The organism is Desulfatiglans sp. (genome assembly GCA_012513605.1).
In the GTDB taxonomy this organism is placed as follows: Bacteria; Desulfobacterota; DSM-4660; order Desulfatiglandales; family HGW-15; genus JAAZBV01.
On the sequence record JAAZBV010000156.1, the window covers coordinates 57,672 to 115,342 of the forward strand.

Sequence of the window (57,671 nt, forward strand, 5' to 3'; positions counted from 1 at the left end):
GCAAAGAAAAATATCGGGCCCTTTCAGAAGAGTATGACCTGTTCAGAAAAAACATATCCAATTTTGTCCGGAAAAAAGATAACCCGTCAGCAGAATAGATAAGGGTTTAACTACCAGAGCCAGTCACCGTTTGAGTCCCACCTGCTGTTGACATTCACACCAACTTTGGAAAGTATGTGATGAAATAGAAAGCGCCTGTTTCCACTGAAGTAACCAAGGTCTATGTCATACTGGTGGGGCTCATATCCTTCCTGAATAGCCTCTGATAAAGAGATGGTTTTTGCTGTTTTACCCATGAGGCACTTATAGCCCCCAAATATTGAATGGTAAACTTTGTCCTCTTCGGTCACGATTACAACTGTATTATCCGGGGGGCTTTCCTCGACTGTTATAAAAATGCTCATAAAAAGCCCGATCATAACAAGACTTAAAAATATAACCACAGCTATTTTATGAATTTTTTTCATCCCCAGAGCTCCTTTACAGGGCCATTTAACCGGATACTTTACATTGTTTAAGTGTATTACTATATCCGCACCAGTAAAGTCAATCGGCCTTTAATTGAAATAACAGGAATCCGGATTAATTTTCATCGTTTTTTTTATCCGGTTCCGGGAATTTTATAAAATGAACACCCTCATCCTCTAATATCTTTTCCTCTTCCCTGGTTGCTGTACCTCTTATATTTCGTGCCTCTGTTGCTCCATAATGTATTTTTAATGCCTCTTTTGTAAATTGAGTACCAGTATCTTCAAATTCATTCTGGATATAGTTCACTATCTCCATTGCGAGTTTCTGATAATCAATGGGTAGACTCGGGTTTTTCTTATCGGATCTTGTGGAGGATTTCATGGCAACAGGCGAAAGTAACCGTTTTACCTTAGTGTTTTCACATATGGGGCAGCTAATCAGGCGCTTTGCGCCCTGCCTTTCATAGGATTCAAGATTATCAAACCACCCTTCAAAGGTATGTCCATTTGCGCACATAAGGTCAAATGCTATCATTTTTATATCCTGTTCTGTATATGCATGGATCTTTTTATATTTACAGCTTAACCTGTGTTATAAAATTATACAATTATAGAAATACACTATCAGATTAGTTCATGGTTTGTCCACAGGCTTCTGAAATTATTGAGGTAAAAAGGTGTTATGGTTAAACATGAAGATCTATTTCATGCATCACCAGATTTGTGTTATAGAGTATGTAGTGAAAAACAGGTTGCTGCCGATATCCGGTATCCAAGATTTATGAAAAGAAAAGACCCCGGTTATCTTCTTATTAATAATAGATCAGCAAAGGGGCATAAAACTGGACACCTTTTCTAAAGAAAAAGAGATAATTACAAAAAGAATAAGCGAATACGGAATAGAGCTGACCTCTCATCAGGTTGATTTGCTGGGTATATTTTTAAACACCCTTATCGAGTGGAATAACAAGATCAATCTTACAGGCATATCCGACCGCATGAGGATTATAGATGAGCTTATCATTGATTCGCTTATCCCTGTCCCGCATCTACCCAGTGAGGGTAACCTTGTAGATATTGGAAGCGGCGCAGGGTTCCCTGCCATAATAATCAAGATAGCAATGCCTGGACTTAAAATCAGGTTGATCGAGGCAAATGGTAAAAAGGTTAGTTTTTTAAGGTATGTCATACATTCTCTCAAGCTAAAGGATATAGAGCCAATTAACAAACGTATCGAAAATATTACAGATGAAATCAGGGAGTGGGGATGTGACATGGTTACATCCAGGGCTATGACAGGGCTCACTGATGTCATCAGGCTTTCAAGTCCTTTATTAAAAAATGGAGGTTTTCTTGTAGGGTTTCTTGGCAAAAACAGGGAACAAGAATTTGCTAATGCGAGAGCATTGATGGAGCATTACAATCTTCATACACATAAGACAATCAACTATACCCTGTCAGACAAGGATGCAGAGAGGGCAATTGTAGTTTTACAAAAATTGGGGTTATGATAATGATCGTTCCTCGATGAATGAATTCGATAGCTTTAAGATAACAAATTCGGACTTCAAGCTGGGGAAGTATGTTATTCAATCTAACAGGGATTTGCTAAATGTCAATGTAAGAGCCTGGAGATACAAAGGTTTTTTGCTTATTGATTTTATAACGATTTTCCAATAAGCTTAGTGGCATTTTAAGAGAGGTATAATATGAATATTATGAAAAAATATATCGTAGATGAACATCGCACACCTAAAGAGGTAATCATACCTGTGGATGACTTTAGAAAAATTGAAGAATTGCTGGGCTGGGATCTTGATGATGAATCCATTCGAGAATTACGTGAGGCACGAAAGGACAGAGAAAGCGGAAATAAAGACGCATACGTTGATCTGGAATCATTATAATGGCTAAAGTAATAGTCCACCACAATGCAGTAAAATACCTAAAACATCTCCCCAAAGAAATAAAAGATAAAATCAAAGAAATACTCAAGCAAATAGAAAGTGACCCCCTGAATTACCCAGATATAAAGCAGATTGACCTCGCAGGTCGTTTACCTGATGAATGGCGGGAATATAATAAGGAGCTTATACCTGTTTACAATAATTAAAAATACAAATTAAACTATGCTGAACAGCATATCAGGAGCATTTAAATTTGAATAGATATATAAAAATCATAATCTGGGTCGTAGCTATCGGAGCGGTATTCGCATCAATAATCGGAGGATCGTTATGGTATTTCTGGTCAAGTAACCTTCCCTATAGTGGAACCCTTGATGAATATAATCCTCCTGTTATCACCGAGGTATACAGCGCTGAAGGGGAGGTGATCGGCAGGTTCTGGAAAGAAAAAAGGATAGTTCTCCCCCTTGAAGAGATGCCAAAAAACCTGATCAACGCCTTTTTGGCTGCCGAGGATGGCCAGTTTTATAAACATAAGGGTATAAGTATTACTGGCATTATAAGGTCAGTTATAAAAAACCAGCTAGCAGGGAGAAAAAAGCAGGGAGCAAGCACCATCACACAGCAGGTGGCCAGATTACTCCTGTTAAAGAGCCAGGAAAAGCAATACAAGAGAAAGGTAAGGGAGATAATCCTCTCATTTCAGATAGAAAAGAAATATTCAAAGGAAAAGATACTTTTTCTGTACCTGAACGAGATATACCTTGGAAGCGGTGCGTATGGTGTTGAATCTGCTGCAAGAACATACTTTAATAAAGGTGTTGCTGAACTGAACCTTGCTGAATGCGCCATGCTTGGAGGGCTCTATCAGGCGCCAACAAATTATTCTCCTATAAACAACTTTGAAAAGGCCAAAATCAGACAGAAATATACACTTAACAGGATGGTTCATGATGGCTTCATAACAGAGGCTGAGAGAAAGGAGGCCCTTGAGACACCCATTATCATAAGTAAAGAACAGGAGAACACCTTTGATCGAAGCCCCCATTTTACAGAGCATGTACGAAGATATCTTGAGAACAGGTATGGAAGAGATCTTCTTTACAGCGGCGGACTTAAGGTTTACACAACAGCAAGTCTTGATCTTCAGCAGAAGGCTGTAAAGGCCCTTGAAAAGGGTCTCAGGGAGCTGGATAAAAGAGAAGGTTACAGGGGGCCAATGGCGACCGCCACACCTGATGAATATGACCGTGTAAGAAAAGAGGCAGATGATATCTTCAGGAAGAGCCCGCCTGTAGAAGGTATGACAGTAAAAGGGATTGTTTCAGAGATAAATGATGATACAGGAGAGGCTACTGTGTTAACAGGCAACCTCAAGTGTCTCCTTGCCTTTGAAGGAATGAAATGGGCAAAGGCCTATAAACCGGGTGGAGCATATTCACCCCTGCCTAAAAGGATCAGTGATTCAATCAGTCAGGGCGATGTCATCCTGTGCCGGCTTGAAAAACCTGCACAGGAGCCATTTGACTGGACGATCCTTCTTGATCAGGAGCCTGTGGTTCAGGGTGCGATTTATACCCTGGAAAATCAGACGGGCAGAGTGAGGGCAATGGTAGGGGGGTACAGTTTCAGTGCGAGCCAGTTTGACAGGGCAAATCAGGCCAGACGTCAGCCAGGGTCAGTGTTCAAATCCTTTATATACGCGGCAGCGCTTGATAATGGCATGACCCCTGCGACTGTTATTCTTGATACAGCATACTTATCCAGTCTTAATCCGGATGATGATATATGGCGCCCTAAAAACTACAAAGAGGAATTCCTCGGCCCCACCCTGTTCAGAAAGGGGCTTATACTCTCAAAGAATGTAATAACAGTAAAGATATTGAGGCAGATCGGGATACAGACAACCATTGATTATGCCCGCAGGATGGGTATTGAATCTGAACTGGGGCATGATCTTTCGCTTGCGCTCGGGACCTCAGGTGTTACCCTTAATGAGATAACCCGAGCCTATTCAGTGTTTGCCAATAATGGCATGCTTGTTGACCCCTACTACATTGAAAAGATAGAGAACAGGGAAGGGATTATTTTAGAAGAAAACAACCCGAGTATGAGTCAGGCAATACCGGATGACATAGCTTATATGATGACAGATATCTTAAAGGGTGTTGTCATGGAAGGGACAGGCAGGAGGGTAAGGGAGCTATCGAGGCCTGCAGCAGGAAAGACAGGCACCACCAATGACCTGAAAGACGCATGGTTTGTTGGTTATACACCTGAACTGATAACAGGTGTATGGGTGGGTTATGACTCAAATGTCTCTATGGGAAAAGAAGAGACAGGCTCAAGGGCTGCAAGCCCGATCTGGCTTTATTTTATGTCAGATGCCTTAAAAGACAGGCCTGTTCAGGATTTTGTAGCGCCAAAAAGTGTTGTATTTGCCAGGATAGACAAGGATACAGGGCTTCTCGCAAGCCCATACTCAAAGGAGACTGTGTTTCAGAGTTTTAGAAAAGGGACAGAGCCTACAGAGTATGCAACAAAACCTGAAGCGCCAAGGTCAGGGAACTTCTCAGAGTTTGATATTGATTTTTCCGATTAATAAGATTTGGGTACAGGTTTAATCATATTTTCAGTGGCTTACATGAGGCATTTAACACGGGATGTAAAAGATTCTCTGTCTGCATTGGTACTTATTCGAAAGGTGCAGATAATCGCATGCCTATAATGAATCATTAAGGAGATAAAATTGAGCAGGGCAAAGGGATATGAAGATTTTGGTAAATCGGTTTTTGTTGAGGAGATGCTGGATGCTGCAAGGCTCATGTCTGAAAGAGGGTGGGCTGAAAGAAACGCCGGTAATATGAGCTGCATCATACCTGGCTCTGATGTTGTGAGATATTTTGACCCGGATCACGTAAAAAGGGTATTCCCTCTGGGTCTCAATATGAAAGAGCTTTCAGGCATGGTGATTCTTATTACGGCTGCAGGGTCATACTTCCGAAAGCTTAAAATTGACCCGGCTAAAGGCATGGGCGCTGTGAGGGTGTCACTGGATGGTAACAGGCTTGAGCTTTTATGGGGTTTTGAAAGTGGTGCATCTCCTACAAGCGAGATGCACATGCATTTTATGGGGCATATAAAACGTCTTAAAAAAGAGCTAAACCACAGGGTGATACTTCATACCCATGCAACCAATACTATAATAATGTCTGCAAATGGCGCGCTTGATGAAAAGGCATTTACACGTGCCCTGTGGAACATGCATTCTGAGTGTGTTGTTGTATTCCCTGAAGGAGTTGGCCTTGTGCCCTGGATGGTCCCCGGTACACAGGAGATAAGCTCTGCAACCGCTGAAAAACTTGAAGATTTCAGGCTTATCATATGGCCTCTGCATGGCATTATAGCTACAGGCAACTCAATTGATGAGGCAATGGGGCTTATAGAGACGGTTGAAAAGACAGCTGAGATCTACATAAAAAGCATGGGGTTTGCTGACTCACTTAAACTTTTAACCGATAAGCAGGTGCTTGATACAGCTGCCCGTTTCAATCTAAAGCCAAGGCAAGGAATACTGGAATTATAGTGTAAAGCTTATTTGGGCGGGGAGTATAGAGGTAACTTGAGGGTGATCACTGTAATATTTTCTTTGTCTGCCCTGATATCTATAAAGCCCTTTAAGACGCTGATGATCCTGTGAGTGATATAAAAGCCCCTCCCCTTTGCCTCTCCTTCCAGTAACTGCATGCGTATATCCTCAGGTATGGAGCCTGTGTTTTTGACCTCAATGCAGGCATAGCCATTTTCTTCATATGTCTTTATGCCGAGCCTTCCGCCCTTGATTGGTATTGCCTTTGTTGCATTGTTTAAAAGATTGTCAAGCACCCTTTCAAGAAACAGGGGATAGCAGTAGATTACAAGGTTGTCATTAAAAGGCCCCTGTTCAAGGGTTATATTCTGCCTGAACTTTTCTCTGATAACTTCCTCATTTATTTCGAATCTGCGTTTCAGCACCTGTGTCACATCCACAGGTTGTTCTTTGCCTACATGTGAGAGACTCATTGCCATTTCCTGCATGCGGCTTGTCTCTTCCATCAGTATCTGGACATATTTTGTTATCCTGCTTTCGTCTTCAGGGGCGCACTCTTTTTCAAGCAGGCTGTGGAGCCTTCTTGCAAAACCGGCAGTGGCAATGGCAGGGTTTTTAAAATCATGGAGTATATCGTCGAGGCGCTCCATTCTCTGTGCCTTCATCAGCTCTCTACCAAGGAAGAGGAATATCTCTATCTCCTCCGGGCTGTACCCCTTTCTCTGGTCAACCGCATCCACTGTGATAAAATGCGTTACAAATTCGCCTGACCTCATAGGTATATAGAGGATAGAGTTGATGTTTCTGATTAATGAAAGGCTCTTTGTATTTAGAGATACCAGGCTGCTCTTCTGTGGGTCTGTAACAAGCACATAGGATGATGTAATTATTTCATACGGGGTATCCTTTTCAGGATATTTGAGACCTAAGATCACCTCAAAGGAGGGCTCGCTAGTTACCGGGAAGCTCTTGCCTATGCCGTGTAATGATAGTGAATCAGGATACCCTGCCTCAAGGACTACATTCTGCATGTCATCTGTTACTGAAAAGAGGGCGCAGCTCTGAAGGTTGATGATATCAGCCAGCTCAGGGATCAGCCGGTTAAAGATATCCTTCATCTTGACCCCTTCCAGTTTTCCCATCCTTGAAAATATCTGCTTAAGGATGGTCTCTTTTTTTTCATTCATCCTCTGCATGGTAAGGATTTTTTTTCTTGCAATGACAAACCCCAGCCTCTGGGACATGAGTGTTGCCACCTGAGCCTCAAGTGGTGCAAAGATGCGCTCTTTCTGAGCATAGTATATCTGGATCACCCCTGTGGTATTTCTTTCGTGCGGAAAGAACCTTGGTATCTCAAAGGGGATTGCCATTAGCGAATTTACCCCTTTTCTATCAACAATGGTCTTATCTGTGTAAAGTTTTTCTCTGAGTATATCAGGTACAATAACAGGCTTTCTGGTGGTAATTGCAATGCCGGCCACGCTGCCTTCTATCGCTATCTGGCTGGGCCTTGTCTCTTCTTCAGAGGGGTATGAGCCGTATGAAAGCATCTGGGAAGTGAATGGGTCATATATCCTCACAGATGCCATGACTGCATTTAAAGATTCCACCAGCCTTTTTGCAATAAGTTCGAGTATCTCCCTTTCTGACTGACCCGGATCAATCATGATAATAGAGTCTACAAGATGGGTGATTTTTGTAATGAAATCGGGAAGGAGGTTTTTAGCGATCCATTCGGTCAGGTTGCTCCAGAAAAGATCACCCTCCGGGACAGCCTTTGCCCAGGTCTGTTTTTTAATCAGCTCTATGTGGCTTTCTGAGATGCCAAACATATTATGCGCCCCGGTGAGTGCTTTATAATAAAGGCATTTTATTTTTCCAGGTCAATAATGCCTTTATAGATAATATCAAAAAGCTCTTTGATATCTTCCTTTTCCAAACATGAAAATGCTATGCGTAGATCGGTCTTTCCAATGGATATTGTGCCAACACCGTATTTATCCAGTATATGAACCCTGAGCGCCTCAGCATCAACCGTCTTGAGTTTCAGACACATGAAATACCCGGAGTTAAATGGATAAACCGCCCAGACTTTATCATATTTTTTATCAGAAAGCACTTTTTTAACTTCATTTGCCCTTTCTTTCATGATCCCGAATTTTACTTCGCTTTCTTTGCCAAAGGTTTCCGAGGCAAGGGATTTTGCAACTATTGTCTGACTCAGGTGCGAGACATTTGATATATTACCCCTCACATCCCCTGCGGTCTTTCTTTCAAGGGCGTCATAAAAGAGGGCAGTATCTCCATCTATGGCAGCACCATAAGTAATAAAACCCACCCTCAGGCCCCATACAAATATCTCCTTTGTTGCCCCGTCAAGCTTGATGGTGAAAAGCCTCGGGTGTCTTCCGATCAGGTGGCTGAAGATCGATTCCTTCATGACATTCTCTTCGAAAAAGAGCCCGAAATAGGCATCATCAGTAACAGCAACTACATTTGTGCCCTTTTCTGCTGCTTCAGTCAGTATGTTCGCTATCTTTTCCCCCTCTTCGTTTGTGATGCTGTAGCCGGTCGGATTATTGGGGAAGTTAAGCAGTACCATGAGCTTTTTTGCTGTTTTTGCCTGCTCCTCAATGCATTGTTTAAGCCCCTCAGTATTAAACCCGCCCTCTTTGCTAAAGAGGGGGTATTTTACTATTTTTCCGCCGCTTCTTGTCTCAAAGATCATGCTGTAATTGCCCCAGTTTTTATCAGGGATGATAATTATATCATCCTTATCAACCCACATGTCTGCCACTACAGAAAGACCATGGGTGATTGCATTTGTGACAACAGGAAGGCTGATCTTTTTATCCTTTAGAGGCGGGTTTTTATCAAGTATATAATCCTTCCATGCTTTTCTTAAGCCTGCTGTCCCGTAAGAGGGGGCATAGGTGAGGGATTCTTCCGGGCTGATGTTGCCCATAAAAGACATTACTGAAGATAGGTACATGGTTTTACCCTTTTCAGTTGCCATGCCAATAGTTGCATTAAATTTATGTGCCTTTGCCTTTGCCTCAGCACTTTGTGTGAGTATCCCTTTCGGGAAATAGAGAGATTTACCAACATCAGAAAGCATATCAAATATATGCGGATTAGCTTTTTGAATAATTACATTCAGTTCAATCGCAAGCGGATTCATATTTAACTCCAAAAAATTAGTATAACCACAGGTGCTGTAAGAAGACCTTTAACGCCTAACTAGCCGGTGTATCATAAAAATGTCAAGAAAATTCATTTGGTTATTGGGGTTAAAATAACTTGACTTGGAAATGTACATCTTTATATATTCACCCGTAACCTTAACCCTGCTTGTGCAGGTTGAATCAGGGGCATATTTTATATTGTAAACACAGAAGGTTCAAGAATAGATTTGGTAAAATTTCATACCATTCTTTTTTTTTACACTAACCACACAAGGAGCTAAAAATGAACTACAACAATATCCTTTTCAGCGTTGAAGGCAGTATCGCAATAATCAAGTTTAACAGGCCCCAGGCCCTTAATGCCATTAATCCTGATGTGTTAAAAGATGTAAACGCTGCGCTGGATGAAATAATTGAAAATCCCGAGGTCAAGGTGCTTGTATTTACCGGAGAGGGAGACAAGGCATTTGTGGCAGGTGCAGATATTAAGCATATGGTAAACCTGACCCCTCTTCAGGCAAGGGAGTTTGGCAGGGTAGGGCAGGAGCTGCTTTTTCGCATAGAGCAGTTTCCCATGCCTGTAATCGCCTGTGTAAACGGCTTTGCCCTTGGCGGAGGCTGTGAGATAGCAATGTCATGTGACTTTATATACGCCTCTGAAAAGGCAAAGTTCGGCCAGCCTGAGATAAATCTTGGTGTAATACCCGGTTTTGGCGGCACACAGAGGCTTGCGAGGCGTGTGGGTAACAGCATGGCAAAGGAGCTCTGCATGACAGGCGCGATAATCAAAGCGGATGAGGCAAAAAGTATCGGTCTTGTGAACAGGGTCTTCCCTGCTGAAACCCTGTGGGCGGAGACCATGAAGACTGCAAACCTTATTGCATCAAAGGGAAGGACAGCGCTTAAGGGTATCAAAGACTGCATTGACAGGGGCGCTGACATGGATCTGATCAATGGTTGCAGGATGGAATCAGATGCATTTGGTCTTATATTCACAAGCCCTGACCAGAAAGAGGGTATGTCTGCTTTTCTTGAAAAGAGGACACCGGAATTCAAGGGCAGTCTGTTTTAATATTCTTTATGTCTGAAACTGCACAGAAGGTTATCTCAGGCGATATCAGGGCCGCAGCCAGGCTTATCAGCAATATTGATAATGGGCTTACCGGGGTCAGGGATATCCTCAGGGAGCTTTATCCACATACCGGGAATGCCTATGTTATTGGTATTACAGGTGCCCCGGGCGTCGGGAAAAGCACCCTTGTTGACAGACTGATAGAAAATCTAAGGAAAAGAAAAAAAACGGTAGGAGTTATAGCAATCGATCCCACAAGCCCATTCAGCGGTGGGGCAATCCTGGGCGACAGGATCAGGATGCAGCGACACAGCAATGACAAAGAGGTCTTTATCAGGTCGCTGGCCACAAGGGGACATTTCGGGGGGCTCACATTATCCACTCGCGGTGCGATCGATGTTATGGATGCCATGGGCAAGGACTATATCATTGTCGAGACCGTTGGGGTTGGCCAGGATGAGGTGGATATAGTTAAAAAGGCCCATACCACTGTGATCGTGCTTACACCAGGCATGGGCGATGATATCCAGGCCATCAAGGCCGGTATACTTGAGGCAGGTGATATCTTTGTGATCAATAAGGCTGATAGAGCTGGTGTTGAAAAGGCAATGACAGACCTTATGGTCATGCTGGACATGGGTATGAATAATGGCGATGATATGAAGTGGCATCCGCCAGTAATTAAAACAGTTGCACCCGAAGGAAAAGGCATAGAAGAGGTTATCACAGAGATAGAAAGACACAGGAGTTTTATCATTCAAAAGAGGGGAAATATTAACCCCAGGAGGACAGAATCAGGTGCAAGGGAAGAGCTCCTTGAAATGATAAAGGGCAGGATCATGGAAGAGGTGATAGGCAGGCTTGAAAAGGATGATGCCTTTAACGTGGCTGTTGAATCCATAAGGAGCGGTGAAAAAGACCCATATACCGCATCAGATGAAATTTTAAGCAGCCATTTTTTATGACCTGTTTACAGGGTGGTCAGGATAGTCAAAAATAAAAAGAGAAAACAGGGATATCAAAAAATTAGATGTATGATTTTTTCAACCCATACAGGGAGATTATCCCTGATTTTGATAATTTTATCGATAGTCTTAACAGACCAGCACCGGTTCATTTAAGGGTAAACCGCATAAAGGCAGAACCGGAAAGGGTTGTTAATATCCTTGCCGAACGCGGTGTATTACTTAAACCCATGGGCGATGAGGGGAACAGGTTCTTTGAGGCATCTAACCTTGAATCATCGGGTAACCTGCCGGAATATTTTTCTGGTTATATACATCCCCAGGCGCTTACCTCCTGCCTTGCCGCAATGGTGCTTGCACCGGTAAAGGATAGCCTTGTGCTTGACATGTGTTCGGCGCCTGGCGGTAAAACCGCCCATATGGCTGATATCATGGAAAACAGCGGTCTGATAATAGCAAATGAGCTTTACCCCACAAGGCATATCCCATTAGGCCATACCCTTACAAGGCTGGGGGTACTTAATGTTATTTACACAGAGTATCAGGCACAGGAGTTTCCTCTTAAGCAGCGGTTTGACTTTATTATGGCTGATGTGCCCTGTTCGGGCGAGGGGAGGATCAGAAAGCGGGAGGATTCATCAAACAGCTATCCATCAAAACCACACCCTGGAAATAAGCTTTTGGATCTACAGAAAAAGATGATCTTAAGGGGGTTTGATCTCCTGAAAGATGGCGGGACAATGCTTTATTCTACATGCACATATAACCCGCTTGAGAATGAAGGGGCGGTCCAGTTTCTTCTTGATAACAGGGATGCGGAATTACTTCCAATAGATATCTCATTTCCCCATATGAATGGGCTCACAGAATTTAATGGTGTTTCCTATGACAGACAACTATACCGCGCAGCAAGGTTCTACCCCCACTATCTCAACTCGGTGGGATTCTTCATGGCCAGGATTGGCAAAAGAAGATGAGAGGGTAACACTGCTTTCATATCTCTATAACAGGTTTGGCATCAATAAAGAGCTCTTTGATGATTATCTCATCTTCAGCAAGAAACGGACATTCTGGTTTTTAAGAAAAAGCCCTTATATATCAGAGGTCTCCCAGCTGAAGATTAAAAGACTTGGTATCAAGGCCTTTCAGGAGGTGGGGAGCTTTATGAAACCCACGACCAGATTTATACAATATTTCGGGGTACATGCCACAAAGGCACTGTTCGAAATAGACGAAAAACAGCTCAGGCAGCTTCTGGATGGCGAATATCTCCTTTTTAATCAGGAACTTGAAAATGGTTATGTGATTCTATGCTTTAAAGGAGAGGTGCTTGGCCTTGGACTACTTATAAAGGGGATGGTGAGGTCACAGCTTGCATTAGAAGATGTAAGATATCTGTCGATACCAGATGCAAATTAATTTGAGCTGAAAAATTATATCCAATTAAAAACCTATTTCCTTGACCTTTTTAAGTAAAATAATGCAATATCACTCACTGTAACTTTGCTGAATTATATTATGATTTTTACAATATTGACCGATTGGTCTGGTGATAACAATAATTAACTCGTTACAGGGAATAATATTATGAATAATGCTTTTCTTCTGAAAAGGACCCCGGTTCCATCCGGGAATTTTTTAATAAGCAATAAAAAGAAAGAGGTGCTGGATGCATACCTCGGCACATGCGTAGGCGTCACTCTGGTTGATGAGAAGAGGGATATAGGCGGCCTTATGCACATTTTATTGCCTGAACCGAGCGGAATGAGTGGTATAGGCAGGGTTGAGAACTACGCCAGGACCGGGTTGCCTGTTTTTATAAGTGCCCTTCGTGACAAAATCGGCGAAAGGGGCAGTTTCAAGGCAACAATCGCTGGTGGAGCATTGGTAGGCCCTGTTTCCGAACTAGACCTGAGCCTTGATATAGGCGGAAGGACAGCCGAGATAGTTGAAAGAATATTGAAGTCAGAGAGGATACCTGTTGTTAAGAGTGAAACAGGCGGCCATTTCTGTTGCTGCCTTAGCCTCAATCTTTCAAACTGGGAGAGTACCATTAAACCCATCAGTGTACCCGAAGATGAAAAGAGAGAGTCAATAGATTTCCCGACCATGGCCCAGCTGGAATCGGCAATAGCAAAGATAAAACCCATACCCCAGATTGCCCTTAAATTAATGAGGATGGTTCAGGATGACAGCTACAGCATGGGTGATATGGGCACGGAGATCAGAAAAGATCAGGTGATAAGCGCCAAAATAATCAGGCTCTGCAATTCTGCATACTTCCGGCAGAACACCAATGTGGACAGCATAGAGCGGGCACTTGTTGTGCTGGGTGAAAAACGTCTTTTACAGCTTATTATCTCTGCATCAATGGAGGGTTTTTTCAGCAGCAGTACCGGGGGGTATTCACTGTGCAAGGGCGGTCTTTTCAAACATGCGGTGGGTACTGCCCTTATCAGTGAAAAGCTCGCCTCTCTTAACAGGAAGATATCCACTGATATCGCCTATACCGCAGCGCTCCTCCATGATATAGGCAAGATAGCCCTTGATCAATTTATGGACAGGGCCTATCCTCTGTTTTACCGGAGGACCCAGGAAAGGGATGAGGCACTTGTGAGTGTTGAAAATGAGCTTTTCGGTATGGATCATACAACTGCTGGCGGTAAACTTGCAGAGCTATGGGGTCTGCCTGAACGCCTTGTCGATGTGATAAAATACCACCACCACCCTGAAAAATCAGAGCATGACCCTGATCTCAGTTATCTGGTTTATCTTGCAGACCTTCTGATGTCCCGCTTTATTGTGGGCCAGGAGCTGGAAAGAATCAGCACAGATTCATTTCACAACTGCCTTGAAAGGGTAGGTATCGAGCCGGATCAGCTTTCAAAGACCATTGAGGATCTTTCTGAGATAATTACCAATCTTTCAGTGTAAAATATTAGAACCTGTACATTCTAAGAAGGTTAAAAAATTTTGGCCCGGCAAAAAGCTCAGCAGTGACTATTATCGGGTAGTAAAGTATTCTTCCGAATATATTAAATTTCAGAAAATGATCAGCTATAAGTATACCCAGAAAAACCATCGGCGCATAACGCCTTATCTTTTGATACCCTGATGCTACCCTGTCTGGAAGGATATTTTCAAGGACATGTGAACCTCCAAGTGGTGGTATAGGGATTAGATTAAAAAGGCCCAGGCCTATATTCAGAAGCACCATGTTCACAAGTATAAGGCGATAAATATCTATAGGTATGTCGTAAACCCTTATTAAGAGACCTGAAACAAAGGCAGCGGCCAGGTTGGATACTGGGCCGCTAATGGCCATAAGGATCGTATCTTTACGCCTGTTGGTAAAGTAGGAAATGTTTACGGGAACCGGTTTTGCCCAGCCCACACCGAAGAGGTACATACATACAGCGCCAACAGGGTCTATGTGTCGTATCGGGTTGAGTGTAAGTCTTCCTGCATTTTTTGCAGTCGGATCACCAAGTGAAAGTGAGGCCTTTCCATGTGAATATCCATGTATGGTCACGGCAAAAAGCAGTACAGCTATTCTTATTATTGCATCTATCATATGCAGCTTATACCATTTGTTTTCATTAATCTCTTCAAACTTGAGGTAACTTTATATAATAAAAAGATTGTTTGCCGCAAGTGACAAAAAAATATAAAATAACAACTCTGTTATAACAACAAGGAGTTTAAAAATGGGTGTAAGAGCTGCTGATCTTGCAGGTAGCTGGTATCCTGCAACAGAGTCCGAATGCCTGAAGGTATTTGAAAAATTTGAAAAGGCATCTATATCATCCCGCGGTATTGAATGGACCGGGGGTATTGTGCCTCATGCAGGCTGGGTATTTTCCGGGCAGGTCGCCTATGATGTTATAAAGCATCTGAAAGGTACTACTGATTCTCCTGATACCATTATCATATTCGGGAGACATCTTCATCCGGGGAGCGGTAACTATATTATGAATGAGGGTTCATGGGATACACCTCTGGGCGAACTTGATATAGCCTCTGATATTGCAGATAAAATAATTACCGAGTTCAGATTCAGTGTGGAGACATGGTCCATATATGCCACTGACAACACTGTTGAGGTACAGTTACCTTTCATCAGGTATCTTTTCCCGGGTGCAAGAATACTCCCGGTAGGCGTGCCCCCTGCACCGCAGTCAATAAGGATAGGAGAGCGGATAGCCGAAATAGCTCTTGAACTGGGCCACAAGATAAAGGTGCTGGGCTCCACAGACCTTACCCATTATGGTCCGAATTACGATAACACGGCTATGGGCACAGGCCAGAGGGCCCTTGACTGGGTGAAAAACCATAATGACAGGAAGATGGTGGATCTTATGCTTAAGATGGAACCTCAGGCTGTGATAGAGGAATCGCTCAGGGATATGAATGCCTGCTGCGGAGGGGCTGTTTCAGCGGCAATTGCCTCGGTTAAAAAACTCGGTGCAGTTGAGAGCAGAGAGGTCATCTATACAACAAGCTATGATGTTATGCCCGGCAGCAGTTTTGTAGGTTATGCCGGGGTTGTCTTCAGGTAACATATGTAAAATATAATAAATAGACATCAGCATCTATTTTTATTATGTTTCAGCATTAGTAGAATCATTAATAAAAAAATTGAGGCATGTTTATGCCTGTAATATTAGACGGATTAAAGAGGTTATGAATAAAAATAGAATAAAGACAGAGCTTTTGGTCCATGACCTGAAAAACCCTATTGCGGTTATTGAGGCCAGTGCAGACATGCTTATCCGTAATGCGGAGAGGGAAAACCCACTTACGGAAAGGCAGATAAAGGCGCTGACCAGGGTAATAAGAAATTCAAGGATAGCCATGTCCCTTGTAAATGATATCCTTGAGGTCGGGAGATCAAATGAAGGCATTTTAAATAAAGGCACATACCGGTGTTTTGAATACATTGTATTTCCATTTGTCGAGATATTTGATCTGATTGACCCTGAGATTGCTGAAAGGATAAGCAGGGCAGGGGGTTATAAGGCTTTTATAGAGATACTTGCCTCACAGGGTGTCAGGCTTGAGATGGATGCATCCCTGTGGGAAAAAGAGATATTTTTAGATGTAAGAAAGGTAAGACAGATCATAAGAAACCTGCTGAGCAATGCATTCAAATACAGAAAAAAAGAGGTTGTTGTTGAAATATCCCTTGATGATAATAACCTTTTTATCTCTATCGCTGATGATGGCAAAGGGATAGAAAAAGAATTCCACAAAAAGGTATTTGAGAGATATTTTCAATTGGGCGATGAAAGGGAACACTGCGTAAGGGGGCATGGCCTGGGGCTTGCCGGTGCGCTTGTCCTTGTTGAGGATATGGGCGGAAGAATGACCCTTGAAAGTGAAATGAACAGGGGCGCTAAATTTTCTGTCAGCCTGCCATTAGGGAGATAATACTGGCCTGATAAGGGGCGATGATTTGTTTAGTCTCATTTATTTTTTTCAGGCAGAAAAGGATTAGAACATGGATACAGGATGCTTAACAAAGGGATTAAATAATGACAGCTGAGATGTCTGAAATACTCACTCAAAATATCAAAAAGGCGGCAGAAGTTATAGCTGTCTCTTCACCTGTTATTGCCCTTACCGGGGCAGGCATATCTGTTGAGTCCGGGATACCTGATTTCAGGGGTAAAAACGGGCTCTGGTCAAAATATGACCCTGCTAGGTACGCAACCATAGAAGCATTTTTATCTGACCCTGCCGAGGTCTGGAACATGCTCAGGGAGATGGATGCCCTGGTGTTAAAGGCAAGGCCCAACCCTGCCCACACAGCTCTTGGCATCCTTGAGGACAAGGGTTATCTTCAGCATATAATCACCCAGAATATCGATAACCTGCATCAGGCTGGCGGCGCATCAAATGTGATTGAATACCACGGTAACTGCAGCACCCTCTCATGCCTTTCCTGTAACAGGAGGTATAGCATGGAGGAAAAGAGGCATGAATATCTGCCGGCATGTGAGTGCGGCAAAATCCTGAAGCCCGATATCGTATTCTTTGGCGAAGGCATACCTGAAGAGGTGCTCGATCTCTCGTTTGATATTGCCAGAAAGGCGCGGGTGCTCTTGATCATAGGCACCTCGGCACAGGTCTCCCCTGCCAATACCATCCCTGTAGTTGCATCAAAAAACAATGCTACGATTATCGAGATCAATAAAGAAAATACATGGCTGACAGAACAGTTGACAGACATCTTCCTCATGGGTAGCGCTTGTGATATTGTATCAGGGCTTGTTGATGAAATTGTCAAAGCAGGTGGATAATTTTGTCTATTGAGATAGAAGAAGCTGTCCTTAAAAAGGCATGCAAGGAGATGATAGAGACCATATTCCTCTGTCTCCCAAACGCCTGCAAAGGCACCATATACCGGGTAGGAGATCTGCCTGAATTAAGGGTGGAAGGGATTACCTCAGGCATTATTGATGACTACCGTGAAAGGATCGAGTGGGGGCTTGTTGGGGCATCAGATTATGACCCGCCCGGAAAACCCTGGTCTTTATACCGTGATGAACCTGATAGACCCCTTGAGGCAATGGGCTGGTGCGTGGAGCGCCAGAAGAGCTGGACATCGGAAGACCCTGAAAATGACTCAAGGAGTGTAAGGCTTCAGCTCGCGCCAGGGTCTGAAGGGTTTCAGCATATGGAGCCTGTGCTCGTAAGAAAGGCAGATCTCAATCTTGACATGTATTCCTCTGTTATCTATCCGAAAAATTATTCAGGGCATGTGATCTGGTCTGACTCGGATTATGTTGTGGTTGCTGTTGTAAAGATATATTTCAGGCCATACACCATCAGGATGAACAGTCATGAAACAAGGGTTATAAAAAGGCTTTCGCGGTCACTTGGCACAGAGCTTTTAAGTTATCAGCTCAGGCAGGACTCCATGAAGGCGATGCAGGATATTTCAAGGGACAGGCTGAATGCGTGCAATATTATTGCCGACTCCCTGAGAAATGCAATAACTAAGTCGGGTATGATCTTCACCCTTGCAAAGAAGGAGATTGCATATTTAAGGGAACAGTGGGAGCTTTTGATCCTTGAGGCCAGTGGCATGGAGAATCCCAGGGAAAAGGCCATTGTAAAGCTCGACAGGCTCCTTTCAGAATTTTCCATAAAAAATAAGGATGCAGCAAGAGAGCTTCATCTCGCACATGGCAGGCTTATGGAACTCTCACTCCCCCCTTTGCAGGGTGAAAAATGGCTCAGGATGCAGGTGGAAGAAAAGTGGGATGAACTGCTTGATCTGGCAGGGGCTGATTATGAGATAAGGGGCAGGGTAAAGGAGATGATAGATGAGATAAGAAATGCCCTTGGATTCGGATGCTGCCCTGAGTTTACAAATTCCTTAAGGAATATGCCTGAAGTGCTTAAAGAAAGATGGGTGAGCCTCATTTATAAAGAGATAGAGGGCATGAAAGACCCTGCCATTGATCAGCTTGTATCAATCCTGGAAAACCCTGAGATCAATATCCCGGGCCAGGAAAAATCAAGAAAGGCACTGTTGCAGCTTAAGGCCCTTGCAGAAACAATGGGGCAGCTTGAAAGGAATACAAATTTCCTGATTAACCAGGTTCTCATGGTAAATTCTGGAAAAGAATCCAGGGAAAAGCAATACATCAACAGGGGTGAAAATGGCCACAAGGCCATGTCTGTTACTGAGAGTTTTATTCCTGTATAAGTTTAACATGCTGATTTAAAAGCCTTTCCGGTCAGGTAAAAAAAGTATTGTAAAATCTGAAAATTATATGTTATGAAGAGCCCGTTTTTAATGCGCCCGTAGCTCAGCTGGATAGAGCAATGGACTTCTAATCCATAGGTCGGGGGTTCGAATCTTCCCGGGCGCGCCACTTCATTTTATTTCAACTCCTCATATGATTACTAATAAGAAGAAATAGCACCTATTTTAGGATTAACTCTTATCTCAGTATAATGAGAAATTATTATTTTATGCAGTTTTTACACAAAGAAAACAAGACAATATACGTATACCCCTTTATGTTATATTTAAAATAATTTATATATAGTATTTCTAAAATAGCTGTACACCAAAAATTTTATCATTTATTAACTAAAGGCGGTATCTAAATGGCAAACTTGGCCCATTCCTGTAAGTCTAGTGTTTTCAGCTCCAAATAAAAAGGGATTGCATAAAAGAAATAAGTTTTAAAGTATTATCGGGCTAAAACCGATATTTATTTCCATTATACAGGGAAAACCATGTTAAGGGATAACGAGGGAATAAATATAGAAAAAAAATAATTAGACTTAGTTTATATATAATTTGGCATCTAAGTAATATATTATCTTGACTTTTAAATATTATTCTATTATATTACCTAATACATAAACATTAACAATTATGTCAAATGAAAGGAGACAGTATGGCAACAACTAATCAAATTAGCTACAGGTTAGGTCAGGCAAAGAAAAAGTTAGCAAAGCTTAGCAAAGACATCGTAGCCACAAAAGCCAACATTAAAAAGTTTGAAGCGGCACTAAAAAAGGCTAAGGCAGAAGAAAAAACCAAAGCTAAAACTAAAAAGAAAGCAACTAAAGCAACTGGCAAGAAAAAAGCCCCGGCCAAAAGGAAAAAAGCTGCCGCTAAAAAGAAAGACTAGTATTCTTTCTATTTGAATAAAGATAAAGGCGGGTCAGTCACGTTGTAATCAGGTATACTTTGCTGGATTTTGATATACCTGTGAGGGTAGAAGCAGGGCTTTGGGTATTTTTCTATAGTCCCCATATCTCCAGTTGTTTTATCATTCTGACCCTGTGACTGCCAGCCCAGAAATATCTTTTGCATTTAGGGCAGAATTTAATTTCCCCGGTATTCTGGTGTATTACAAAATCTGGTATTCTCCCCCGGGCATTCTGAGTCTGCACGCTGTGAAGGAGGACATTGCATAGTATGCATCTCCTGAACCAGTATTTCCTGTCCATGGGGAGAAACCCGGGGTCTTTTAACTCCAAAAGTTGATCCTTTATTTTATTATGGGTTATCAGGAGCAAAGGCTCAAGTTTATCTTGCAGGTGACGGTTTTTAGTGAGCAGGGTCCTTCCCTCTTTTAGCAGTTTTTCTATTTCATTCCCCTGGTAAAGTGATTTATAATGGGTATCAAACCCCATTATCTTCAACCATTTTGCAAGAGTACCAAGTGAAGAGTCTATTACAAATCTGGTTTGTTCATTGCTCATTATTTTTCCCTGTTAACAGCATATCTGAATCGCTGTTATTATATTTGACGATCAGGCTTGTGTAAATAATTTGACTGGGTGTCATGGTTATTATAGATTCCAAAGACTCAAATATAATACAAAAATACAGGATATTTTAAATGCAGAAGATAATGATAGAGGGGGGCCACCCCTTAAAGGGTAAGGTTAAGATAAGCGGGGCCAAAAACGCGGCATTACCTGTTATATCCTCATGCCTGCTAACTGGAGGGTGGCATAAAATACATAATGTCCCGGATTTAAGGGATATCCAGACAATAAAAAAAATAATGGAGGGGATGGGGGTAACATTCCGGGAAGAGGGGGATGCCTTACTTATCAACAGTGAAAATTTAGACAAATATGAGGCTCCATATGATCTGGTCAGGACAATGAGGGCCTCTATTCTGCTGCTTGGACCACTGGTTGCAAGGTTCGGAAGGGCAAGGATTTCCCTCCCAGGCGGGTGTGCAATTGGTGCAAGACCCGTTAACCTGCATCTTAAGGCCCTTTCATCTATGGGTGTGGATATGTTTCTTGAAAACGGGTATATCAACGCCAGAACAGATGCCATAAAAGGTGCCGAGATATTTTTTGATATACCTACTGTAACCGGAACCGAAAACATTATGATGGCTGCGGTAAAGGCCAAGGGAGAAACCATCATCAATAATGCCGCAAAGGAGCCTGAGATATCAGACCTTGCTAATATTTTAAGAAAAATGGGGGCAGACATAGAGGGGGAAGGGACAGATACTATCATTATAAGAGGGAAAGATGAATTGTCTCCTGCTGAACATGAAGTAATCCCTGACCGTATTGAGGCTGGCACCTTTATGATCGCCGCTACAATGGCGAAGGGAGACATAGAGATTACTAATTACAGACGTGAAGACCTTTATTCGGTAATAGAGAAGGTACGCGCTGTTGGGGCTATTGTTGATATGAATGAAAATGGACTATCGGTAAAAGGCCCGGATATATTAGAGAGTGTTGATATCAAGACAATGCCTTTTCCGGGTTTTCCAACAGATCTCCAGGCCCAGTTTATGTCCATGATGTCTATTGCAAAGGGATCAAGTGTTATAACTGAGGCTATATTTGAAAACAGGTTTATCCATGTAAGTGAATTAAAGCGAATGGGGGCTGATATTACCATAAATGGAAATCAGGCACTGGTGAGGGGCAGGAAACGGTTGCTTTCTGCTCCGGTTATGGCAACAGACCTCCGGGCAAGCGCCTCCCTTGTACTTGCAGGACTTGTGGCTGAAGATGGTCTAACAGAGATAAGCAGGATATACCATCTTGACAGGGGTTATGAAAAAATGGAGGAAAAGTTCAGGCTGCTCGGCGCAAATATATGGAGAGAAGTAAACTGAGATGCTTGATCGACCTCTTGTACCAACATTTATATGTTTTACAGGGGGGATCCTGACGGGTTGCTATATTCCATTTATCAATGATCTTCTGTTAATTATTTTTTTATTGATTATACTTTCTCTTTTTCTGCTTTTCATAAGCCCCTGGAAACTTAAGCCCTCTATAATTCCAATATGTTTCCTTCTTGCAGGCCTGTTTCTCATATCATACAGGGATACCAGTTCAGAACTTGTCAGGCTGGCTGCAGGTAAAAAAATAATACTTGAAGGGACAGTCATCAGCCCTGTAAAAAAGAATGGCCAGTCAGAACGCTTTGAGCTTATAGTAGAAAGACTTTTTCTTGATGAAAATATAATCTCTGTCAATGAAAAAGTTCAGATTTCTGTTTATAATAACCCTGTGGCCTATACTATAGGTACTCGGATTCGATTCCCGTCACAAATCAAACCATTCATGAATTTCAAAAATCCCGGGGCATATGATTACGAGTTATCCATGCAGATCAAGGGGATTTCATGTAATGCATCTATATCTGACGGGAGATATATTGTCCCAATGGGAAGAGGTGATCCCGGTTTTTTAATGGGAATACTGGAGAGAATAAGGCAACCATTTCGAGACGTCCTGAACAGCACATTATCTGAAAAAAATAATGCATTATACCGCGCCCTTCTCCTCGGTGAAACAGAGGGTATAGGTGATGATTTAAGGGAATATTTTAACCTGACAGGACTTGGTCATGTGCTTGCTGTATCCGGATTACATGTCGGCATGATAGCATGGATATCCTTTTTTATCTGCAGGCAGATTCTCTCACTGTCATATAGACTTACCATAACGCATAACATTAAAAAGATCACTGCCTTTGCCACCTGCTTTCCGGTAATTGCCTACACAGCCCTGAGTGGTTTTCAGGTATCCGGGCAGAGGGCAATGATAATGGCCCTGACCTATCTGTTTTCCATTATTATCGAAAGGGAGAGTGATATCTGGTCAACCCTTCTTTTTGCAGCCTTTATTATACTTGCTATTGATCCTCTTGCAATAAATAGCATATCCTTTCAACTGACCTTTCTTGCAGTTGTGGGGATAGTATGGCTGACACCCTTGATTCAAAAAGTATTTCCGGATATTTCAGGAAAATTCATAAACTATCCACGCCTGAAGAGCTCCTATTTTTACCTTACAGGCATTATCTCTGTGAGTATTGCTGCCAATATTTTCCTGCTGCCGGTTACGGTTTATTATTTTAACAGGATATCCTTTGTATCGATTTTCGCAAACCTTCTTATTATACCTCTTATGGGGTTCGTCATTTTACCATTAGGCATGTTTTCCCTTATTATACTCTTTGTATCAGCAGATGCTTCTCGCTCAATCCTTTTTATAGGCGCATATGGTCTTGATATAATGATGTGCATAATAGAGTATCTTGCCCATCTCCCATGGGCCTGTTTTCGGATGTTTATCCCCAGTATGTTTGAGATTCTGCTCTTCTATTGCCTGCTGTTTTGTATTGTCTATTTCAGAAAAGGTAAGATGATAAAATTCAGTATGACTGCTGTCCTTCTGCTCTTTCTGATGGATTTTTCATACTGGATTTATGAAACAGGATTGAACAAAAATTTGAGAGTGTTTTTCCTGGATGTGGGCCAGGGGAATTCGGCTCTTATACAGTTTCCCGGTAAAAAAAGGATGCTTATTGATGGCGGTGGTTTTCAGGGAGATACCTTTGATACAGGCAGGAGTATTATAGCCCCATTTCTTTTAAGGAAAAAATTACTCCATATTGATTATATTGTGCTTTCTCATCCTCATCCTGACCATATGAAAGGGCTTAAATTTATAGCCTCTGTGTTTGATCCTGCTGAATTCTGGCATAACGGTAAGGATTCTGAGGATCATGATTATCAAGACCTGATTGATATAATAAAAACCAAAAATATCAAGGTGCTTACGCCCGATGACCTAGCTAAGACCAGGCATGTATCAGGGGTAAAGATAGAGGTGTTTTATCCTTTTTCAGGAGAAAAAAGGTCTCAAAATCTCCATGTCAGCAGTCACACCATAAATGACCAGTCCATTGTGGTAAGGATAAGTTATGCGGGTAGATCTGTTATGTTTCCAGGCGATATCGAAATGAAGTCTGAGGCTATTCTTGTAAATAAATATGGGAATAAGCTGAAAAGCGACGCCCTGCTGGTCCCGCACCATGGCAGTAGATCTTCCAGTTCAAAACCATTTCTTGAAACAGTAAGTCCGAAGGTGTGCATCATATCTTCAAGGCAGGGAAACAGGTTTGGTTTCCCCCATGCTGAAGTCCTGGAGAGATTTAGACGCGCAGGAGTCAGGATACTAAGGATAGATCAGGGTGGTGCTGTTGAGGTTAAAATCGGTGAAGGTATTTTTAATTCAGGATATAGTCTTGATTGACTTTTAATAATTCACGGATTTCTTTTTTGACTCCGGGTAATATCTGAAATATAATCATATCCTAAACAGGGGAAAGATATGGAAGAAGAAGAATACCTGAAAAAACATATTAATCTGATGATACTCAAAAGTGTCCAGGATTACCTGAAAACCGATACCACATCATCAGGGTCTGTTTTCCCTGTGAAGATACCTGATGAGCTTTTTTTACAGGTACTCAGGCTTGATGGACCAGAAGGTCTGGATCATATTGTGCATTATATCTTTAAACTTGGGCTTGCCCTCTGGAACGAAAGATTATTTGACAAGGAATTTGGTTCCCCTGCTGCTCTGAACGAATTTATTGACATTATGAAAAGCCGTACAAAACAGGAAAAATAATCTGTTTCACTCAATACAATATGAAGGCTCCTGGATATGGGTACTTCTGCATCGGGGACACTTGCCCGGTGAATGGATTTTTGACCTTTCCCTGAAGATAAAACCACAGCCAAGACATTCTGCAGGTATGATTATAAATCGCTGCTGGGGAGCTCTAACACTTTTCCTTGCATGTTCCATGTGATCCAGTGCCTCCCGCATGGATAGATGCAGCTTTGAGGAGATTTCCTGAATTGTGCATGTCCTGACTGACAGGAGCTCAATTATTTCTTGTCTTTTTGTCGGCATTAGCAGATATTTTTTTATTAAAGATAATATACCGCTATTATTGGTGTTATGCTAACTTTTTTGGTGCATCAATTCAAGTTAATGTATATTATTTTCGTTTTGAAAAATAAATTTTAAAAGAGGTGATATCGATGGCCGGCAGGGTATTGATTATCGAAGATGATGCAAAGATAAGGATGCTCTTAAAGGAATATCTTGAAGGAAATGGTTTTGAGGTTATTACACTCTCTGATGGCAATAATGCATTGGACTCTATTAATTCCGAATCGCCTGACATCGTGATCCTTGATATAATGTTGCCAGGGAAAAACGGTCTCGAAGTACTCAAGGAGATACGTCAGAAGAACAGCATCCCGATTATTATGCTTACAGCAAAGGGTGAAGACGCAGACCGAATAGTAGGTCTTGAGCTGGGGGCAGATGATTATCTGCCAAAACCTTTTAATCCCAGAGAACTGCTTGCACGCATGAGGGCAGTCATGCGGCGGATTTTTCAGGAGAAGGAGGCGGATACTGACCCTGAAAATCTGGTTATGGCAGGGGGCATTGTCTTGAACAGGGCCAAGCAGACCGCTAAGCTTGAGGGAGAAGAGATTGAACTATCTTCAACTGAATACAAGATTCTTGAGGTTTTGATGACCAACCCCAACGTGATATTGAACAGGGATCAGATTATGAATTATGCGAGGGGAAGAGATTTTATGGCCTTTGACAGGAGTATTGATGTCCATATCAGTAAGCTCAGGTCAAAACTTGATAAAAGCCCCCGGTCTCCCAGAAGAATAAAAACTATCTGGGGATCGGGATATATGTTTGTGGATCAAAAATGAAACCTCCAAAATTATATATCAAATTCTTTCTTTCCTTTACCTTTATGCTGATAATTACCCTGCTTATGATCTACGGGCTGCACATGAAAACAGAGGTAAGGGCAAGGAATCGTTATATCAGGGAGCAGGTCAGGCTCTATAACATTGAAAGGGTAATCCTTTTAACTGAATTGATTGGTGAAAAAATAAGGTCTGAATCATATGATATCCCGAATAAGATTATAAATGATGATATGCAGGCATTTCTGAATAATCTTTCAAAGTTAAATACAGCAAAAATATGGATAACTAATAATGATAAGCTTTTATTAAAATCCTTTGAGGGTGAAATTCCAGTTGACCTGTCATGCATTCCTGATGAGAACAGGTTTATAAGCGATGATATAAGCCTTTATCAGGGGTTTAATTCGACCCGTGATATTTATGTGGTATCTCCTGTAAAGAACCCTGCCAGTGAAGATATGTTTTTCCATATAATATTCGGTGAAAGGAGGGGTGGGGAAAGAGAGGGAACAGGTTTTTTGTTTGGTCTGGCAGGGATAGGGATTATTATACCGATTCTTGTAATCCCCATTTCAAGGTTTATTACGGAAAGGGTAAAAGAACTCAAACAGTCAGCCCTCCGCATTGCTTCGGGTGACCTGGCTCACAGAATCGATATCAAGGGCCGTGATGAGATAGGGGAGCTCGGTACCGCATTCAATCAGATGGCAGATAAGGTCGAAAGGATGATTGTCGGAAGGAAGGCCTTAACTGCCCTCATCTCCCATGAACTCCGTACACCACTTACCAGGGTAAGAATAGCAGAGGAAATACTGAGGGAAAAGCTGGAAAATGAGAAACAGGATACATATTTAAGGCATTTAAATGATATCAGGGAAGATGTCGAATTCCTTAATCAGCTGATCGGCAGGATACTTGAACTGTCAAAAATAGATATGCTTGAGGCGAGTTTTGAGATGCAACCCTTTGATATCAGACAATTAATTCTAGATCTGATAGGGCAGCTTAAGCCCATTATTGACCGAAAGCACCTCTATGTGTATACTGAGTTGTCATTTATCACAGGATTTATTGGAAACAGAAGCACATTAAGCACTGCCTTCCTAAATATACTTGATAATGCAGTCAAATTTACGGCTCAGGATGGCCGGATTTATGCGTCGCTTTTCCAGGAAGAAAAAAAAGTGGTGCTGAGTGTAGTGAACAACTTCCAAAAACTTGATGAAGAGGATCTATCAAGGATTTTTGAACCATTTCAGAGGGCCGGGGATTCTGATACATCTGGTTCTGGACTGGGCCTTGCCATCACGCAAAAGATTATAGAAAGGCATGGTGGTATTGCGAGGGCATATAATTCAGATGGTGGTTTTGAAATCAGGATAACACTGCCTGTACATTGTCATCAGTAAAAAATGTCCGGTGCGCTTGATAACCCGATTGGCAAATGATTAAATATTTTGAATAAAAAACTTGACATATTATGGTTGTTGATTTAATAAATTCGTTTTTTGAATTTACATTCAGGATAGATAAAAAATGAAGACATATGTTGCCAAAGAACAGGAAATAGAAAAGAAATGGTACCTTGTAGATGCACAGGACATGATACTTGGCCGTCTGGCCAGTCAGATTGCCTCGCATCTTCGGGGAAAACACAAGCCAATTTTTACTCCCCATGCTGATACCGGTGATTTTGTGGTTGTTATTAATGCCGAAAAGGTCTCTCTTACAGGCAATAAATGGGATAATAAAATATATTACCATCACTCCGGGTACATGGGAGGTCTCAAGCAGATCTCTGCCAAAAAATTAATTGAAAAGAAACCTGATCAGGTTCTCTATATGGCTGTAAAAAGGATGCTCCCCAAGAACAGCCTTGGAAGGCGACAGTTAAAAAAGCTTAAAATATATGCAGGTTCTGAACACCCACATGTTGCCCAGAATCCTCAATTGTTAAAGATGTAGGAGGTCTTAATGGCTCAAGACTTATGGCATGCCGTTGGCAAAAGAAAGACTTCGATCGCCCGTGTATGGATAAGGCCGGGTACCGGAGTTATTACAGTAAATGATATGGCTCTTGATAAATATATCACGAGAGAGTCAGGCGTTGAGATAATAAAACAGCCCCTTGAAATTACCGAGACGATCAATAAATATGACATAAATGTGAATGTAAAAGGTGGCGGAGTCATTGGACAGGCAGGGGCTATCAGGCATGGTATCAGCAGAGTGCTGGTAAGCATCAATCCTGAGTTTCGCCCGACCTTGAAAAAGGCCGAACTGCTTACAAGAGACCCGAGAATGAAGGAAAGGAAAAAATACGGTCAGCGCGGAGCAAGAGCCCGTTACCAGTATTCAAAACGCTAACCCGTTTCCCTTTCTATTTATTTAATATTCTTCTGATTGGTAACCTTAAAAAGGAAGCTGGTATGGCTTCCTTTTTTTATTTACTGTTACTGGAAATCAGCGTGGACGAAGAGAAAAATATAAAACTTATCCTTCAGTATGAGGGGAGCAATTACCATGGCTGGCAGCGTCAGAAGAATGGTGTCTCAATCCAGGAGGTCATAGAGGAAAAGCTTACTCTGATATTCAGAAGACATGTAACTATTTACGGGTCTGGCAGAACCGATTCAGGTGTGCATGCTTTATATCAGGTTGCAAACTTTTTTGCTGAGACATCTATTCCGCCAGAGTCAATAAAAAATGCCCTTAATTCACTTCTTCCTGATGATATTTATATAAAAAAGGCGGAATATACAGTGCCTGATTTCCACTCAAGGTACAGCGCAAAAAAGAAGAGCTATGAGTACAGGATATTAAACACAGGGGATGCAGACCTATTTTTAAGAAGGTATACATGGCATATAAAAGAGCATCTTAATTATATTGAGATGAAGAAATGTCTTGCCATGATAATCGGGGTTCATGATTTTTCATCCTTCAGGGCATCGGGTAGCTCCAATATCAACCCTGTAAGGGAGATGTTCAGGGCAGAGCTTTCTGAAAAAGATCTAGATGGAACTTTCAGGTTAACTTTCGAGGCGAGTGGGTTTTTAAGACATATGGTAAGAAACCTTGTGGGCACAATTATTGATGCAGGGAAGGGAAAAATTTCAGAAATCGGATTTAAAGAGATCCTGGATGCGCATGACAGGAAAAGGGCAGGGGCAATGGCCCCGGCCCAGGGGTTGTTTTTAAAGATGGTTGAGTATTAGACTATTTATTTTTAACTCCATACACCCGGGATATATACCTTGCACCTCGGGCAATGGCCATTTTTCATATTATTGAAGTTTACTGTGAACCCGTACCGGTCTATCAAAAGATTCCCGCAATTATGACAGCATGTCTTTTCACCATCATCCCCCGGCATATTACCTGTATAGACATATCTTAGCCCGGCGCTGTAACCTATCTGTTTTGCTCTTACAAGGGTGTCATAGGGTGTAGGTGGTAGGTTGTTCATCCTGTAAGAGGGATGAAATCTGCTTATATGCCATGGTATATCTGCATTTTGTGCCTTGATAAACTCTGCAAGTTTTGTAAGCTCTTCCTCTGAATCATTTAACCCGGGTATCAGGAGAGTTGTTATCTCTATCCATATCCCCATTTTTGCCAGTATTTTTATGGTGTTAAGTACGGGTTCAAGCTTTGCGCCGCACTGTTTCCTGTAGAAATCATTACTGAAGGCCTTGAGGTCGATGTTCGCCCCGTGGAGGTAGCCGGATAATTCTTCAAGGCATTTTTCAGACATATATCCATTGGAAATGAACACATTTCTCAGACCCTTTGAAGCGGCGATAACAGCGGTTTCTTTTGCAAGTTCAAAGAAAATTGTGGGTTCCGTATATGTATATGCAATGGTCTCTGCATTTAAATTCATAGCCTCATTGACTATATCTTTAGGTGAGATCCTTTCACCGGTTAATACCTTGCTGTTAATCGGCATCTGGGAGATGTCGCTGTTCTGGCAGAAGCTGCATCTCAGGTTGCATCCGGGGGTTGCTATGGAGTAGGAACCACTCCCGGGCAGAAAATGGAATAAAGGCTTTTTTTCAATAGGATCAATATGCCTTGTAATAACCCTGTCATAAACCAGTGTATAGAGAACCCCATCTTTATTTTCCCTTACCCCGCATATGCCTCTCGAGTTTTCCGAGATGTGGCAATGGTGATTACATAATTTACATATTACTTTTTTATCTGAAAGCTTTTCATAAAGCAGTGCCTCTTTCATTATTTTAGTACCTCCATTTTTCATTTACTGTGACTGATATGCACACCTTCTATTACAGGCCTTTTTGCCCTGTTGATCTTTTCTTTTAAAAAAAGGTTATCGGTTTTATATCGATAATTTAATATTACATATATACCGATCAGATAACCAAACGGCAGATAGCTTATACCTGGTATCATGGTTTTACCGGCCTTCCTGAAAGAACCCGCAAACAGAGGCAGGCTTTCCCATTTTATCTGAACCGGGCCATAAGCCCTGTTCAGCGCTCTTTTTATCTCCCATAAACTGTAAGTTTTTATCCCTGAAAACATGCCTTTTCTGAAGATACCTCTTATCTTCTGCCAGCGGATATAGCAGGAGATGCTGTTGAAAAAGACAATAAATATACCCCTTTTGGCAACTCTTCCCGCCTCTTCCAGTGCCGGAAGCGGGTCATCCAGAAACTCAAGGGTGTTTATAAGAAAGGCAAGATCAAATTGATTATCTTCATATGGCAGATCCTCGGCATATGCCTTTTTCAGTTCGCACCGGTCACCAAGCCGGTTTTTGGCAAGGGTAAGCATATAGGGCGATGCATCTATCCCTGTGAGGTTCATGCCATACCTGCCTGCGGCAAGAAGATGGCTGCCTGATCCACAGCCAATATCAATAACCCTTTCATGCTTAAAGGGCCTCAGGGTTTCGGATATCATATGGTTAAGGAAAAAATCCAAGTGAAGGCCTTTGCGTGAGCTGCACCATTCTTCGTATGCCTTTGCGAGTTGGATGTCAAAAATAATTCCCATATGTGAAACCTGAAATTGTCAAGCTATGTTTATCTGTTTACCGGTTGGGTAAATATTTAATCCAATTAAACAGTTGAAGATTAACTAAAATATGCAGGCAAGTCAAACATTGATATTCAGATGACTCTAATCATCAATCACCTTTATCCGTTCAAAGGCAGGCTTAAACTCTTTCCACATTTCAAGGCCGATCCTGTTCTGGGTATCTTTAATCTCATCAAGGGTCTCTTTTTCAGTGAGGGGGTTAATAAGAACTGCACGCAGGACCACTATATTCTGGGGTCGATAAACTGTAGACTCCAAGGTTGTCCTTGAAACAAATGTAGTATCATCTTTTCTTAGTGCTCTGTGAAGCTTTATATTCAGGCTGTTAATCAGACGGTTGGTTTTTTGTATCCTGGTTTCTGTCTTTTTTTCTTTTTTCCCGCTTTGGGTCCTGCTTTTTTTCCAGATGATTATCTGGTTTAGGACCTGCTCAGGTATAAAACGGTAATTCAGAATAAAAAGTTCGGGGTTGTTAAGGGTTTCAAAATTACCGCATGAGTCAAGTATCTCTTTAAAATAATCTGTTGAATTCCTCGCATGCCTGAAAAGCAGGCCGTATCCCTTGCTGCCTATAATCTTGAGCGAGGCCCAGGGTTTCAGGCATGCAAAAGGCCTCGATCCTTCGAGTGTAAACCTGCCTGTATCAACAGAGTTTTTTCTTATTATATATCTTGAAGAATGTTTGATATAACCAAGGTCCTTTTCGCTTTTAAAAAGGGCAAGCCCCATACTTGCAGGACAATAGAGAAGTTTATGTGAGTCAAAGGCCACGGAGTCTGCCCTTTCTATACCTTTAAAAAGCGGCCTGTATTCATCTGCCAGTAAAGCAGGTCCGCCCCAGCTTGCATCCACATGAAAATGGGTACCTGCTTTATGTGCAATCTCACCAAGAGCTTCCAGATCATCGATGTTCCCTGTTTCAGTTGTGCCTGCAATGCCAATTATAGATATGATTTTTGTACGGTCTTTACCTTTGCTTTTATTGAATTTTTTTACCCTCAGCAGCAGCTTTTTAATGTCTATGCGGTTATTCATATCAACAGGGATATTAATTACATTAGATTCACCTATTCCAAGTATATTGGCTGCCTTTGTTATAGAATAATGTCCCCTTGTTGACACGAGAATTATCCCCCTGGAATAACCGTAATGTCTTAGCGCACTCATTGCTCCCGCTACTCTGAAACCGGGGAAATCACCACATGGAGGAAATGCCTTTTCCCTTGCAACCATAAGGGCGGTTACATTTGAAAGGGTGCCATCAGATGTTACATTACCAAGGGAAACCTTGGGATTATGTATGTTTTTTTCATAAAAAATTGGTTTCTTATTATAGATCAGATTATGCACCCACGCCACAAGCTCTCTTTCAACAAAGCTTGACGCCCTTGCCGTTTCAATCTTTACCTGGTTCTGGTTTAGTGCTGCAATGATCATCTCAAGCAGTATCATAAAATATGGGACGGCGCTTGTCATATGTCCGATATAGTATGGATTGCCCACCTTTACAGAGTGGTCTATGACCTTTAATTTTATCTCGGAGAGTACATCTTTTATCAGCAGGGGGCTGTCAGGGATAGAGGTCTCACTAAAGATATTGCTGAGGTCAGGTAGCGTTGCGCTGCTGTGTATGCCCCCTTTTTCCTGGAAAAAATCATGTATGAGTTCGAGCAGTTCATTGCCGAATTCAACAAATTTGTCAGGGGATTCCGGCATGATGAAAAGCTTTTTAAGATAGTCGATGTTTGTTTTTATTTTTCTAACCTGATCCATCTCTTTTAATACCCGTTATACTGCACTTGCCTTATTGGAAAAATAGCATCTTTCATGACTGAAAGATGCTATTTCTGAAGTTCTTTTATATCCTCAAGAAGATAGGCCAGACGGTCAATGGTCTCTTCACTCAGGTTATCCTCATTTTTCTTGATGTACTTTTTAAGCCTGTTCAATTCATTTTCAATATCAATAATACTGTTATACATTGGTTTATAATAATCCTTACGCTCCTCAGGGACAGTGATCTTTTCACTTATCACTTCCCTTGGCTTGAGGATAAGTCTTTCCCTGTATGAGGGAATGTGAACCTCAAAGCCAAAACTGCTTTTTATTTTTTCTGCGAATATCTTACTTGAGCTTTGTTCTCCATGTATAACAAAAACCCTGGGTTTTGATTCCCTGAAATTACCTACCCAGTCAAGCAGATCATTCTGATCTGCATGGGCGGAAAAACCGCCTATGGTAAATGCCTTTGCATTGACATCGACACTCTCCCCGAATATCTTGACTGATCTGGCCCCGTCGACAATTTTTCTACCTGTTGTTCCATCAGCCTGGTAGCCTACTATGACTATGCTTGCACCCTTCCTCCATAGGTTATGCTTGAGGTGGTGTTTGATCCTTCCTGCTGTACACATCCCGTTTCCGGCAATCACAATTGCTGAGCCATGAGAATCATTAATGGCTATTGATTCTTTTGTTGCGGAGGTAAAACGCAGATTATGCATGTCAAATGGATCAAACCCCTCCTTTACTATAGCCATTGCCTCATCGTCATAGTATTTCCTGTTTTTGCGGAAAATCTGGGTTGCCTTTATGGCAAGGGGGCTGTCAATATATATGGGGATATCCGGAAGTTTGCCATTACGCTGGAACTCGCCAAGTATATAGATCAGTTCCTGTGTTCTTTCTACCGCAAAGGCGGGTATTATTACCTTTTCATTATTGGAAACCGCATGATTAATGGCTTCCATAAGCTCTGCCTTACTATCGTCAAAAGAGCGGTGAAGCCTGTTTCCATAGGTGGACTCTATAAATAGATAATCGGCAGCAAAGATTTCAAACGGGTCTTTTACTATCAACTGGTTCTGTTTACCAATATCCCCTGAGAAAACTATCTTTATCTCCCCACCATTTGTTTCCAGCCATAATTCAAGTATGGAAGAGCCTAAAATATGTCCGGCATTTCTCAGCCTGGCCTTGATCCCCGGTTCTACCTGGATTATGTTATCCCGTTCAACAGAAGAAAAAAGACGAATAGCATCTTCTGCATCTTTTGTTATATACAGAGGCTCGACTCCTGACCTTGATTGTCTTTTGTTCTTTTTGGTCTGCCACTCTGCATCCATTTCCTGGATATGGGCTGAATCCAGGAGCATTATTTCACATAATTCGGCTGTGGGTGGAGATGTAATTATCCTTCCCGAAAAACCATCTTTTACAAGTTTGGGTATCCTGCCACTGTGATCTATATGCGCATGTGTCAGAAAGAGGGTGCTGATATCTTTCGGGTTAAAACCCCAGTCAGCCCAGTTACGAAGCTCCATCTGTTTATTGCCCTGAAATAGACCGCAGTCGACAAGTATCTTTTTACCCTGTGCGCTTTCCACCAGAAAACTGGAACCTGTTACGCCTCCTGCACCACCCATACACGAAATTCTAATCATTTTTCTTTCCTTTCTTTGCGGTATTAATTTGATTCTATATAAAAATTGAGCCCCGATTTTTTAACCCGGTTCATGAGATGACCGGGTAGCTGAATTCAATACCCTGGTAATTTTTCACAATTATCTGATCTCCCTTTATTGCGTTTATATATTCAGGCAATAAAGGTATTTTTCCGCCACCATGTGGGAGGTCAATCACAAACCTGGGCACCCCTATGCCTGAAATATTTCCCTGAAGCCCGGCCATTATCTCTATACCTTTAGAAAGAGGTGTCCAGAAATGGGATGTCCCCTTAACCAAGTCTGCCTGAAACAGATAATACGGCTTTACGCGAATTGCAAGAAGTCTTCTCATCAGCTCTGAAATAGTTTCAATATCATCATTTACCCCTTTGAGAAGCACAGTCTGACAACCAAGGGGAATGCCGGCATCTGCAATCATATTGCAGGCAATGGATGATTCAGGTGTAATCTCCGCAGGGTGATTGAAATGGGTATTAATATAAAGGGGGTGATATTTTTTTAAAATATTGAGCAGGTCCGGGGTTACCCTCTGCGGAAGGGTACATGGCGCCCTTGAACCGATCCTGATGATCTCCACATGGCCAATGGCCTTTACCTTTGACAGGATACTGTCAAGTCTTTCATCTGAAAGCAGCAGAGGGTCACCCCCTGATAAAAGCACATCCCTTATTGTTTTTGTTTTTGCTATGTAACTTAATCCTTCCTTTATTGATTCTTCTGTTACCATAGAAGAATGGCCAACCTTTCTTTTTCTATTGCAGAATCTGCAATACATTGCACATCTCCCGGATATCAGAAAAAGCACCCTGTCAGGATATTTGTGCGTCAGACCCGGTACAGGGGAGAGATTTTCCTCATCAAGGGGGTCAATATAGCCTTTATTGGATTTGATCTCTCTGATATCCGGTATGGCCTGTTTCATTAAGCGGCTATCTGATCTGATCAGATTAAAATAGTAAGGGTTGATAAGCATCGGGTATGTTTTTGTTACCTGATCAATATCAGAGAGGTTGAACCCTTCCATATTCGGCAATTCATCAGATCTTTGTATGCTTTTAGCGAGTAAATCTTCCCACAACACTGCTGGATCTTTTCTTTTAAAAATAATCTCCAATCTTTTACCTAAAATGCCTCTTGTTAAAACAGTATATCCATTAAATCCAGTACAGAATTTATGCTGTATATCTTAATGTTATGGGGGGCTCTGCAACCCTCGTAATTACTCTTAGAAAGTATACATTTTTTGAATCCCATTTTTTCAGCCTCCTTTATCCTGGTTTCCGGCTGGATAACCCCTCTTACCTCACCGGCAAGACCTACTTCGCCGAATACAACCATCTCCGGGTCAACGGGCCTGTTAAGAAAACTGGAGATCATGGCCGCTACAATGCTCAGGTCAGCGGCCGGTTCATCTACCTTAAGCCCGCCAGCCACATTTACAAATATATCCTGATCTCCCATTTCAATACCCATTCTTTTTGCAATAACAGCAACCAAGAGTGAGATACGGTTGTGATCTACACCGATTGCTGTTCTCCTTGGCATGCCGAACGGGCTTGGACAAACCAGTGCCTGTATCTCCAGAAGCAGAGGTCGAGTGCCTTCGAGGCACGGGATTACAATTGATCCGGATGCGTTTTCAGGTCGCTCTTCAAGGAATATCCTTGACGGGTTGCCAACCTGGGAAAGACCGGCCTCCTTCATCTCAAACACACCTATTTCATTGGTTGACCCGTAACGGTTTTTTATAGCCCTGATTATTCTGAAGGTATGACTCGCATCTCCTTCAAAATAGAGTACTGTGTCTACAAGATGTTCCAGTATTTTGGGGCCTGCTATTGAACCCTCTTTTGTTATATGCCCGATCAGTATAGTCGGGATACTCTTTTCTTTTGCCCATCTGAGGATCTTACCAGATACTTCTCGGATCTGCCCCACACTCCCCGGTGCAGAAGGCAGCGTTTCTGTATATGTAGTCTGTATTGAGTCCACAACAAGCAGATCTGTCTTTATCTCTCTGATCTTTTCAAAAAGGTCATCTATTCGTGTGCCTGTAACAATAAAAATATTTTCTGAATTTATTGACAGTCTCTGTGCACGGAGTTTGATTTGCTGAGCAGATTCCTCCCCTGATAAATATATAGTATTCAGGTTTTTAAGGGAGAGTTTCCCCGCTACCTGCAGAATCAGTGTTGATTTTCCTATGCCCGGTTCTCCTCCTAAAAGTAAAAGGGATCCGGGGACAATACCGCCTCCTATTGCCCTGTCAAATTCATCCAAACCGGTTTTGATCTTGCTGTCAGGGTTAAACTCAATACTGCTTATCTCCTGAGGTGCACTCATGGTAAGTTGTGAGATCCCGGTTTTTCCTGGATCATGAAAGAGCTCCTCAACTATGCTATCCCACTGGTTACAGTCAGGGCATTTTCCAAGCCATTTTGGTGTCTGGTACCCGCAGTTCTGGCAGGTAAAGATAATTTTAGGGTTTTTTGCCATGAGTATATCTGGAATATCCTGCTATTTAAATCTTATTTCTGCTCCCTGGGTTTTTGATAGTTCTATCAATTCTGTTCGCCATTTTTCTATTCCGTTGCGCCCCTCTTCAAATTTTTTATTTCCCTGCTCTATAATTTTATAATCCTTATTTTCAAGCCCTATCATAATCATCTGAAATCCTTCCATGGTAGAATCCGCAGCTTTAAGATAAAAGGAGTGTACCTGTCTCACCTCAAGTGTTTCGGGCCTTATTTCTCTGAGACCGGTTAAAAATCGTTTATAGGTCGGAATTATGAATTCCTTCAGAGTATCAAGAAGCTTTTGGTCAGTTGTTGCATTTTCACCTGTAACTGATGCGTAAGCCTCAAGTGATTTTTGTTCAAGCTCAGAAATAGCAATCAACCCCTGATTTACATAATTCACAATATCACTGGCAGCTGGTCCTGATAAAAGTTTCCCACCGCTGTTTTTTTCGCCTGAAGCGCAGCTAAAGAATATGATGAAAAAAATAACAAAGGTGAGATAAAGAAATTTCAAGTGTTTCATTTTTTACCCTCATTTCAATTGAATTAATATAATTATAGTCGCTGTAAAGGTAATATTAATATTGAGGAAATATCAAGTTAAATATCAGAGCATTGGTCTAACTTTTTTTATTGATTTTGTCTGCATTCTGCATTATAAATATAAAAATCTTCTTATTAGTGATTTCATTTACAATAAATAGAGGAAAAAAAGACAGTTTTAAAAAAAAGCTTGACTATGTTTTATTATTGTTATTTAATCCTGTCTTCATGAATGGGAGGGGCTAAACATTAACCTAGGAGGGTTTAAGATGAAAAGAAGTTTTTCATGGAAAATTGTTGTTAGTATTTTGTCATTGGCGTTGATTCTGGTACCTGTAACTTCATCTGTTTCATTTGCCCAGGCTGAATCAGGAGCAGCATCAGCAGGCGCAGCAGGCGCAGGCGGGGCAGCTGGACTCAGTACAGCCGCTATTGTTGGTATTTCCGCAGCAGTTGTTGCAGTTGGTGTTGCAGTAGCAGCAGCTATAGATGATGATGACAACGCTGCGGCTCACCACCACTAATAATTATTTACAACAAATGTTTTTAAGGGGACCTGTATTTCAGGCCCCCTAATTTGTTTTATCCTTTCCTGTAAAAAATATATCTCTATTTTTTATTAGGCCTGCCTTCAAATTTTTTGAATCCTTTATTCCTCTTTATTTATCAATATTTATTTATGCCTTGATGTTTAATTCTTGATAAAAGGGTGGTTGTAATATATATATCCGATGATGTTTGGAAAATTACATCTGACCGGTTTTTAATTAATTGATATTACTTTGAAATGTATGAAAGGTGTCTTAACGATGATCTCTTTTTCATGCCGCAAATTTTTTAAGCTTTTTTCACTTTTTATTTTGTTATTTATTATGCCTTTTCCCCAATACTCTCTTGCTCAGACCTCAAGGTCTCCCTTAGGACAGAGCTCAAAAGTAAAAACAGGGGTTTCCTCAATAGCCACACTAGGCACAGGCATTAAAGACTATGGATATAAAAGGTCATTAAACGAATCGGTTAAAGAAGAGATAATCAGTCTTCTTACTGCAGAAGAGCTACCCCTGCTATTTGAAAAGCTTGATGATGCAGACAGGCAGGATCTATTTAGTCATCTTTCCCCCTCACAGAAAAGAGTTGTTTTTGTTACAATTGCTGATAGTGAAAAACAAAAGATATTTCAGACTCTTGGCGATAAAGACAAAATTGATCTTTTTGCTTTAATTGATGATAAGGAGAGGATGATTCTACTGAGCAACCTTGGGTACATGGAAAAATCCAGGCTTATAAACAGCCTTTCTATCTCTGAAAAAAAGATATGGCTGGAAAAGTATCCTGAATTAGCCTCTTCAATTGAATTAAAAGGGGAGGAGTTTGTACCGGAAGGGGCTGAAAAAAAGAATTCAAGGCTTGAAGAGCTTTTTTCAGGCCAGTTTCCTTCAAGTATTGATAAGGATATTCGACAGTTCGGATATGATTTTTTTATACAGAAATCAACATTTACACCAGAAAAAAACGTGCCCGTGGGCAGTGATTATTATATAGGTCCAGGTGACTCTTTTACCATTAACCTCTGGGGAAATGTTGAAGAGGCTCATTATGCAACAGTATCAAGGGATGGCACTATTACCCTTTCCAGGCTTGGAACCCTTTCAGTCAGCGGGTTGACATTTTCTGAACTGAAAATTTTTTTATACAACCGATTCAAGGAGTATTATCCAGATTTTAAAATGAACATTGCAATGGATGCCCTCAAATCCATTGATATATTCATGGTCGGTGAGTTGAATAACCCTGGCACTTACAGCCTGAGTTCTCTTTCCACTGTTGTGTCAGCCCTGTATGCATCAGGCGGCCCCAATAAGAACGGCACACTGAGAAATATTAGCATTCTGAATAATGATGAACTGGTAAAAACAATCGATCTGTATGATTTTTTCATCCGTGGCGCAAAAGGTGATGATATTACCATTAAACAGGGTTATACGGTATTTGTCCCTGTTATCGGCCCGACAGTTGCGGTTGCTGGTCATGTCAAGAGACCTGCCATTTATGAGATAAAAGAGGGGCAGACACTTGAACAGGTAATAGATTATGCAGGGGGGCTACTCCCCACAAGTCATCTCCAGAATATAATAGTCGAGAGAATTGTGGGGCAAAAAGGGAGGGTAATAGTCAGCTTTGATATTGACTCTTCAAATGAAAAAAACACCCAGAATCTGAAAACAGTTTTGAAAGATGGTGACCTGGTCAAGATATACCCTGTACATAAAAATATTGAAAAGGTGGTATACCTTGAGGGTAATGTTAAATACCCCAATGAATATGAATTAAAGAACGGGATGAAATTGAAGGATATTATTCCTTCATACGATTACCTGTTACCTGAGTCTTACCTTCCTCAGGCTGAGATTCTGAGGCTGGTGCCACCGAATCTCCACCCTGAAATAAAGACATTTGATCTTGGAAAGATGCTAGACGGAGACGAGGGTCAGAATCTCGCCCTTCATGACAGAGACAGGATTACAATCTACAATGCATGGGAAAAGCAGAATATTCCGGAGGTAACTATAAGTGGCGCAGTGAGAAATCCCGGTATATTCCGGCTCTATAAAGATATGACAGTAAAAGACCTGATATTCGCAGCAGGTAATTCAACTAAAGATGCATATCTTGAAAAGGGCGAGCTTACACGGGTGCTTTCAGGTGATTCAGGCGCAGATATTGTCAAGCTAGAATTTTCACCAAAAAGGGCAACTGAGGGCTCTCCTCAAGATAACATTATCCTTAAGGAAGATGACAAGGTTTTCATTAGAGAGATCCCCAAATATAAAACTTCGCTTGAAAAAAAGGTATATCTCGAAGGAGAGTTCAGGTTTCCCGGCGAATATAGCTTTAAGGAGGGTGAAACTATCTCATCTGTAATAGAAAGGGCAGGCGGTCTGACAGAAGAGGCATATCCTTATGGCGCTGTTTTTACCCGTGAATCAGTAAAAGATATACAATCGGAGAGAAAAAGAGAATACATAGAAAAGCTTGAGCAGGATATCTTTACTATCAGTGCATATTCTGCTGAAACATCGCTTGATGCCTCACAGGCCAGTGTTGCCCTGCAGACACTTAATGCAAAAAGAGAGATGCTGGAAAAACTGAAACAGGCTGAGCCGACGGGGCGTATGATAATCAATATCCTTGACGCAGTGCTTATACCATCAGGTGATAATGATTTAGCGCTTAGGGCTGGTGACAGGCTTATTGTAGGAAAAAGACCTGATTCTGTCTTTGTCATAGGAGAGGTATATAATCCGAATGCAATTATCCACAGGTCAGGCAGTGATGTGGGTGATTATCTGAATCTTGTAGGTGGCATTACAGGAAATGCAGATAAGAAACAGCTTTATATTGTACGGGCAGATGGCACTGTAATGAGTAAAAAACAGGAGAAATTCGGATTGTTTAACTGGGACAGTTCATCACACAGGTGGGGATTTGGTTCCTTTAAGAGTGTTAAAATGGAACCGGGAGATACTATAATTGTACCTAAAAAGGTTCTTCAATTCAGTTGGCTTAAATGGTTTAAAGACACAACAAGTGTTTTATATCAACTAGCAGTCTCAGCCGGGGTATTGAATGATATATTAAAAGATTAATGGAATCCACTGATTGATTGTTTTTCTGACAGGCATCACTGAAAAGTGATGCCTGTTTTTTGCCTCTGTCAAGCTACCCGCATTTTGAATAACCGCATGAATGGCATATCATACAACCCTCTTCAAAACTTATTGTTTGTCCGCATTCAGGACATTTTTCACCCATAAAGGTATTTGAAGAGTTAGATGGTGTACTTTTATTTACTTTACCATTCATGTACCTGTTTTTCAGTACCCGTCCTATGGCATCAGGAATAGAAAGCACAAGCCCATCCTTCTGGAAGATCGGATATTCGCCTCCTATACCCTCAATCTGTTTTACGATTTTTTCTACCTCAACCCCGGATCTGAGGGCAAGCGAAACTAGACGGCCTATAGCCTCTGTCTTGGCCGTTGTTGATCTGCCGGATTTACCAATGGTTGCAAAAACTTCAAACGGTTTCCCATCCATCTCTGTAACCGTTACATACAGATTCCCCATGCCTGTCATCATCTTTGATGTAAAACCTTCGAGTGTCTCAGGCCGTTCCTTGATATCAGCTAGATTTGTTACAGTCTTTCCCTTTTCTTTTTCACTGAAACTCAAGACCTGATTTTCTTTGCTCCCGTCTCTGTAAATGGTAACCCCCTTGCACCCCAGTTCGTAGGCTGTGTTATATACCTTTCTTACATCCTCAACCGTGGCATCCATAGGCAGGTTAACAGTTTTAGAGACAGCATTGTCTGTATGTTTCTGGAATGCAGCCTGCATTAGGATGTGCCATTCAGGTGTAACATCATGGGCTGTAACAAATATCTCCCTTACATCAGTAGGGATCTGCTTTAGTTCATGAATAGAACCTCTTTTTGCGATAATATCCATCAGCTCAGCGCTGTAAAAACCCCTTTCTCTGGCGATTGTCTCAAAATAGGGGTTAACCTCTGTCAGGATACTATTATCCATTACTCTTCTAACAAAGCTTAATGCAAAGAGGGGTTCGATGCCACTGGAACATCCTGCGAGTATGCTCAGTGTACCTGTTGGGGCGATTGTGGTAGTTGTTGCATTCCGGTATCTTTTATTTTCCTGATCCTTGAATATACTGTAGTTGAAATTTTCAAATACCCCACGCTCCTCAGCAAGGAATTTGGATGCCTCATGGGATTCCTTCTGTATGAAACTCATAACCTCTTCAGCTGTTTCAAGTGCCTTCTCTGAATTGTATGGTATCTTAAGCTGGTAAAGCATATCTGCAAAACCCATAATGCCCAGCCCTATCTTTCTGTTTCCTTTTACCATTGCATCTATTTCAGGCAGGGGATATTTTGACATATCAATGGTGTTATCCAGGAACCTGACGCTCCACCATACTAATTCCTTTAACCCTTCATAGTCTATTTTAGGTTCTACCTGATTCTCGATCACATATTTGGCGAGATTGATAGAACCTAGGTTACATGCCTCCATTGGTAGAAGAGGTTGTTCTCCGCACGGGTTGGTGCTCTCAATTTGACCAAGTTCAGGTGTAGGGTTATCCCGGTTAATCCTGTCAAGAAAGACAATCCCCGGGTCCCCGTTCTGCCATGCCTGTGTTAAGAGCGCATTATAGACATCTGTGCTGCTCATCTCGCCTGCCTTACGTCCGTCCCTCGGGTCTATAAGATCATATTTTTCACCTTTTTTCAGTGCCTGCATGAATTTATCAGTAACACCTACTGAGATGTTGAAGTTGTTTAATTCCCTGTTATCACGTTTACAGTATATGAATTCCATAATATCAGGATGATCAATCCTCAGTATCCCCATATTGGCGCCCCTTCGGGTCCCGCCCTGTTTGACCTGTTCTGTTGCCGTATTGAATATCTTCATAAAGGATATTGGGCCGGAGGCTACACCGCCAGTTGTTCCAACCCTGCTGCTTGTGGGCCTGAGCCTGGAAAAGGAAAATCCTGTGCCGCCACCTGATTTATGAATCAGTGCGGCATTTTTCAGGGAATCAAATATGGCATCCATGCTGTCTTCTACAGGAAGCACAAAGCATGCGGCAAGCTGACCCAGGTGCCTGCCGGCATTCATGAGTGTGGGTGAATTGGGCAGAAACCTGAATTCAGTCATCATGCGGTAAAAATTTTCCTCAACCTTTTCAATAGAGGATTCGTTGCCATATTTTTTTTCAGCGAGGGCGATATGGTGCGCTACCCTTTTAAATAATTGTTCGGGTGTTTCAACCACATTTCCATTACTGTCCTTTTTCAGGTATCTGGTTTTTAAAACAGTATAGGCATTTTCAGATAAATTTATCTTCTCTTTAAGAAAAAATGAGCCCTCAAGTTTTATGGGTGTATTTTTTTTAAGGCCATATTCAAGCAGTTTAGCTTCCACAATTTCTTCCAGCAGTGGGATGGTTATGGTCTTCAGGTCCATCTGGTGTATTTCTTCCCTGAGCGCCCTGCTTATATCCATTGCACACGAGCTGTCTATTGAACTCTCCCTTATCAGCATATCTGAAAAGAGGTTATCATCCCACCTGTAAGCTGCAAGATCAAAAGTACCATCTTTTGTCACAAGGAATTTACTCTGCTGACCCATTTACCACCCTCCATAAAATTAATTGACCGCCTATATTTTATATTAATTATAATAATATATCATTTTCCCCGTGATGAAAAAGGAATGAAAAATCATTCGCTAAAACAATAGTAAAGAGCCAGATTATCACCTCTTCTATCATGTTTTATGCTGATGATTTAAATTGTTTATATACCCTTATATTGAATGAAGCGCATTCTAGGGCACAATATATGGTATGTCAATAAATTCTTCCAGTTTTTGTTAAATTGGAAATATTTTATAAACAAGCATTGTCGATTACTTCCTATTATTCTTTTTTTCGGCTCATAGGATGGAAATGCGTAGTAGCATCTCCTCGTGGGTAGTATAAATAATGTGAAGTCAGAGAATAACTGAAAAAACACTACTGTTATGAATTATTTTTAGATTTATTGCAGTGATTATAGCGTCTTGCAGGTAGAAAATCGTCTGAAACGGCAGGCGTTACAGATTAAGATGCTGGTTAAACTTGTTCCCAGGCAACTATAGGTTTTTTCAAGGTATCATTTGAGGGAGATATTCCTGATGAAAAAAGGCTGTAAAAATGATCAGGGAGGAAATGAAACCGGAAAAGTCCCGATATAAAAGGATCATTAAAAACCTGGTGCATAATGCTGATTCGGAAAGTGATCTGACAAAAGATACCGGCAAAAAAAATCGGTGATATTAGATATGGGTAGTGATGAAAAGGCTTACGATGAATATGATAATGAATTCGGTAAATACTAGATGATTAGGATATCAGACACTCAAGGATTTAATCATATAGCGGATAAAAGAATATGGATCATAAAAATATGGAAGCAAGCACAGAGTTACTCTCTTTTTAACTCGCTAATGAACTGTTCGCTATTGAGGTTAGCAAGGTAAGAGAGGTTCTCGAATATACGACTATTACCAGGGTGCCGGGATCACCGGATTATATGGAGGGAGTGATCAATGTCAGGGGGAGCGTTGTCCCTGTAATGGATCTGAAAAAGAAGTTAAACATCCCCGCTTCAGATACAGACATCAATACGCGTATCGTAATAATGGAGTTGATCCTGAATGATGAAAAGGTGGTCGTAGGTTATATCGCAGATAAGGTCAGGGAGGTAATGTCTCTCTCTCCAGGTCAGATTCAGGCCCCCATGCAGGCTTGACTCAAATTTTTTGATGATTATTTTATTGCCGCATGAGTCAAAAAAACAAATTTAAGGGGGTGATCTTATGAACAGCTTGTTAAGTATAATTCCAGGAACAGGTCTTGCGCCCAGCAGGAAACTGTTTGATCGCTTCTTTGATGACTGGGGTCTGGAAACGGTTTTTAGTGATGATAATGAGTGGGTACCGGCCTTTGATATTGCTGAGAATGAAAAGGATTATGCAGTTACAGCGGAGCTCCCCGGTATAGATATAAAAGATGTTGATATTACACTTTCTGAAGGTATCCTGACTGTTAAAGGAGAAAAGAAACAGGAAAAGGAGGAGACCGTTGAAGGTTTCCACAGGATTGAAAGATGTTATGGATCATTCAACAGGAGCTTCAGGATCCCTGGTAAGGTAGAGGCTGATAAAATTGATGCAAGCTATAAGGATGGTGTGTTAAAGGTTGTGCTTCCAAAGGCAGAAGGAACAGAGACAAAAAAGATTGAGATTAGATAACACACTGACTGTGTAAAAAAAAGAGGGTATCATCTGATGGTGATACCCTCTTTTTCCCTCTCCGAAACCCCGTCTAAACAATAACATCTATGGGCTTTGGTTTTGTACCGATATTTTCATCGCGGTCCGGTTCACCGTATTTATTGTATAAAGTCCCTGTATCAAAGCGTCGTGTGTCAGGTTTTTTTTCAGTGATCTTATCCCTGTTTTTATTAAGCTTGGCCTCTTCGCTGTTTCCTGATTTTTCAACAGGTTTTATCTTGTCAGGCCCTTCCTTTTTCCGGATCTTAAACTCCCCTTCACCGGGATTATTTATTACTACAGAGGAATCTATAATCATATGCCACCTCCTTACATAAGAAACCTTTCTTTGAGGGAGCGCTGCTGTATATCAAATCCTCACATTAAAACCTGTCTTGTGAAAAAAGCCCGTTCCATTTTTAATGAACAGGTACATACAACTCTTTAATAACTTTGCAACCCCGCTGTCATATCCCTTTACATCATGGGACTTAGACCGGAAGTTTTGCGCCCTCTCCTTTCAGAGAGTTTGCCCTCAAGTCTTATCCAATCTTCAAATCGGCATCATGATCCTGAAACTTTAAAAAAATTTTTATTTTATTAAAAACAACTATATCAAGATGTTATCTATATGAAATACCAGACCTTTCCTGTTGACTAGCATATAATAAAAAGGCAGAATCAATGCGACTTAAAAAATAATTACACTGGAGCGGAAGATGAAAATACTGGTAACAGGCGGTGCAGGGTATATAGGCAGCCATACAATGGTGGAGCTCTTGAGTGCGGGCCACGATGTTGTTGTGGTGGATAATCTTTCCAACAGCAAAGAGGAGTCAATACGAAGGGTTAAGGAAATAACAGGTAAGGATTGTATTTTTTACAGGGCAGACCTGAGGGACAGGGATGCCCTTTCTAAAATTTTCAGTAAAAATTCCATAGATGCAGTAATACATTTTGCAGGGCTCAAGGCCGTAGGCGAATCGACCCAGAAGCCCATTGAGTATTACAGCAACAACATAACAGGTACACTATGTCTGTGTGATGCAATGAGAGAGCATAATGTTAAAAAGATAGTATTCAGCTCATCCGCAACAGTCTATGGAGACCCGCACATGGTGCCCATAACAGAAGAGTTCCCTCTTTCAGCAACCAACCCCTATGGCAGGTCAAAACTCTTTATTGAAGAGATACTGAGAGACCTTTACACCTCAGAAAAGACATGGGATGTTATCCTTTTAAGGTATTTCAACCCTGTGGGTGCTCATACAAGCGGCAAAATAGGTGAGGACCCGAATGGAATACCGAATAACCTGGTGCCTTATATCTCACAGGTTGCTATCGGTAAATTAAAGGTGCTTTCGGTGTTTGGTAATGATTACCCTACACCTGATGGCACAGGGGTAAGGGATTATATCCATGTTGTGGATCTTGCCTTGGGACATGTAAGGGCAATTGACAGGATCAAATCAGAAACAGGCGTCAGGGTTTATAACCTGGGCACAGGCAAGGGTTACAGTGTACTTAAAATGATAGATGCTTTCAGGAAGGCTTCGGGAAGAGATATACCATATCAGATAACAGCGCGCAGAAAAGGTGATATTGCCGAATGTTATGCTGACCCATCACTGGCTAAAAAGGAACTTGGTTGGGAAGCCCTCAAGGGTATAGATGAGATGTGCAGTGACACATGGAAGTGGCAGTCCCTTAATCCAAACGGCTATGAATAGAAAAAGGAGTTACGGTTGCCACTTAAGGTTAATGAGATATTTTTAAGCGTACAGGGCGAATCCACAAGGTCAGGTTTTCCATGTGTGTTTATACGCCTTACAGGATGCAACCTTAGATGCTCATACTGTGATACCACCTATGCATATGAAGAGGGTGCCCTTATGGAGATCAGTGATATCATTGAAATGGTAAAGGGCTTTAACTGCCCGCTTGTTGAGGTAACCGGCGGAGAGCCACTGATACAGGATGAAACACCTGAACTCATAACAAAGCTTATTGATGACGGGTACACGGTGCTGCTTGAGACAAACGGAAGTCAGGATATAAGCATGGTTGACAGGCGCTCTATAAAGATCATGGACATTAAATGCCCATCAAGTGGTGAAGAGAGTCATAATGATTTAAAGAACCTTAACGGGCTCAATGAGGGGGATGAACTCAAGTTTGTGATTGCTGACAAAAGAGACTATGATTTTGCAGTTGAGACCCTTGCCCTGATACCTTCTGATAAAAGGGACGATATATATGTGAATTTTTCTCCATGCTTTAGCAGGATTGAACCGAAGGAACTCTCTGAATGGATACTGAGGGATAAACTTAATGTAAGATTAAACATGCAGCTCCATAAGTATATATGGCCCCCAGATAAAAGGGGGGTGTGATAAAAAATAGGCCCAAGGTGCAAGGCGCAGGGCTCAAGGTATAAGATTTATGATGCAAACCCCATAATAACTCATTGAATATGCAGGTGTATCAACTGTATTGATAAAAAGGTTTTAAAAAATGAATTTTATTTCTGATTTTAGGTGTCCACAGGAAATTAATCCTGATTCATACTGGTTTTTGATAAATGAGCAGAAGATTATTGTACTGTCAGAAAACGGTGCTATGTCTATCCCTCGTTACAATACTCTTAAAGAATATGAGATAAGAAGTGACCATATCCAGTATATGGGCACCTATAACAACATTTCATGTTATGCTGCAGAGATTGAGTCCACGGAAGCTCTCCCCGGATGTCTCGTCGTACACCCGCCTCTTACCCTTCTGGACAGACTTGACTCAGACCTTGTAAGGCTTTCAGGGCTTGCAGGTCAGTTTATTACCTGGAGCAGGAATCACAGGTTTTGCGGAAAATGCGGAGGCTCAACAAAAGATAAAAATGATGAGCGTGCAAAGATATGTACCCCATGCGGTCAGGTATATTATCCGCGCCTTTCGCCTGCAATAATAGTGGCAGTTACAAAGGATGATAAACTTTTACTTGCGAGTTCTCCCAGATTCCGGTCAAAGTTCTACAGTGTGCTTGCAGGTTTTGTTGAACCCGGTGAAACCCTTGAGGGGTGTGTAAAAAGGGAGATCAAGGAAGAGGTGGGTATTGAGGTTAAAAATATTAAATATTTCGATAGCCAGCCCTGGCCCTTCCCTGATTCCCTCATGATAGGGTTTACAGCAGAGTATGATAGTGGCGAAATCAAGCCTGATAAAAAAGAGATTGTTGATGTTGGCTGGTTTAAAAGGGATGAAATCCCCGGAATCCCATCCAGTATAAGCATTGCCCGGAGGCTTATAGACTGGTTTATTGAAGGTGGAAACCATTAGCAAAAATGGGAAAAATAATATTTTTACCACGGAGAGCATGGAGAACACGGAGTAAAAATTGAAAGAACTCTATGTCTCCTCTGTGGTCAGCGCTAACGATCTATTTTATACGTTATCGGATTTTTAGTCCAAAGTGCTAAGCATTTCATTATAATCACCTGAAAAACACAGATGTATTCTTTTTATAATATTTTTTATCTTTATCTGGATTTGCCTGAAACCATCCTTATATTGGTGTAACAAAGGCGTTAAAGCGCCTGCAAATTCAAACCATATTTTCATCTGGAGGTTTGGGTATGAAAATATCAATATTGATAATACTGGCAGCTATTATAGTATCAGGCTCAGTTAAAATTTACTCCATTGCAGAGGAGGATGGTATGGGAAACATGAATGTAAAAACTGAGACCGCAACAGTGGCTGGAGGGTGCTTCTGGTGTGTGGAATCAGACTTTAAAAATGTTGATGGGGTAATAGATGTTATCTCAGGGTATACCGGAGGTAAAAAGGAGAATCCTACCTATGAAGAGGTTTCGAGTGGTAAAACAGGGCATGTTGAGGCAGTTCAGGTGATATTTGATCCACAGAAGATAACATATGGTGAAATCCTCGATGTGTTCTGGAGACATATAGATCCAACCGATGCAGGAGGTCAGTTTGCAGACAGGGGGAGCCAGTACAAAAGCGCTATTTTTTATCACAATGATGAACAGAAAAGGATTGCCCTTCAATCCAGGGAGAGACTTAATGGATCAGCCATCTTTGACAGGCCTATCGTAACTGAGATAATCAGGTTTGAAAAATTCTATCCTGCTGAAGATTATCATCAGGATTATTCAGATAAGAACCCTGTAAGATATAAAAATTACAGGTATCATTCAGGAAGGGAGAGGTTTATTGAAGAGACATGGAAAAATGATAAAGTTGAAAACACTACCTCTCAGTGTGATATCCCCGATGATGAGACTTTAAAAAAAAGGCTTACTGAACTCCAGTATGATGTAACCCGAAAGGGTGCTACAGAAAGACCTTTCCAAAATGAGTACTGGGATAATAAACGTGAGGGCATTTACGTAGATGTGGTTTCAGGGGAGCCCCTTTTCAGTTCAAAGGATAAGTATGATTCCGGTTCCGGCTGGCCCAGTTTCACAAGGCCCCTTGTAAAAGAGAATATCATAGAAAAGATCGATAAAGGTTTTTTCATGACAAGGACAGAGGTGAAGAGCAAAAAGGGTGATTCTCACCTGGGGCACCTGTTTGATGACGGGCCAAAACCCACTGGCCAAAGGTATTGTATAAACTCTGCTGCGCTCAGGTTTATACCGAAAGAGGAACTTGAAAAGGAGGGGTATGGGGAATATAAAAAACTTTTCCAGGAGAAATGATCAGTGATCATTGTAACGCTGGAATCCCCGGCCTCACCTTTATAACCATCTCCTTTTTGATGGTAACAGTACCCGGCTTTGCACCCTTTGGCTTTGAGACATATTTTGCCATTGTGCAGGAGACAGGAGTGATTCCGCCATTTTTTGCCTTGCTGTGCCAGGCGGCAATGGCGGCTGCCTCCTTCAGTATGTCCTTTCCCGGTTCTTCATTCTCTTTTGCCCTTAAAATTACATGGCTCCCCGGCATGCCTTTTACATGAAACCAGTAGTCATTGGGGTGAGTAAGCCTCAGGCTCAGGTAATCATTATCATCATCCGTTTTACCTGCCAGGACTTCCCAGTCACCGGCAATTTTGTATTCAATAATATTGTGTTTTTCTTTATCAATCATATTGGTATTTACCAGGGTCTTTATGGGTAACAATAACAGAGCTGCTTTTACTCTACAATGGGAATCTATAAAAAAAGATTGAACCGCTGTATTAAAAAAATCTGCTCTGATTTGAAATTTGTTTTATGTGATATATATTCCTGATATATATTGGGATATATTTGAGGAACAATATCGTTAACAGATGGTAAATGTTTTAAGGAGATTAAACAATGAAGATTAAGATAGCTCTGGTATCAATTGTTTTTGTCATGATTTTGAGCATGCCTTATGGTCAGGTAGGCGCCTCGGATTACAACAGCAACTGGCCCACATGGAGGGGCCCCCTGTTTACCGGCGAGGTGGTAAAAGGTAACCCTCCTACAATCTGGAGCGAGACAAAGAATATCAAATGGAAAATACCCTTACCAGGAAAGGGCCTATCCACTCCGATAGTATGGGGAGATCAGATATTCCTGACCTCTGCCATACCTCTTGATAAAAAGGCGTCTGAAGAAACCCTTGCAAAACTTAAGGAGGGGCAGGCATCTTGGATGCAGCCCAAACTGCCCGAATATCTCCAGCAGTTTGTGGTCTATTCCATTGATAAAAACACCGGGAAAACTCTCTGGCAAAAGGTTGTACGCGAGCAGTTTCCCCATGAAGGCACCCATAATGATGGTAGCTGGGCCTCACAATCATGTGTGACTGATGGGGAATATCTTGTTGCATCATTTGGTTCTTTTGGAATTTACTGTTTTGATCTCAAAGGTAATCTGAAATGGGAGAAGGACATTGGAGATCTGAATATCCGGGCCTCTTTCGGGGAAGGTAGTTCTCCTGCCCTGTATAATGATTATCTGATCGTAAACTGGGATCATGAAAAGGATTCCTATATATATGTCCTTAATAAGAAAGATGGCGAGGTTATATGGAAAAAGAAGAGGGATGAGAAGACCTCATGGTCTACACCCATCGTTGTCCCGGTAAAGGGAAAGCTTCAGCTGATTGTAAGCGCCACTGGAAAATCAACCGCCTATGACCTGCAAAATGGAGATATCATTTGGGTAATATCAGGTATGACCGAAAATGTGATCCCATCACCTGTTACTGACGGTGAACTTGTTCACCTGATTAGCGGTTTCAGGGGCGCTGCAATGCAGACAATCAGGCTGGATGAGGCAAGCGGGGATCTGAAAGAGTCATCCGCATTAGTCTGGACATATAACAAAAATACCCCGTATGTCCCTTCAGCGCTTCTCTACAATGGCAGGCTCTATTATCTGCGCGGAAATGATGAAAGGCTGAGCTGTGTAGATGCTAAAACCGGAAAGATATTTTATGAGGCTGTTAAGCTTGATGGAATGAAAGGTGTGTATGCTTCACCCATTGGTGTTAACGGCCTTGTTTATGTGCTGGGCAGGAATGGAATGTGTTATGTTATAAAGGATGGAGAAGAGTTGAATGTTGTTTCCAGAAACCAGCTTGATGACAATTTTGATGCCAGCCCTGTTGTTGTTGGGAATCAATTGTTTTTGAGGGGTTTGAAGGCTCTTTACTGTATTTCGGAGTGATTTTTAAATTGGCATGGCGCATAGAGCATAGCGCATGGAGTAAGTATAAAAAATTGGTTTTGATATTGCCCTATGCTCTTTGCCCCCTATGCGCTATGTTTTCCTGTATGTTGTAGGGGTAACCCCCTGCCTGCCCCTACACTTATTTCCAGAATCATTCAATTCGCCCTGCGCCTTGAGCCATTCCTCTCTTTCTAACCCTCGAACCCTGGAATCCTTGACCCCTTGAACCCTTACTTTAAAACCACACACTTCATCTGCTTCTGATCCCTGATCAAAAGCTTCCCGTCACTTAATGCCAAAGGCGCCCATGCCTGTTTTGTGTCAAGCAGTTCTGCCTTTGCCTGCACCCTGAATTCATCAGGAGTTGGCTCAATAAGATAGAGCATCTTTTCACCATCACTGCTTAAAATAATGTCATCAGCTAGAATGAATCCGCCCTTGTCAAAATTAGGGTCTTTCCCTGTCTTCCATTTGATGTTGCCCTTAAGGTCCATACACATGAAGCCATTTCTCACCTGATTATTTGTGCCTTGGCTATAAAGATGCCCTTTGTAAAATATAGCGGGGTGCACATGGGAAGCGAACTCCTTTGAAAACATCACCTCATTTACTTCCCATGAATTCTCCTTCTTATTTAACTGTATAAGCGCCCCTCCAGATAGATACCCTCCTGTGATAAACAGGCTGTTATCGCCCGTCTCTGTTACATTAGGCACAGGGGTCTTGCATTTCCAGCCATCATAAGACCATAAAAGCTTGCCTGTATCAGGGTTAAACCCCATGACAGCCCCGGTGCCCCCACCTTCAGGCCTGGTGGCTGATATCATCACCAGATGATCTTCATTATCCATTTTGACCACCTTTGGTGAGACATATCCGGGGCTCCCTGGAAGGACCGGTGTCTTCCAGATAATCTCTCCATTTATCTTGTCATATGCCACAATGCCGACCACCTCTGTCTGAGGGGCAATAATCACCATGTTTTTATAAACAAGGGGGTTCTGGGCAATCGCCCACATGGGGATGTCTGTTTTACTGAAATCTGTCCAGAAGTTCTTTTTCCATAAAGGTTTACGGGTGTCTTTATCAACACAGAGGAAATTGCCGAATGCATCACTTACATAAATTCTGCTACCATCTATTGTTGGTACTGTCCTTGAACCGTCATAGCTGACTGACCATTTTGCCTCACTGCTGAATTGCCATTCTTCTTTTCCGGTAATAAGGTCAAAACAGCGTAAAACATTCTCTCTGTCATCAACCCTGTCATATATGTAGACCTTACCTTTACTAACAGCAGGCCCTCCGAAACCCTCACCGAGTGGAACTGTCCATAAAATCTTTGCCCCCCCTGCGGGCCATTGCCTTAAAAGCCCCTTTTCATCAGATACTGCATCCCGGTCAGGTCCAAGGTACTGTGGCCAGTCAGATGCCTGGGTTTTGCAGATATTAAAAAGGAAAAGAATAATAAGAATCATTTCTGTAATCTTCATATCAATACCTTCCTGAATATAGAGATTGTACATAGTCTGATCTGATATAAATTTTTTAAAAAGTCAATAGTTCTTAAATGTAATAAAAAGTGCAATTATAAGGTGTATTTTTATAGACAAATTAACTGGAAAATATGAAAAAGAATACGATAAAAGAAGTAGTTAGAGAGTGTCAAGAATTTATTTTTTACAAAAAACAAGTGGTGTCTGTTGTCAGGTTTATTAAGTAAATATTAAATAAAATTAATATAATCAGTATATTGAAGAGTATTTGCATTTTAATTGTAATAACCTTTAACTAGAATAGCCCTTTAAAAATCCATGTGCATTATTTTCTAAAAAAAATTATTGTAAGACTGGTATAAGAAATGCAAATGGTCAGGTTCAGCAGGAAAATACTAAAATAACAGGAGCGAAGAATATGTTTTTTCTATTTCAGTACAGTAAAGCGGGTCTTCCAGGTGGTTTAATCAACCTTCATCAGTCACTTCTTGAAAGTATAACCTCATATTTTGAAAAAGGTGAATCAGTTAAAACAAGGGTAAGGGAGATTAGAAAGTCACTCAGAGATGCAATAACTTTTGCAAAGAAAAAGAGAATATATCCCAGCAGCAAGACAAACCGGGCAGCTGAACTTATGGAAGAGATGTATGAAGAGCTTGAACTGACCCATAAGATACTTAAAGAGGCAGCCATTGAAATGGAAAACATGATTAACAAGATAAAGGAAGAAAGGGTTATTAATGTCCACTCGATTATTACCGAGGCCCAGGAATATTTTAAGATAAAAGAGGTTGATGCCGGGATACAGCTCCTTGAAAAGGCACAGAAGGAACTAAAAGAAAAACTGCTTGTGAAAACAAGAAAGAAGGTTTTCGCAGGTTATAACAGTGAGCTAAAAAAATTAAAACATGAATTTGCTCAAAGGGAATGGACAGAAAGAAAGAATAAGAGCTCTAAATTTTTCAGCTTGTGCATACCCTATGAAAATTACTCTACCTATAAACTTATCAGGAATATAATCGACGGCTTTACACGTTTAAAGAGCTCATTTGCATTTGACAGGGCAGAATAGTCAATCCTCCAAAAGAGTGCAGAGACAAGGCATGTTTACCCGCCGTTATTCAGGCGGGCCTTGTCTCTACATATTATTCTGTTGACACATAATATTATCCCCCATATCCAGGCATCTTCGCGAGTAATCAGAGATGAATGGTAATGCCGGGGTTGAATCCAAAAACTCATCCACAAAAGCAGCCACGCTAAGGTTTTCTGCGTGCGTTTGTGTCCTATTCGGCATGTCTCTGTTTTTATGCATCTTTATTCAATAATACCGCTCTTATTTTTTGTAATGCAGACAAGGAAAAGATAAGGGGATAAAGTTTTTCATGATACCATAGCCTTGCAAAATAAAGGCCTATAGGGCTTGAAGGCAGTTTGTCATGGTTATTAATCATTTCAAGCAATGCTTCTGATCCTTTTAAAAGTGCCTTTTGAACTGGCGCGGCTAAATTATCAAAGAAACCATGAAGAGCCGCACAGCCTGCAATGGCATCAAGGGCAAGGGAGGTCTCCTCAATTGTGGCAGGCGCATTCTTATCTCCTCCCCATGTGCCATTTTCTTTTTGTGCCTCAATCAGCCATTTAAGTCCGCTCTTAAGCGATTCTTTCATGGTTGAAAGTTCAGTGGATTTCATACGGGTTAAATGAGAAATTACCTTTGCTGTCCCATAAACAGGGTTCTTCATATCGTGAACATCTTCGTTACCAAACCACAAAGGTACCCATGAACCATCAGGCCGCTGAGCATTTCGTAAAAACAGGAAACCCTTTTCCATGGCAGAGTTAATACTATTTTGCAGTTCAGGCCTCATATCAGGCATCCATGCGGAACATGCTGCAAGTGCATGGGCGGTAAGGTCTGTAGCGCTTTTATCAAAGGGTAATTTACCCCAGCCTTTGCAGAATGTGGGTATGCCTCCATCACGGTTCTGCAGATTAATAAGCCAGAGGATGGCCGCCTCAACCGCATCAAGGGGCTTTTCGCCATCCGGGTCAAGATTCTTTATGGCCATAAGGGCTCCTGAAGTATCATCCGCATCAGGCACGCCCCCTGGGAGATCAGTCCATGCCCAGCCTCCGGGGTCTGCCCCGGTATACGGGTGAATCTCCCTGTGCTGCTGGCCTATAAGCCATGTAAAAATGAGGTTTTGCTGAGTTTTACTTATATTATCATTCTTTAACGCCTGTACAGCCATTGTGGAAACCCAGGTTGATAGATTTGTATCTATCGGCCAGCTTCCGTCTGTTCGCTGGCTGTGAAGCAAAAAATTAACCCCTTTTTTTGTAACAATGTGTTCCCTGTGTCCGCAGTTTGCAAGGCTCATCAGAACAAAGCTTGTCAAAGGAGTGGCCTCCAGAAAACCTCCATTTTCAGGCTGGATTTTTGTCAGGACTTTAAGGGATTTTGTACGTGCCAGTTTACGGGCTATCTTTTGAACCGGGTTAACAGGGGGATGATGATGAAATACGACCTGCCCGATTGCGATAAGGGCGGGAAGGGCGTAGCTTACAACCGGCAGCTTAAGCCATTTGAACCACTGCTGGGGCAGGACAGCCAGTTCAAATGGGAGACCCTTAACATGTTTCCAGCCCTCCTTACCCAGTCTGCCCGCAAGGGCACACATGGTGAGAATAGGGCATGAAAATGTCCTGTCAGCTCCATAGGCCGTTAAGATTGATCCGGCAATCTTTTCCGGATCAATAGAACCTGCGATACCTTTTATATATTTTTCACAGGCATCAAGGGCCTCCTGATCCGGTGAGGTAACTGTCATGGCGCAGTAAACAAGAAGGGTAGTGCTGAGGTTGCTCTTGCTTATTGCTGTATCGCCCCATCCACCATCAGGACTCTGATTTTTTATGAGCCAGTTTATGCCGGAGTTAATAGATGAAGCATGTTGATTTTCATCCACAGAAGCCAGCGCAAAAACAGCAGTTGCAGTGGAAAGGGCACTGCTGCTTAACTCACCGGTCCAGTAACCTTTGTCATTAGTTTCCGTGTGTAGCATCTGCTGCAATCTGTTAATAGTAGATTCAATCTCTTTCATGGAATCTCCGCAAGATAGCCAAGGGCGAGGAGCCCGTAATAGGTGTACTCACAGTCAATAACAGGGTCTGCCCATGTCCCGCTGAAGCCGCCCTCTGGGTTCCAGAGCGTGTCAAGAAACTCAAGGTGGCCCTCCCTAATGATCTTATTTTCAGGGAAGTAGGAAATGGCCTGAAGGGCAGTGGCAGTGCTTAAGAGATCAGGCAGATTCATTGGGCTGTCACTCTTAAAGGCGCAGAAGCCCCCCCTCTCACTTGCCCTGCCCATAAGCCATTCAGCCCCCCTTTCAGGTAAAGGCCTCCCAAGCATATGATATGAGCATATGGCCGCGGCTGTTGAGGGGGTGGTTGATATGCCCCCTGCCTGTTCATTGGCAAAGCCGCCGTCATCCATTTCAAGTTTATCAAGGCAGTTTAAAATTGCATCAGGGTCAGGAGGCGCAACACCCATATCCTCGCACATGGTAAGGGCCATAAAACAGCCATAGGCATTACCATGCGCATCTGACTGATTAGCGCTGAAACTGCCATCCGCACATCTGAGTTCTACAAGCCTTTGGGTAAGCCCCTCCTTTAGACCGGAATCAATAGTAAAGGATGATATGTCAGCCAGATTTGTATATGAGCGGGCAAGGCATGAAAGATGAACCAGGTCAAGCCCATGCCCGCTCTCAAAGCCAGCCAGATATCTTTTTATAAGATCAACAGGGAGGGAGAGCTCAAGGCTGATGGCCAGTTCAATGCCAAATACGGTATAGTAAAGGTCGCTCTTATTATCGCGGCCCATGAATCCGCCATCGTGGTCCAGATGCCTCAATACAAAACCGCTGACAAGCCCTGTGGATTTATCCAGCAGCAGAGGCGCCCTGCCCAGGGCCTGTATCATCTCCTGTCTGAGTGTCATTGCAGCATCCCATTAAATCAAAGTCGCCAAATATCTTGCTGATCACGCGGCGCAAAAGCCCCTTAAGTGCAGGGTTATTAAGCTGCGCCAGGCTCTCAATTGCCCTTGCCTTTGTGCTATCCATCAATGCCCGCGCACATTGATCAATATTAAGATCGCTGAAGATCTCCATGATATGATCAAACTCTCTCTCCCTTACGCCTGGCTCCTGCCATGCCCTTAAGAGCAGTTGACGCGCCTCCTCT

Annotated in this window: 54 protein-coding genes, 1 tRNA gene and 1 riboswitch (2 of these 56 cut by a window edge); of the genes, 35 read left to right on the forward strand and 20 right to left on the reverse strand. The window is 41.9% G+C overall.

Annotation, left to right across the window (positions count from 1 at the left end; all coding sequences use genetic code 11):
- Positions 1 to 98 carry the 3' portion of a PAS domain S-box protein gene (locus GX654_21970; protein NLD39529.1) on the forward strand. The gene continues 1,414 nt to the left of window position 1, outside the view, so the window shows 98 of its 1,512 coding nt (coding positions 1,415-1,512); its start codon lies beyond the left edge, outside the window; its stop codon occupies positions 96 to 98.
- A 12-nt stretch (positions 99 to 110) separates the two neighbouring features.
- Here the strand turns inward: GX654_21970 and GX654_21975 are convergent, their stop codons facing one another.
- The gene (locus tag GX654_21975) at positions 111 to 467 is read right to left on the reverse strand and encodes a hypothetical protein (GenBank protein NLD39530.1); all 357 of its coding nucleotides are present in this window, start codon (positions 465 to 467) and stop codon (positions 111 to 113) included.
- A gap of 115 nt (positions 468 to 582) precedes the next feature.
- Positions 583 to 1,005 carry a DUF1178 family protein gene (locus tag GX654_21980; GenBank protein NLD39531.1) on the reverse strand — a complete coding sequence of 141 codons (423 nt, stop codon included), beginning with the start codon at positions 1,003 to 1,005 and terminating at the stop codon, positions 583 to 585.
- Positions 1,006 to 1,396: 391 nt separating this feature from the next.
- Between GX654_21980 and rsmG the strand changes: the two genes are divergently transcribed.
- The 5 genes from rsmG to rhaD all read left to right on the forward strand — a co-directional run bounded on the left by rsmG (position 1,397) and on the right by rhaD (position 5,963).
- On the forward strand, positions 1,397 to 1,981 hold the full coding sequence (gene rsmG / locus GX654_21985; protein ID NLD39532.1) for a 16S rRNA (guanine(527)-N(7))-methyltransferase RsmG: 585 nt from the start codon (positions 1,397 to 1,399) through the stop codon (positions 1,979 to 1,981).
- Positions 1,982 to 2,179: 198 nt separating this feature from the next.
- Positions 2,180 to 2,377 (forward strand): hypothetical protein, encoded by a 198-nt coding sequence (locus GX654_21990; protein ID NLD39533.1) that lies wholly within the window; start codon positions 2,180 to 2,182, stop codon positions 2,375 to 2,377.
- A complete protein-coding gene (locus tag GX654_21995) occupies positions 2,377 to 2,583 on the forward strand; it encodes a hypothetical protein (GenBank protein NLD39534.1) in 207 nt (68 codons plus the stop codon). The genes GX654_21990 and GX654_21995 overlap by 1 nt, the downstream gene beginning before the upstream one ends.
- 47 nt (positions 2,584 to 2,630) lie before the next feature.
- Positions 2,631 to 4,979, forward strand: coding sequence for a PBP1A family penicillin-binding protein (locus tag GX654_22000; GenBank protein NLD39535.1), 2,349 nt, complete (start codon positions 2,631 to 2,633; stop codon positions 4,977 to 4,979).
- Positions 4,980 to 5,126: 147 nt separating this feature from the next.
- The gene (rhaD, locus tag GX654_22005) at positions 5,127 to 5,963 is read left to right on the forward strand and encodes a rhamnulose-1-phosphate aldolase (GenBank protein NLD39536.1); all 837 of its coding nucleotides are present in this window, start codon (positions 5,127 to 5,129) and stop codon (positions 5,961 to 5,963) included.
- 8 nt (positions 5,964 to 5,971) lie between these two features.
- Here the strand turns inward: rhaD and GX654_22010 are convergent, their stop codons facing one another.
- Together GX654_22010 and GX654_22015 are read right to left on the reverse strand one after the other, a co-directional pair.
- The gene (locus GX654_22010; protein NLD39537.1) at positions 5,972 to 7,798 is read right to left on the reverse strand and encodes a GAF domain-containing protein; all 1,827 of its coding nucleotides are present in this window, start codon (positions 7,796 to 7,798) and stop codon (positions 5,972 to 5,974) included.
- Positions 7,799 to 7,836: 38 nt separating this feature from the next.
- Entirely contained in the window at positions 7,837 to 9,147 is a 1,311-nt protein-coding gene (locus tag GX654_22015; GenBank protein ID NLD39538.1) for an aminotransferase class I/II-fold pyridoxal phosphate-dependent enzyme, read from the reverse strand.
- Positions 9,148 to 9,434: 287 nt separating this feature from the next.
- On the opposite strand from GX654_22015, the gene GX654_22020 reads away from it, so the two are divergent.
- The 5 genes from GX654_22020 (at position 9,435) to GX654_22040 (ending at position 14,122) form a co-directional block, all read left to right on the forward strand.
- Entirely contained in the window at positions 9,435 to 10,223 is a 789-nt protein-coding gene (locus GX654_22020) for an enoyl-CoA hydratase/isomerase family protein (GenBank protein ID NLD39539.1), read from the forward strand.
- Between the two features lie 8 nt (positions 10,224 to 10,231).
- A complete protein-coding gene (gene meaB / locus GX654_22025) occupies positions 10,232 to 11,188 on the forward strand; it encodes a methylmalonyl Co-A mutase-associated GTPase MeaB (GenBank protein ID NLD39540.1) in 957 nt (318 codons plus the stop codon).
- A 65-nt stretch (positions 11,189 to 11,253) separates the two neighbouring features.
- On the forward strand, positions 11,254 to 12,165 hold the full coding sequence (locus tag GX654_22030; GenBank protein ID NLD39541.1) for an RsmB/NOP family class I SAM-dependent RNA methyltransferase: 912 nt from the start codon (positions 11,254 to 11,256) through the stop codon (positions 12,163 to 12,165).
- Positions 12,149 to 12,607 carry a hypothetical protein gene (locus GX654_22035; protein ID NLD39542.1) on the forward strand — a complete coding sequence of 153 codons (459 nt, stop codon included), beginning with the start codon at positions 12,149 to 12,151 and terminating at the stop codon, positions 12,605 to 12,607. The genes GX654_22030 and GX654_22035 overlap by 17 nt, the downstream gene beginning before the upstream one ends.
- A 168-nt stretch (positions 12,608 to 12,775) precedes the next feature.
- The gene (locus tag GX654_22040; protein NLD39543.1) at positions 12,776 to 14,122 is read left to right on the forward strand and encodes an HDOD domain-containing protein; all 1,347 of its coding nucleotides are present in this window, start codon (positions 12,776 to 12,778) and stop codon (positions 14,120 to 14,122) included.
- A gap of 4 nt (positions 14,123 to 14,126) precedes the next feature.
- Here GX654_22040 and GX654_22045 read toward each other — a convergent pair whose 3' ends face one another.
- Entirely contained in the window at positions 14,127 to 14,762 is a 636-nt protein-coding gene (locus tag GX654_22045) for a site-2 protease family protein (protein ID NLD39544.1), read from the reverse strand.
- Between the two features lie 133 nt (positions 14,763 to 14,895).
- Between GX654_22045 and amrB the strand changes: the two genes are divergently transcribed.
- The 6 genes from amrB (at position 14,896) to GX654_22075 (ending at position 19,845) form a co-directional block, all read left to right on the forward strand.
- Complete coding sequence (gene amrB, locus GX654_22050) at positions 14,896 to 15,747, forward strand: AmmeMemoRadiSam system protein B (protein ID NLD39545.1); 852 nt, start codon at positions 14,896 to 14,898, stop codon at positions 15,745 to 15,747.
- A 124-nt stretch (positions 15,748 to 15,871) separates the two neighbouring features.
- Positions 15,872 to 16,618 carry a sensor histidine kinase gene (locus GX654_22055; GenBank protein NLD39546.1) on the forward strand — a complete coding sequence of 249 codons (747 nt, stop codon included), beginning with the start codon at positions 15,872 to 15,874 and terminating at the stop codon, positions 16,616 to 16,618.
- 116 nt (positions 16,619 to 16,734) lie between these two features.
- On the forward strand, positions 16,735 to 17,490 hold the full coding sequence (locus tag GX654_22060; GenBank protein ID NLD39547.1) for an NAD-dependent deacylase: 756 nt from the start codon (positions 16,735 to 16,737) through the stop codon (positions 17,488 to 17,490).
- Between the two features lie 2 nt (positions 17,491 to 17,492).
- Entirely contained in the window at positions 17,493 to 18,905 is a 1,413-nt protein-coding gene (locus tag GX654_22065) for a hypothetical protein (protein NLD39548.1), read from the forward strand.
- A gap of 92 nt (positions 18,906 to 18,997) precedes the next feature.
- Positions 18,998 to 19,074 (forward strand) — tRNA-Arg (locus GX654_22070).
- A 534-nt stretch (positions 19,075 to 19,608) separates the two neighbouring features.
- Positions 19,609 to 19,845, forward strand: coding sequence for a hypothetical protein (locus GX654_22075; protein NLD39549.1), 237 nt, complete (start codon positions 19,609 to 19,611; stop codon positions 19,843 to 19,845).
- A 112-nt stretch (positions 19,846 to 19,957) separates the two neighbouring features.
- On the opposite strand, the gene GX654_22080 is transcribed toward GX654_22075, so the two are convergent.
- A complete protein-coding gene (locus GX654_22080; protein NLD39550.1) occupies positions 19,958 to 20,422 on the reverse strand; it encodes a hypothetical protein in 465 nt (154 codons plus the stop codon).
- A 140-nt stretch (positions 20,423 to 20,562) separates the two neighbouring features.
- Here GX654_22080 and murA point away from each other — a divergent pair, with 140 nt between their 5' ends.
- The 8 genes from murA to truA all read left to right on the forward strand — a co-directional run bounded on the left by murA (position 20,563) and on the right by truA (position 28,973).
- Positions 20,563 to 21,819 (forward strand): UDP-N-acetylglucosamine 1-carboxyvinyltransferase, encoded by a 1,257-nt coding sequence (murA, locus tag GX654_22085; GenBank protein NLD39551.1) that lies wholly within the window; start codon positions 20,563 to 20,565, stop codon positions 21,817 to 21,819.
- Between the two features lies 1 nt (position 21,820).
- Complete coding sequence (locus GX654_22090) at positions 21,821 to 24,253, forward strand: DNA internalization-related competence protein ComEC/Rec2 (GenBank protein NLD39552.1); 2,433 nt, start codon at positions 21,821 to 21,823, stop codon at positions 24,251 to 24,253.
- Positions 24,254 to 24,331: 78 nt separating this feature from the next.
- On the forward strand, positions 24,332 to 24,634 hold the full coding sequence (locus GX654_22095) for a hypothetical protein (protein NLD39553.1): 303 nt from the start codon (positions 24,332 to 24,334) through the stop codon (positions 24,632 to 24,634).
- 419 nt (positions 24,635 to 25,053) lie between these two features.
- Positions 25,054 to 25,752, forward strand: coding sequence for a response regulator (locus GX654_22100; protein NLD39554.1), 699 nt, complete (start codon positions 25,054 to 25,056; stop codon positions 25,750 to 25,752).
- Complete coding sequence (locus GX654_22105) at positions 25,749 to 27,164, forward strand: HAMP domain-containing histidine kinase (protein NLD39555.1); 1,416 nt, start codon at positions 25,749 to 25,751, stop codon at positions 27,162 to 27,164. Before GX654_22100 ends, GX654_22105 begins: the two co-directional genes overlap by 4 nt.
- A 127-nt stretch (positions 27,165 to 27,291) precedes the next feature.
- Positions 27,292 to 27,720, forward strand: coding sequence for a 50S ribosomal protein L13 (rplM, locus tag GX654_22110; protein NLD39556.1), 429 nt, complete (start codon positions 27,292 to 27,294; stop codon positions 27,718 to 27,720).
- A 9-nt stretch (positions 27,721 to 27,729) separates the two neighbouring features.
- Positions 27,730 to 28,122, forward strand: coding sequence for a 30S ribosomal protein S9 (gene rpsI, locus GX654_22115; GenBank protein ID NLD39557.1), 393 nt, complete (start codon positions 27,730 to 27,732; stop codon positions 28,120 to 28,122).
- 62 nt (positions 28,123 to 28,184) lie between these two features.
- A complete protein-coding gene (truA, locus tag GX654_22120) occupies positions 28,185 to 28,973 on the forward strand; it encodes a tRNA pseudouridine(38-40) synthase TruA (GenBank protein ID NLD39558.1) in 789 nt (262 codons plus the stop codon).
- Between the two features lie 11 nt (positions 28,974 to 28,984).
- On the opposite strand, the gene amrS is transcribed toward truA, so the two are convergent.
- The 7 genes from amrS to GX654_22155 form a co-directional block, all read right to left on the reverse strand.
- Positions 28,985 to 29,995: an AmmeMemoRadiSam system radical SAM enzyme gene (amrS, locus tag GX654_22125; protein ID NLD39559.1), complete on the reverse strand. Its 1,011-nt coding sequence runs from the start codon at positions 29,993 to 29,995 to the stop codon at positions 28,985 to 28,987.
- A gap of 20 nt (positions 29,996 to 30,015) precedes the next feature.
- Positions 30,016 to 30,780 carry a class I SAM-dependent methyltransferase gene (locus GX654_22130; protein ID NLD39560.1) on the reverse strand — a complete coding sequence of 255 codons (765 nt, stop codon included), beginning with the start codon at positions 30,778 to 30,780 and terminating at the stop codon, positions 30,016 to 30,018.
- A 126-nt stretch (positions 30,781 to 30,906) separates the two neighbouring features.
- Positions 30,907 to 32,598, reverse strand: coding sequence for an aminotransferase class V-fold PLP-dependent enzyme (locus GX654_22135; protein NLD39561.1), 1,692 nt, complete (start codon positions 32,596 to 32,598; stop codon positions 30,907 to 30,909).
- Between the two features lie 68 nt (positions 32,599 to 32,666).
- Positions 32,667 to 34,268 carry an MBL fold metallo-hydrolase gene (locus tag GX654_22140; GenBank protein ID NLD39562.1) on the reverse strand — a complete coding sequence of 534 codons (1,602 nt, stop codon included), beginning with the start codon at positions 34,266 to 34,268 and terminating at the stop codon, positions 32,667 to 32,669.
- Between the two features lie 70 nt (positions 34,269 to 34,338).
- The gene (locus GX654_22145; protein NLD39563.1) at positions 34,339 to 35,316 is read right to left on the reverse strand and encodes a KamA family radical SAM protein; all 978 of its coding nucleotides are present in this window, start codon (positions 35,314 to 35,316) and stop codon (positions 34,339 to 34,341) included.
- Between the two features lie 113 nt (positions 35,317 to 35,429).
- A complete protein-coding gene (radA, locus tag GX654_22150) occupies positions 35,430 to 36,788 on the reverse strand; it encodes a DNA repair protein RadA (GenBank protein NLD39564.1) in 1,359 nt (452 codons plus the stop codon).
- Positions 36,789 to 36,809: 21 nt separating this feature from the next.
- Positions 36,810 to 37,334, reverse strand: a complete 525-nt coding sequence (locus tag GX654_22155; protein NLD39565.1) for a hypothetical protein — start codon at positions 37,332 to 37,334, stop codon at positions 36,810 to 36,812.
- 289 nt (positions 37,335 to 37,623) lie between these two features.
- Here GX654_22155 and GX654_22160 point away from each other — a divergent pair, with 289 nt between their 5' ends.
- On the forward strand, positions 37,624 to 37,878 hold the full coding sequence (locus GX654_22160) for a hypothetical protein (GenBank protein NLD39566.1): 255 nt from the start codon (positions 37,624 to 37,626) through the stop codon (positions 37,876 to 37,878).
- 348 nt (positions 37,879 to 38,226) lie between these two features.
- Positions 38,227 to 41,001, forward strand: coding sequence for a polysaccharide biosynthesis protein (locus GX654_22165; protein NLD39567.1), 2,775 nt, complete (start codon positions 38,227 to 38,229; stop codon positions 40,999 to 41,001).
- A gap of 73 nt (positions 41,002 to 41,074) precedes the next feature.
- On the opposite strand, the gene GX654_22170 is transcribed toward GX654_22165, so the two are convergent.
- The gene (locus GX654_22170) at positions 41,075 to 43,570 is read right to left on the reverse strand and encodes a vitamin B12-dependent ribonucleotide reductase (GenBank protein NLD39568.1); all 2,496 of its coding nucleotides are present in this window, start codon (positions 43,568 to 43,570) and stop codon (positions 41,075 to 41,077) included.
- An 863-nt stretch (positions 43,571 to 44,433) separates the two neighbouring features.
- On the opposite strand from GX654_22170, the gene GX654_22175 reads away from it, so the two are divergent.
- The gene (locus GX654_22175) at positions 44,434 to 44,733 is read left to right on the forward strand and encodes a hypothetical protein (protein ID NLD39569.1); all 300 of its coding nucleotides are present in this window, start codon (positions 44,434 to 44,436) and stop codon (positions 44,731 to 44,733) included.
- A gap of 67 nt (positions 44,734 to 44,800) precedes the next feature.
- Positions 44,801 to 45,235, forward strand: coding sequence for an Hsp20/alpha crystallin family protein (locus GX654_22180; protein ID NLD39570.1), 435 nt, complete (start codon positions 44,801 to 44,803; stop codon positions 45,233 to 45,235).
- A 73-nt stretch (positions 45,236 to 45,308) separates the two neighbouring features.
- On the opposite strand, the gene GX654_22185 is transcribed toward GX654_22180, so the two are convergent.
- Positions 45,309 to 45,575, reverse strand: coding sequence for a hypothetical protein (locus GX654_22185; protein NLD39571.1), 267 nt, complete (start codon positions 45,573 to 45,575; stop codon positions 45,309 to 45,311).
- A gap of 132 nt (positions 45,576 to 45,707) precedes the next feature.
- A riboswitch (cyclic di-GMP riboswitch) is annotated at positions 45,708 to 45,800 on the reverse strand.
- 175 nt (positions 45,801 to 45,975) lie between these two features.
- Here GX654_22185 and galE point away from each other — a divergent pair.
- From galE to msrA, 4 genes are all read left to right on the forward strand, one after another.
- Entirely contained in the window at positions 45,976 to 46,986 is a 1,011-nt protein-coding gene (gene galE, locus GX654_22190) for a UDP-glucose 4-epimerase GalE (GenBank protein NLD39572.1), read from the forward strand.
- A gap of 15 nt (positions 46,987 to 47,001) precedes the next feature.
- On the forward strand, positions 47,002 to 47,649 hold the full coding sequence (locus GX654_22195; protein ID NLD39573.1) for a radical SAM protein: 648 nt from the start codon (positions 47,002 to 47,004) through the stop codon (positions 47,647 to 47,649).
- A 121-nt stretch (positions 47,650 to 47,770) separates the two neighbouring features.
- Positions 47,771 to 48,589, forward strand: coding sequence for an NAD(+) diphosphatase (gene nudC / locus GX654_22200; protein ID NLD39574.1), 819 nt, complete (start codon positions 47,771 to 47,773; stop codon positions 48,587 to 48,589).
- A gap of 296 nt (positions 48,590 to 48,885) precedes the next feature.
- On the forward strand, positions 48,886 to 49,974 hold the full coding sequence (msrA, locus tag GX654_22205) for a peptide-methionine (S)-S-oxide reductase MsrA (protein NLD39575.1): 1,089 nt from the start codon (positions 48,886 to 48,888) through the stop codon (positions 49,972 to 49,974).
- 7 nt (positions 49,975 to 49,981) lie between these two features.
- Here the strand turns inward: msrA and GX654_22210 are convergent, their stop codons facing one another.
- Positions 49,982 to 50,365, reverse strand: coding sequence for a DUF814 domain-containing protein (locus tag GX654_22210; GenBank protein NLD39576.1), 384 nt, complete (start codon positions 50,363 to 50,365; stop codon positions 49,982 to 49,984).
- Positions 50,366 to 50,577: 212 nt separating this feature from the next.
- Here GX654_22210 and GX654_22215 point away from each other — a divergent pair, with 212 nt between their 5' ends.
- Entirely contained in the window at positions 50,578 to 51,918 is a 1,341-nt protein-coding gene (locus GX654_22215; GenBank protein NLD39577.1) for a PQQ-binding-like beta-propeller repeat protein, read from the forward strand.
- Positions 51,919 to 52,151: 233 nt separating this feature from the next.
- Here the strand turns inward: GX654_22215 and GX654_22220 are convergent, their stop codons facing one another.
- Positions 52,152 to 53,414, reverse strand: coding sequence for a PQQ-like beta-propeller repeat protein (locus GX654_22220; protein ID NLD39578.1), 1,263 nt, complete (start codon positions 53,412 to 53,414; stop codon positions 52,152 to 52,154).
- A 421-nt stretch (positions 53,415 to 53,835) separates the two neighbouring features.
- Here GX654_22220 and GX654_22225 point away from each other — a divergent pair, with 421 nt between their 5' ends.
- On the forward strand, positions 53,836 to 54,489 hold the full coding sequence (locus tag GX654_22225) for a hypothetical protein (protein NLD39579.1): 654 nt from the start codon (positions 53,836 to 53,838) through the stop codon (positions 54,487 to 54,489).
- Positions 54,490 to 54,724: 235 nt separating this feature from the next.
- On the opposite strand, the gene GX654_22230 is transcribed toward GX654_22225, so the two are convergent.
- The 3 genes in view from GX654_22230 to GX654_22240 are tightly spaced (each overlapping or abutting the next) and all read right to left on the reverse strand, a layout consistent with a single transcriptional unit that may run on beyond the window.
- Positions 54,725 to 56,524, reverse strand: coding sequence for a squalene--hopene cyclase (locus GX654_22230; protein NLD39580.1), 1,800 nt, complete (start codon positions 56,522 to 56,524; stop codon positions 54,725 to 54,727).
- A complete protein-coding gene (locus GX654_22235; protein NLD39581.1) occupies positions 56,521 to 57,426 on the reverse strand; it encodes a terpene cyclase/mutase family protein in 906 nt (301 codons plus the stop codon). Before GX654_22235 ends, GX654_22230 begins: the two co-directional genes overlap by 4 nt.
- Positions 57,368 to 57,671: the end of a DUF116 domain-containing protein gene (locus GX654_22240; protein NLD39582.1), read on the reverse strand. It continues 1,406 nt past the right edge of the window; 304 of the gene's 1,710 nt are visible here — the last part of the coding sequence; its start codon lies off the right edge, out of view; it ends in the stop codon at positions 57,368 to 57,370. Before GX654_22240 ends, GX654_22235 begins: the two co-directional genes overlap by 59 nt.

What these genes read in the sequence shown, in the direction of transcription:
- GX654_21975 (NLD39530.1), bottom strand. Translation starts at nt 467, where the DNA reads ATGAAAAAAATTCATAAAATAGCTGTGGTTATATTTTTAAGTCTTGTT.
- GX654_21980 (NLD39531.1), bottom strand. Translation starts at nt 1,005, where the DNA reads ATGATAGCATTTGACCTTATGTGCGCAAATGGACATACCTTTGAAGGG.
- GX654_21990 (NLD39533.1), top strand. Translation starts at nt 2,180, where the DNA reads ATGAATATTATGAAAAAATATATCGTAGATGAACATCGCACACCTAAA.
- GX654_21995 (NLD39534.1), top strand. Translation starts at nt 2,377, where the DNA reads ATGGCTAAAGTAATAGTCCACCACAATGCAGTAAAATACCTAAAACAT.
- GX654_22010 (NLD39537.1), bottom strand. Translation starts at nt 7,798, where the DNA reads ATGTTTGGCATCTCAGAAAGCCACATAGAGCTGATTAAAAAACAGACC.
- GX654_22015 (NLD39538.1), bottom strand. Translation starts at nt 9,147, where the DNA reads ATGAATCCGCTTGCGATTGAACTGAATGTAATTATTCAAAAAGCTAAT.
- GX654_22020 (NLD39539.1), top strand. Translation starts at nt 9,435, where the DNA reads ATGAACTACAACAATATCCTTTTCAGCGTTGAAGGCAGTATCGCAATA.
- meaB (NLD39540.1), top strand. Translation starts at nt 10,232, where the DNA reads ATGTCTGAAACTGCACAGAAGGTTATCTCAGGCGATATCAGGGCCGCA.
- GX654_22030 (NLD39541.1), top strand. Translation starts at nt 11,254, where the DNA reads ATGTATGATTTTTTCAACCCATACAGGGAGATTATCCCTGATTTTGAT.
- GX654_22040 (NLD39543.1), top strand. Translation starts at nt 12,776, where the DNA reads ATGAATAATGCTTTTCTTCTGAAAAGGACCCCGGTTCCATCCGGGAAT.
- GX654_22045 (NLD39544.1), bottom strand. Translation starts at nt 14,762, where the DNA reads ATGATAGATGCAATAATAAGAATAGCTGTACTGCTTTTTGCCGTGACC.
- amrB (NLD39545.1), top strand. Translation starts at nt 14,896, where the DNA reads ATGGGTGTAAGAGCTGCTGATCTTGCAGGTAGCTGGTATCCTGCAACA.
- GX654_22055 (NLD39546.1), top strand. Translation starts at nt 15,872, where the DNA reads ATGAATAAAAATAGAATAAAGACAGAGCTTTTGGTCCATGACCTGAAA.
- GX654_22060 (NLD39547.1), top strand. Translation starts at nt 16,735, where the DNA reads ATGTCTGAAATACTCACTCAAAATATCAAAAAGGCGGCAGAAGTTATA.
- GX654_22075 (NLD39549.1), top strand. Translation starts at nt 19,609, where the DNA reads ATGGCAACAACTAATCAAATTAGCTACAGGTTAGGTCAGGCAAAGAAA.
- GX654_22080 (NLD39550.1), bottom strand. Translation starts at nt 20,422, where the DNA reads ATGAGCAATGAACAAACCAGATTTGTAATAGACTCTTCACTTGGTACT.
- murA (NLD39551.1), top strand. Translation starts at nt 20,563, where the DNA reads ATGCAGAAGATAATGATAGAGGGGGGCCACCCCTTAAAGGGTAAGGTT.
- GX654_22090 (NLD39552.1), top strand. Translation starts at nt 21,821, where the DNA reads ATGCTTGATCGACCTCTTGTACCAACATTTATATGTTTTACAGGGGGG.
- GX654_22095 (NLD39553.1), top strand. Translation starts at nt 24,332, where the DNA reads ATGGAAGAAGAAGAATACCTGAAAAAACATATTAATCTGATGATACTC.
- GX654_22100 (NLD39554.1), top strand. Translation starts at nt 25,054, where the DNA reads ATGGCCGGCAGGGTATTGATTATCGAAGATGATGCAAAGATAAGGATG.
- GX654_22105 (NLD39555.1), top strand. Translation starts at nt 25,749, where the DNA reads ATGAAACCTCCAAAATTATATATCAAATTCTTTCTTTCCTTTACCTTT.
- rplM (NLD39556.1), top strand. Translation starts at nt 27,292, where the DNA reads ATGAAGACATATGTTGCCAAAGAACAGGAAATAGAAAAGAAATGGTAC.
- rpsI (NLD39557.1), top strand. Translation starts at nt 27,730, where the DNA reads ATGGCTCAAGACTTATGGCATGCCGTTGGCAAAAGAAAGACTTCGATC.
- truA (NLD39558.1), top strand. Translation starts at nt 28,185, where the DNA reads ATGGCTTCCTTTTTTTATTTACTGTTACTGGAAATCAGCGTGGACGAA.
- amrS (NLD39559.1), bottom strand. Translation starts at nt 29,995, where the DNA reads ATGAAAGAGGCACTGCTTTATGAAAAGCTTTCAGATAAAAAAGTAATA.
- GX654_22130 (NLD39560.1), bottom strand. Translation starts at nt 30,780, where the DNA reads ATGGGAATTATTTTTGACATCCAACTCGCAAAGGCATACGAAGAATGG.
- GX654_22135 (NLD39561.1), bottom strand. Translation starts at nt 32,598, where the DNA reads ATGGATCAGGTTAGAAAAATAAAAACAAACATCGACTATCTTAAAAAG.
- GX654_22140 (NLD39562.1), bottom strand. Translation starts at nt 34,268, where the DNA reads ATGATTAGAATTTCGTGTATGGGTGGTGCAGGAGGCGTAACAGGTTCC.
- GX654_22145 (NLD39563.1), bottom strand. Translation starts at nt 35,316, where the DNA reads ATGGAAGGGTTCAACCTCTCTGATATTGATCAGGTAACAAAAACATAC.
- radA (NLD39564.1), bottom strand. Translation starts at nt 36,788, where the DNA reads ATGGCAAAAAACCCTAAAATTATCTTTACCTGCCAGAACTGCGGGTAC.
- GX654_22155 (NLD39565.1), bottom strand. Translation starts at nt 37,334, where the DNA reads ATGAAACACTTGAAATTTCTTTATCTCACCTTTGTTATTTTTTTCATC.
- GX654_22160 (NLD39566.1), top strand. Translation starts at nt 37,624, where the DNA reads ATGAAAAGAAGTTTTTCATGGAAAATTGTTGTTAGTATTTTGTCATTG.
- GX654_22165 (NLD39567.1), top strand. Translation starts at nt 38,227, where the DNA reads ATGCCTTTTCCCCAATACTCTCTTGCTCAGACCTCAAGGTCTCCCTTA.
- GX654_22170 (NLD39568.1), bottom strand. Translation starts at nt 43,570, where the DNA reads ATGGGTCAGCAGAGTAAATTCCTTGTGACAAAAGATGGTACTTTTGAT.
- GX654_22180 (NLD39570.1), top strand. Translation starts at nt 44,801, where the DNA reads ATGAACAGCTTGTTAAGTATAATTCCAGGAACAGGTCTTGCGCCCAGC.
- GX654_22185 (NLD39571.1), bottom strand. Translation starts at nt 45,575, where the DNA reads ATGATTATAGATTCCTCTGTAGTAATAAATAATCCCGGTGAAGGGGAG.
- galE (NLD39572.1), top strand. Translation starts at nt 45,976, where the DNA reads ATGAAAATACTGGTAACAGGCGGTGCAGGGTATATAGGCAGCCATACA.
- nudC (NLD39574.1), top strand. Translation starts at nt 47,771, where the DNA reads ATGAATTTTATTTCTGATTTTAGGTGTCCACAGGAAATTAATCCTGAT.
- msrA (NLD39575.1), top strand. Translation starts at nt 48,886, where the DNA reads ATGAAAATATCAATATTGATAATACTGGCAGCTATTATAGTATCAGGC.
- GX654_22210 (NLD39576.1), bottom strand. Translation starts at nt 50,365, where the DNA reads ATGATTGATAAAGAAAAACACAATATTATTGAATACAAAATTGCCGGT.
- GX654_22215 (NLD39577.1), top strand. Translation starts at nt 50,578, where the DNA reads ATGAAGATTAAGATAGCTCTGGTATCAATTGTTTTTGTCATGATTTTG.
- GX654_22220 (NLD39578.1), bottom strand. Translation starts at nt 53,414, where the DNA reads ATGAAGATTACAGAAATGATTCTTATTATTCTTTTCCTTTTTAATATC.
- GX654_22225 (NLD39579.1), top strand. Translation starts at nt 53,836, where the DNA reads ATGTTTTTTCTATTTCAGTACAGTAAAGCGGGTCTTCCAGGTGGTTTA.
- GX654_22230 (NLD39580.1), bottom strand. Translation starts at nt 56,524, where the DNA reads ATGAAAGAGATTGAATCTACTATTAACAGATTGCAGCAGATGCTACAC.
- GX654_22235 (NLD39581.1), bottom strand. Translation starts at nt 57,426, where the DNA reads ATGACACTCAGACAGGAGATGATACAGGCCCTGGGCAGGGCGCCTCTG.